The organism is Paraburkholderia sediminicola (assembly GCF_046030555.1).
GTDB lineage: Bacteria > Pseudomonadota > Gammaproteobacteria > Burkholderiales > Burkholderiaceae > Paraburkholderia > Paraburkholderia sediminicola_E.
This window is the reverse complement of the sequence record NZ_JAQQCH010000016.1, coordinates 1-57671: the sequence shown is the minus strand read 5'-3', so window position 1 is coordinate 57671 and position 57671 is coordinate 1. Positions and strand designations below refer to the sequence as shown.

The 57671-nt window shown below is 62.4% G+C and carries 45 protein-coding genes (1 of these 45 running past the window's edge); 10 read left to right on the top strand and 35 right to left on the bottom strand.

The window, feature by feature from the left end; translation table 11 throughout:
• On the top strand, positions 1-583 hold the 3' portion of the coding sequence (locus tag PQQ52_RS22315) for a M48 family metallopeptidase (protein WP_408215953.1). Its footprint begins 299 nt before the window's first position; only the last 583 of its 882 coding nucleotides appear in the window; its start codon lies beyond the left edge, outside the window; the stop codon is at positions 581-583.
• Positions 584-682: 99 nt separating this feature from the next.
• On the opposite strand, the gene PQQ52_RS22310 is transcribed toward PQQ52_RS22315, so the two are convergent.
• The 6 genes from PQQ52_RS22310 to PQQ52_RS22285 all read right to left on the bottom strand — a co-directional run bounded on the left by PQQ52_RS22310 (position 683) and on the right by PQQ52_RS22285 (position 7070).
• Positions 683-1081, bottom strand: coding sequence for a hypothetical protein (locus tag PQQ52_RS22310; protein WP_408215950.1), 399 nt, complete (start codon positions 1079-1081; stop codon positions 683-685).
• 26 nt (positions 1082-1107) lie between these two features.
• Positions 1108-1494 carry a lactoylglutathione lyase gene (gloA, locus tag PQQ52_RS22305; RefSeq protein ID WP_408215948.1) on the bottom strand — a complete coding sequence of 129 codons (387 nt, stop codon included), beginning with the start codon at positions 1492-1494 and terminating at the stop codon, positions 1108-1110.
• Between the two features lie 102 nt (positions 1495-1596).
• Positions 1597-3249, bottom strand: a complete 1653-nt coding sequence (locus PQQ52_RS22300; protein WP_408215945.1) for a long-chain-fatty-acid--CoA ligase — start codon at positions 3247-3249, stop codon at positions 1597-1599.
• 82 nt (positions 3250-3331) lie between these two features.
• A complete protein-coding gene (locus PQQ52_RS22295) occupies positions 3332-5152 on the bottom strand; it encodes an alkyl sulfatase dimerization domain-containing protein (protein ID WP_408215942.1) in 1821 nt (606 codons plus the stop codon).
• A 111-nt stretch (positions 5153-5263) separates the two neighbouring features.
• Positions 5264-5953 (bottom strand): TetR/AcrR family transcriptional regulator, encoded by a 690-nt coding sequence (locus PQQ52_RS22290; RefSeq protein ID WP_408215939.1) that lies wholly within the window; start codon positions 5951-5953, stop codon positions 5264-5266.
• A gap of 160 nt (positions 5954-6113) precedes the next feature.
• Positions 6114-7070, bottom strand: coding sequence for a LysR family transcriptional regulator (locus PQQ52_RS22285; RefSeq protein ID WP_408215937.1), 957 nt, complete (start codon positions 7068-7070; stop codon positions 6114-6116).
• Between the two features lie 102 nt (positions 7071-7172).
• On the opposite strand from PQQ52_RS22285, the gene PQQ52_RS22280 reads away from it, so the two are divergent.
• Together PQQ52_RS22280 and PQQ52_RS22275 are read left to right on the top strand one after the other, a co-directional pair.
• Entirely contained in the window at positions 7173-8516 is a 1344-nt protein-coding gene (locus PQQ52_RS22280; protein ID WP_408215934.1) for an MFS transporter, read from the top strand.
• A 159-nt stretch (positions 8517-8675) separates the two neighbouring features.
• Positions 8676-11690, top strand: a complete 3015-nt coding sequence (locus PQQ52_RS22275; protein ID WP_408215931.1) for an autotransporter family protein — start codon at positions 8676-8678, stop codon at positions 11688-11690.
• Positions 11691-11694: 4 nt separating this feature from the next.
• Here PQQ52_RS22275 and PQQ52_RS22270 read toward each other — a convergent pair whose 3' ends face one another.
• Positions 11695-12804: a porin gene (locus PQQ52_RS22270; RefSeq protein ID WP_408215929.1), complete on the bottom strand. Its 1110-nt coding sequence runs from the start codon at positions 12802-12804 to the stop codon at positions 11695-11697.
• 469 nt (positions 12805-13273) lie between these two features.
• Here PQQ52_RS22270 and PQQ52_RS22265 point away from each other — a divergent pair, with 469 nt between their 5' ends.
• Positions 13274-14209, top strand: coding sequence for a DMT family transporter (locus tag PQQ52_RS22265; protein WP_408215926.1), 936 nt, complete (start codon positions 13274-13276; stop codon positions 14207-14209).
• A gap of 69 nt (positions 14210-14278) precedes the next feature.
• Here the strand turns inward: PQQ52_RS22265 and rsmA are convergent, their stop codons facing one another.
• The 4 genes from rsmA to PQQ52_RS22245 form a co-directional block, all read right to left on the bottom strand.
• Positions 14279-15151 carry a 16S rRNA (adenine(1518)-N(6)/adenine(1519)-N(6))-dimethyltransferase RsmA gene (rsmA, locus tag PQQ52_RS22260; protein ID WP_408215924.1) on the bottom strand — a complete coding sequence of 291 codons (873 nt, stop codon included), beginning with the start codon at positions 15149-15151 and terminating at the stop codon, positions 14279-14281.
• A 180-nt stretch (positions 15152-15331) separates the two neighbouring features.
• Positions 15332-16342 (bottom strand): 4-hydroxythreonine-4-phosphate dehydrogenase PdxA, encoded by a 1011-nt coding sequence (gene pdxA / locus PQQ52_RS22255; RefSeq protein ID WP_408215921.1) that lies wholly within the window; start codon positions 16340-16342, stop codon positions 15332-15334.
• Between the two features lie 5 nt (positions 16343-16347).
• Entirely contained in the window at positions 16348-17709 is a 1362-nt protein-coding gene (locus tag PQQ52_RS22250) for a peptidylprolyl isomerase (protein ID WP_408215919.1), read from the bottom strand.
• Positions 17710-17776: 67 nt separating this feature from the next.
• On the bottom strand, positions 17777-20143 hold the full coding sequence (locus tag PQQ52_RS22245; RefSeq protein WP_408215916.1) for an LPS-assembly protein LptD: 2367 nt from the start codon (positions 20141-20143) through the stop codon (positions 17777-17779).
• Positions 20144-20365: 222 nt separating this feature from the next.
• On the opposite strand from PQQ52_RS22245, the gene PQQ52_RS22240 reads away from it, so the two are divergent.
• Both PQQ52_RS22240 and murU read left to right on the top strand, forming a co-directional pair.
• Positions 20366-21457 (top strand): aminoglycoside phosphotransferase family protein, encoded by a 1092-nt coding sequence (locus PQQ52_RS22240; protein ID WP_408215913.1) that lies wholly within the window; start codon positions 20366-20368, stop codon positions 21455-21457.
• Between the two features lie 3 nt (positions 21458-21460).
• Positions 21461-22174, top strand: coding sequence for an N-acetylmuramate alpha-1-phosphate uridylyltransferase MurU (gene murU, locus PQQ52_RS22235; protein WP_408215911.1), 714 nt, complete (start codon positions 21461-21463; stop codon positions 22172-22174).
• Between the two features lie 156 nt (positions 22175-22330).
• Here the strand turns inward: murU and PQQ52_RS22230 are convergent, their stop codons facing one another.
• Complete coding sequence (locus tag PQQ52_RS22230) at positions 22331-24220, bottom strand: ABCB family ABC transporter ATP-binding protein/permease (RefSeq protein ID WP_408215909.1); 1890 nt, start codon at positions 24218-24220, stop codon at positions 22331-22333.
• Positions 24221-24515: 295 nt separating this feature from the next.
• On the opposite strand from PQQ52_RS22230, the gene PQQ52_RS22225 reads away from it, so the two are divergent.
• Positions 24516-24911, top strand: coding sequence for an acyl-CoA thioesterase (locus tag PQQ52_RS22225; RefSeq protein WP_408215906.1), 396 nt, complete (start codon positions 24516-24518; stop codon positions 24909-24911).
• A gap of 165 nt (positions 24912-25076) precedes the next feature.
• Here PQQ52_RS22225 and PQQ52_RS22220 read toward each other — a convergent pair whose 3' ends face one another.
• Positions 25077-25412, bottom strand: coding sequence for a DUF4148 domain-containing protein (locus PQQ52_RS22220; protein ID WP_408215903.1), 336 nt, complete (start codon positions 25410-25412; stop codon positions 25077-25079).
• Between the two features lie 225 nt (positions 25413-25637).
• On the bottom strand, positions 25638-26543 hold the full coding sequence (locus PQQ52_RS22215; protein WP_408215901.1) for a LysR substrate-binding domain-containing protein: 906 nt from the start codon (positions 26541-26543) through the stop codon (positions 25638-25640).
• A gap of 160 nt (positions 26544-26703) precedes the next feature.
• Between PQQ52_RS22215 and PQQ52_RS22210 the strand changes: the two genes are divergently transcribed.
• Entirely contained in the window at positions 26704-27318 is a 615-nt protein-coding gene (locus PQQ52_RS22210) for a glutathione S-transferase (protein WP_408215898.1), read from the top strand.
• Positions 27319-27346: 28 nt separating this feature from the next.
• Here PQQ52_RS22210 and PQQ52_RS22205 read toward each other — a convergent pair whose 3' ends face one another.
• Positions 27347-28600, bottom strand: a complete 1254-nt coding sequence (locus PQQ52_RS22205; RefSeq protein ID WP_408215896.1) for an MFS transporter — start codon at positions 28598-28600, stop codon at positions 27347-27349.
• 191 nt (positions 28601-28791) lie between these two features.
• Here PQQ52_RS22205 and PQQ52_RS22200 point away from each other — a divergent pair, with 191 nt between their 5' ends.
• On the top strand, positions 28792-29709 hold the full coding sequence (locus PQQ52_RS22200; RefSeq protein WP_408216210.1) for a LysR family transcriptional regulator: 918 nt from the start codon (positions 28792-28794) through the stop codon (positions 29707-29709).
• 12 nt (positions 29710-29721) lie between these two features.
• Here the strand turns inward: PQQ52_RS22200 and PQQ52_RS22195 are convergent, their stop codons facing one another.
• Both PQQ52_RS22195 and PQQ52_RS22190 read right to left on the bottom strand, forming a co-directional pair.
• Positions 29722-32832, bottom strand: coding sequence for a sensor domain-containing protein (locus PQQ52_RS22195; RefSeq protein ID WP_408215893.1), 3111 nt, complete (start codon positions 32830-32832; stop codon positions 29722-29724).
• A 181-nt stretch (positions 32833-33013) separates the two neighbouring features.
• Entirely contained in the window at positions 33014-33490 is a 477-nt protein-coding gene (locus PQQ52_RS22190; RefSeq protein WP_408215890.1) for a nitrate reductase associated protein, read from the bottom strand.
• Positions 33491-33648: 158 nt separating this feature from the next.
• Between PQQ52_RS22190 and fdhD the strand changes: the two genes are divergently transcribed.
• Entirely contained in the window at positions 33649-34488 is an 840-nt protein-coding gene (gene fdhD, locus PQQ52_RS22185; protein WP_408215887.1) for a formate dehydrogenase accessory sulfurtransferase FdhD, read from the top strand.
• A 28-nt stretch (positions 34489-34516) separates the two neighbouring features.
• Here fdhD and PQQ52_RS22180 read toward each other — a convergent pair whose 3' ends face one another.
• The 18 genes from PQQ52_RS22180 to PQQ52_RS22095 all read right to left on the bottom strand — a co-directional run bounded on the left by PQQ52_RS22180 (position 34517) and on the right by PQQ52_RS22095 (position 57150).
• Positions 34517-35287 carry an enoyl-CoA hydratase gene (locus tag PQQ52_RS22180; protein ID WP_408215885.1) on the bottom strand — a complete coding sequence of 257 codons (771 nt, stop codon included), beginning with the start codon at positions 35285-35287 and terminating at the stop codon, positions 34517-34519.
• 112 nt (positions 35288-35399) lie between these two features.
• Positions 35400-36599: an acetyl-CoA C-acyltransferase gene (locus tag PQQ52_RS22175; protein ID WP_408215883.1), complete on the bottom strand. Its 1200-nt coding sequence runs from the start codon at positions 36597-36599 to the stop codon at positions 35400-35402.
• Between the two features lie 135 nt (positions 36600-36734).
• A complete protein-coding gene (locus PQQ52_RS22170; protein ID WP_408215880.1) occupies positions 36735-39170 on the bottom strand; it encodes a 3-hydroxyacyl-CoA dehydrogenase/enoyl-CoA hydratase family protein in 2436 nt (811 codons plus the stop codon).
• Between the two features lie 123 nt (positions 39171-39293).
• Complete coding sequence (locus PQQ52_RS22165; RefSeq protein ID WP_408215878.1) at positions 39294-41081, bottom strand: acyl-CoA dehydrogenase C-terminal domain-containing protein; 1788 nt, start codon at positions 41079-41081, stop codon at positions 39294-39296.
• 99 nt (positions 41082-41180) lie between these two features.
• Complete coding sequence (locus PQQ52_RS22160) at positions 41181-41780, bottom strand: TetR/AcrR family transcriptional regulator (protein WP_046566835.1); 600 nt, start codon at positions 41778-41780, stop codon at positions 41181-41183.
• Between the two features lie 227 nt (positions 41781-42007).
• A complete protein-coding gene (gene clsB / locus PQQ52_RS22155; protein ID WP_408215875.1) occupies positions 42008-43267 on the bottom strand; it encodes a cardiolipin synthase ClsB in 1260 nt (419 codons plus the stop codon).
• The gene (gene nudB, locus PQQ52_RS22150) at positions 43264-43764 is read right to left on the bottom strand and encodes a dihydroneopterin triphosphate diphosphatase (RefSeq protein WP_408215874.1); all 501 of its coding nucleotides are present in this window, start codon (positions 43762-43764) and stop codon (positions 43264-43266) included. The genes clsB and nudB overlap by 4 nt, the downstream gene beginning before the upstream one ends.
• A gap of 181 nt (positions 43765-43945) precedes the next feature.
• Positions 43946-45745 carry an aspartate--tRNA ligase gene (aspS, locus tag PQQ52_RS22145; RefSeq protein ID WP_408215871.1) on the bottom strand — a complete coding sequence of 600 codons (1800 nt, stop codon included), beginning with the start codon at positions 45743-45745 and terminating at the stop codon, positions 43946-43948.
• Positions 45746-45809: 64 nt separating this feature from the next.
• Positions 45810-46463 carry a DUF502 domain-containing protein gene (locus tag PQQ52_RS22140; RefSeq protein WP_408215868.1) on the bottom strand — a complete coding sequence of 218 codons (654 nt, stop codon included), beginning with the start codon at positions 46461-46463 and terminating at the stop codon, positions 45810-45812.
• Between the two features lie 75 nt (positions 46464-46538).
• The gene (locus PQQ52_RS22135; protein WP_408215866.1) at positions 46539-46934 is read right to left on the bottom strand and encodes an FmdB family zinc ribbon protein; all 396 of its coding nucleotides are present in this window, start codon (positions 46932-46934) and stop codon (positions 46539-46541) included.
• A 178-nt stretch (positions 46935-47112) separates the two neighbouring features.
• Positions 47113-47736, bottom strand: a complete 624-nt coding sequence (locus PQQ52_RS22130) for a methyltransferase domain-containing protein (protein ID WP_408215863.1) — start codon at positions 47734-47736, stop codon at positions 47113-47115.
• Between the two features lie 35 nt (positions 47737-47771).
• Positions 47772-49349, bottom strand: a complete 1578-nt coding sequence (gene ubiB, locus PQQ52_RS22125; protein ID WP_408215860.1) for a ubiquinone biosynthesis regulatory protein kinase UbiB — start codon at positions 49347-49349, stop codon at positions 47772-47774.
• A gap of 15 nt (positions 49350-49364) precedes the next feature.
• On the bottom strand, positions 49365-50009 hold the full coding sequence (locus tag PQQ52_RS22120) for a ubiquinone biosynthesis accessory factor UbiJ (protein ID WP_408215859.1): 645 nt from the start codon (positions 50007-50009) through the stop codon (positions 49365-49367).
• Positions 50010-50162: 153 nt separating this feature from the next.
• Positions 50163-51155: a Tim44 domain-containing protein gene (locus tag PQQ52_RS22115; protein WP_408215857.1), complete on the bottom strand. Its 993-nt coding sequence runs from the start codon at positions 51153-51155 to the stop codon at positions 50163-50165.
• Between the two features lie 38 nt (positions 51156-51193).
• Positions 51194-51925 carry a bifunctional demethylmenaquinone methyltransferase/2-methoxy-6-polyprenyl-1,4-benzoquinol methylase UbiE gene (ubiE, locus tag PQQ52_RS22110; protein WP_153137354.1) on the bottom strand — a complete coding sequence of 244 codons (732 nt, stop codon included), beginning with the start codon at positions 51923-51925 and terminating at the stop codon, positions 51194-51196.
• Positions 51926-51992: 67 nt separating this feature from the next.
• Complete coding sequence (locus PQQ52_RS22105; RefSeq protein WP_408215855.1) at positions 51993-52406, bottom strand: gamma-butyrobetaine hydroxylase family protein; 414 nt, start codon at positions 52404-52406, stop codon at positions 51993-51995.
• Positions 52407-52592: 186 nt separating this feature from the next.
• Complete coding sequence (locus PQQ52_RS22100) at positions 52593-53021, bottom strand: HIT family protein (protein WP_408215852.1); 429 nt, start codon at positions 53019-53021, stop codon at positions 52593-52595.
• A gap of 34 nt (positions 53022-53055) precedes the next feature.
• Positions 53056-57150, bottom strand: a complete 4095-nt coding sequence (locus PQQ52_RS22095) for a DUF3683 domain-containing protein (RefSeq protein WP_408215849.1) — start codon at positions 57148-57150, stop codon at positions 53056-53058.
• Between the last annotated feature and the right edge of the window lie 521 nt (positions 57151-57671).

Here is a 57671-nt window from a genome sequence, read left to right as displayed (position 1 = left end):
CGAAACCGCGATCACCGAAAAGCAGCGCTGGATTTTTACGAAGCTGATCGAATGGCAAACGCGTGTCGAACAGCGCGCGTTGCCCAAGGTCGACTGGAAAGATGGTGCGGAGGTGCCGTATCTCGGGCAGCCCGTGCGCGTAAAGCTCGGTTCGCCACAAGGCACGCTCGCGTTCAGTGCGGATGACGCCGCACTGCAAGTGCCGCTGCCGTTGCAAGCAGACCCGCAGCAGATCAAGGATCGCGTGCAAGGCTGGCTGCAAGGCGAAGCAAAACGCCTGTTCGGCGAACGCCTCGAGATCTATGCGGAGAAGCTGGGCGTCAACTATCGCGCGTATGCGCTCTCTTCGGCGGCCACGCGTTGGGGCAGCTGTTCGAGCGACGGCAAAATTCGTCTGAACTGGCGGCTGATCCACTTTCCGCTGTCGATCATCGACTACGTTGTCGCGCACGAACTTGCGCATCTGCGCGAGATGAATCACAGTCCGCGTTTCTGGCAAACGGTCGAATCGATTTTTCCGGAATTCCGCGAAGCGCGGCAGACGTTGAAGTCGCATCCGCCGGAATTGCTGCCGACGCTTTAAAGCCTTCGGCCCTTCAAGACTTCGGCCTTCGGTCTTCGGCTATAAAGCCTCGAAGCCGGCCGCCTCAACTCGAAGCGCCGGCCCTCTGAAACCCACCACTCAGTCCGTGCAGAAGGTTTCCTGCAGGTGACGCCACGTGACCTTGCCGTGCGCGTCCAGATCCATCACCGCTGTCGAGCGCCGCACGTTCGCATTGCCCGCCTTATCGCGCTGATACTCACGATATTTGACCACTGCGCCCGACGGATACTCGGATACGATCTCCATATCGCGGATTGTGATTTGCGAGCCAGGACGCGCGCCGTTCAGCTTCGCAAAAGTCTCACGCAGGCTCGTGTGGTCCAGTGCGAGACCGGACGGCATGACCAGCGTGAATTGCGGAGCGAAGCGCGCCATGATGCGCTCCAGCGCGCCGTGATCCGCGGAACCGTCGAACAAAGCCTGGATCTCGACGTGGATATCGTCAAGTTCTTTGAAGTAGGGATTGCTGTTATTCATTGCTTGTCCTCGCCCCGCCGCTTACGTTACTTTTTCTTCTGGATGAATTCGATCTTGTAGCCGTCCGGATCTTCGACGAAAGCGATCACGGTGGTGCCGTGTTTCATCGGACCGGCTTCGCGCACAACCTTACCGCCTTGTGCCTTGATCTTGTCGCATGCCGCGTACGCGTCTTCGACTTCAACGGCGAGGTGCCCAAAGCCGGTGCCGAGGTCATACGCCGGCGTGTCCCAGTTGTGCGTAAGTTCAAGGACGGTGCCGTCGCGTTCGTCTTCATAGCCGACGAAAGCAAGCGTGAACTTGCCGTCCGGATAGTCATCGCGGCGCAGCAATTTCATACCGAGCATGTCGGTGTAGAAGGCAATCGAGCGGTCCAGGTCGCCGACCCGGAGCATGGTGTGAAGCAGGCGCATCGTGTACTCCCTAGTGCGTGATGTCGAGAACGACAATGTACCCGGAATCACGCCGCGCTGCAGCGCATGCCACACGCGGCGAGACGCGCGGCACGCCCGTTTTCAGCCCGCGCTCTTCGCCTCGTCGCGCAATGCGCGCCGCAAAATCTTGCCGACGTTGGTCTTCGGCAGTTCGCTGCGGAACTCGATGATTTTGGGGCGCTTGTAACCCGTCAGTTGCTCCTTGCAGAACGCGAGAATGTCCGCATCGGTGAGCGCCGGATCTTTCTTCACCACGTAAAGCTTCACAATCTCGCCCGCCTCTGCGTCCGGTACGCCGACCGCCACCACTTCGAACACGCCCGGGTGTTTCGCCACCACGTCCTCGATTTCGTTCGGATAGACGTTGAAACCCGACACCAGAATCATGTCTTTCTTGCGATCGACGATCTTCACAAAACCCTCTTCCGTCATCACGCCGATGTCACCGGATTTGAAGAAACCGTCCGGCGTCATCACCTTCGCGGTTTCATCCGGGCGATTCCAGTAGCCGGCCATCACCTGCGGCCCGCGAATGCAGATCTCGCCGCGCTCGCCGAGCGGCACTTCGTTGCCGTCGTCGTCGCGAATCGAAATATCCGTGGACGGCAACGGCAAGCCGACCGTCCCGGTGAACGCAGTGGACGTCGGCAGGTTGGTGGTAGCGCACGGCGAGGTTTCCGAGAGCCCATAACCTTCGACGATCGGCACACCGGTCAGCGCCTGCCAACGTTGTGCGACGGCGTGCTGCACGGCCATGCCGCCTCCGTTCGACTGCACCAGCTTCGAGAAGTCCAACGTTTTGAAGTCGGGTTCGTTCAGCAGCGCGTTGTACATCGTATTCACGCCGGGGAACGAGTTGATCGCGTAGCCTTGCAAGACTTTGATCATTCCGGGCAGATCGCGTGGATTCGGAATCAGGATGCCCAGGCCACCGCAACGCATTGTCAGCAAGCCGCAGATCGTCAGCCCGAAGATGTGATACAGCGGCAGTGCGACCACCGTGATGTACTGCTTGATGTCGGTGCGCCCGCGATAAACCGGCTCGCGCCACAACTCCGATTGCAAAACGTTGGCGATCAGATTGCCGTGCAGCAAGGTGGCGCCCTTGGAGACGCCCGTGGTGCCACCGGTGTATTGCAACACCGCCACATCGCCTTGCGTCAGCGTGACGGGTGTAAAGCCCGCGTTCGAACCACGCGCGATCGCATCGTTCAGCGCAATACACGACGTTGGCGGAACATTGTCCGCAACCTCAGGGCTCCCCGCACCGAGCATCTCGCTGATCGAGGTCAGCACGACATGCCTGATCGACGTATGTGCCTGGACGGTCTCGAGCGTCTTCGCGAATGGTTCGAGCAGCACGATCGCTTCCGCGCCGCTGTCTTTCAACTGATGCTCGAGTTCTCGCGGCGTGTACATCGGATTGACATTCACCACCACGTAACCGGCACGCAGGATCGCCGCCATGACGACCGGATACTGCAACACGTTCGGCAGCATCACGGCGATGCGCGCGCCGCGCGCGAGACCCAGCCATTGAAACCACGCTGCAAGATCGCGCGACTTCGCATCGAGTTCGCCATAGGTCAGTTCACGGCCCATGCAGACGAACGCGCGCTCTGCCGCATGCGTTTGGAAGCTTCGCTCCAGCAAGTCGGCAACGGAGCTGAACTGCGTAGCGTCGATCTGCGCGGGCACGCCCGGCGGATAGGATTTCAACCAGATTTTTTCCATGTCTCTTCCCTTGATTTCGCATCGCGATGTGCCGATGCACAATGTGCCGTTGCGCCGACGCGCCAATGCGAGCCGCGTGCGTCTATCGCGTAGTAAGTGCGGGCATGCGCCGCGCGGGCCGGTCAAAGCAATCGAAGAAGCTGCGCAACTGATCGACCGTGCCACACTCCAGCACTACTGTGCCGCTCTCGAGACACTTCGGCAACTGCGTCGCCATGTTGCTCAGCATGCCGTACAAGGTGCTGGTTTCAAGCGCGAGTTGGACGTCGATCGTGGGAGGCATGCGCTCGTGAATCTGCAACACGCCACGCCGTAGTTCGAGCGCGTGCGTTTCATTGCGATCCGTCATGCGGAATGCAAGTGTCATCCGCACATCGGCGCAACGTTCCGGATCGACATTTACGCTGAAACGCTGGAACACATTGCGCAACGGTTGGGCGCGCAACACATCCACCGAGGCGAGACTCGAACTGCCACCAAACGGCAGTTCGTCGTAGGCGTGTTCCAGTTCGCGCGCCGCGCTCAGATACCAGTTGCGCCAGTTGGTGTTCACCGTGCGGTAGCCCAACTCGCGCAACGCAGCCGCCTTGATGGTGCGGGCGTCGGCGTCGCTTGTATCGAGGCGCACCAGCAGCGTGGCCAGTTCCGCGGCCCAGCGCCAGTCGCCATCACCCAGGGCGATACGCGCAGCGGCGCGCACCGCCTCCACGCCGCCCATCATCTTGATCATGCGTTGCGAACGTTCAACACGCGGCAGCGGATCGAGCGACGCCGGATCACCGTCGAACCAACCCAGCTGGCCGCTATACACCTGCCGTACCGAATGTTTGACCGTGCCGTAGTACTCGCCGAGCCACGCATGCTCCGCGAGATGCGGCGGCAGCGCGGGAATGGCCTCGGCAAGTTCGTCCGGGCTCAGTCCGAAGTTCATATGGCGGATGGTCTGATCGTGGATGAACTGGATGGCGTCGCGATACACGCAGAGCACCTCGGCGACATACTGTGCGCCCGATACCGGACGGCCATGCGCCGGCACCATATGGGCCGCGTTGAAGCCGCGCATCATGTCGATGGTCTGATACCAGCGCACCGGGTCCCGGTAACGCGTGCCGCGCAACGTATGTACGTTCGCGAGACACTCACCCTGGATCACTTCAGCCGACAGCAGCACGCCGAGTTCGGGCAGCCACATGACGATTTCGTCGTCGGCTTCCGAAGGCGCGTAGCGGAACTCGAAGCGCACACCCGCCAGCACGACATCAAGCTTGTCATCGAACACGCGGGTCGGTGCGAAAAAACTCGCCGGCTCGGCGATCAGCACCGGCCCGATACCCGCGTTGACCTTACCGGTCGCGCCGGGCGGCAGCAGCGTGCCGAAGCTGTAGGCCGAACGCGTGGCGAGAATCGGTGCCACGAGGTTCGCGTTGTTGATCACGGTGTCCATCAAGGAGCGGTGCGCAATGATCTCGACGCTTCCCGCCTCAAGCGCGGCTTCATCGACGAAAGCGCGTACGCCGCCGGTGTGATCCGTGTGATTGTGCGTGTAGACCACGGCCCTGACCGGAAGCGCTGCGTGCCGCGGATCGATCGCACAGAAGTCCTCATAGATGCGTTTCGCCGCTGACACGGCTTCCGTCGCATCGATCACCACGACGCCGTCGTCGCCCACCACGAAGATGATGTTCGCAATCGCGTAGCCGACCGCGCAATACACGCGTTCGGCTACGCGATAGATGCGCTGCGCCATGCGCCGCGAGTGCTCAGTGAGGCGCGGCGGCACAGTCGGCGCGGCGACGGCGAAGGCGAGATTCACACCGGCGTCGAACGCGACATCGAGCGGTTCGCCGATATGCGGCGCGTCGAAGGCAGGATTACGGACCAGTTCGGGGCAACATGAGTTCATACGGTGTCTCCTTGACTATTCGGCTGCACGTCGTGGGAATCGCGCGGCACGTGAGAATCAGTCTTTGATGAATGAAACCGGAATTAAGATTCCGATTTTTAGGCAAAAAAATCAGCTGTCCGGCAATCCGAGACAGCGCCGTAGCCGGATTTGCAGCCACGACCGAAGTTGCCGGCTGGAGAGCGACAACGGGCCGGGGTCGTTCAGCACGCTGTTGACCAGCATGCCGAGAATCATTTGCAGCGTGGCGCGTACTTCGAATTCGAGCGACTGGGTGGCGTTGCCGGCGGCCTTGATGCCGCGCGACTGCGCCAACGCGTTGACGAGACGCGGCACGATCATGGCCAGAACCTCGTGATTGGTCGACTTCACGGCGTCCCAGCTGGCTTTGCGCTGCGACGCCCGCAGCAACGACGCGTGATACAGCCCGCGATTGCGCCGAAACGTCATGATGTAAAACGAAATGACCGCATCGGCAAGCGTGCCCGCATCATTCGAGCGCCAGGCCGGATCACGCTCGACGGTCTGGCGCACATGCTCAAGCCCCTCTTCCATCGCCGCGTCCTGGACGACTTCGAAGAAGCTGTCCTTGCTGTCGAAGCGCCGGTAGAACGCGCCAATCGACGTACCCGCTCGCTCGACGATGTCGTTGATCGACAGATCGTCAAGATTACCGCTCGCTTCGATCAACTCGCGCCCGGCTTGCAGCATGCGAACGAGCCCCTGCTGGCTGCGCGTCTGGCGCGGCGCCGCGATGGTGCTGGGCTGCGCTTCGCGGCTGCGCGGTGAAGTCGTCGTCATGCGGTGTTCAGCCTCGGTTTGCTGCTTTGAAAAAATGAAGATTCACGACAAACCGGAATCTGGATTCCGGATCGTCCGCGATCGGGATCGCCTTGTCAACCGCATCCAGGGTAATCACGGAGCAGTTGCAAGGCCACTCGGTCGCCGTTCAGCGGCCCATTCATGTCGCCAGAACGTCGGGGTGCAGCAGGCCCTGCGCATCGCGGTTGGCGTCCTCCATCACCTGTTCGGCGAGACCCAGCGCGGAATACGCGGCGGGCGAAGGCGTGCGCTCGGCCAGATACACCAGCGCGAATTCCAACGCGAGACGTGGCGGATTGACGAGCGGAATGCGCGCCAGACGCCGCATCCCCAGATCGCGCCGCACCGCGGACGCCGTCGCGAACAGCACGGCATCGGTCTGCGCAACGACGTCCTTCAGCACCGCCACGTCGTTGCATTCGATCTGCAATGGAATCTGCTCGTGCGCGCGGTACTTGAGCAGGCGATGCAGGGCGTCCTTCATGAACGCGGGCAACGTCACCGAGACCAGCGGGAACTCGCGCAACGCCGCGAGCGGCACCGTGTCGCGCGCAAACAGGGGATGGTCCGGGCGCGCGAACCAGCCGCCCTCGTGACGCGGCAGGCGCTGCAACGTGACATCAGGCGTCACGGGCGGCACACGGCGGTCGGTGACGAGAAAGTCGATCTGCTCGGCGCGCAGCTTGGCGAGCAGCGCATCGCCTTCGCCGAGTTCGATCGACACCTTGATCTTCGGAAAGCGCCGCGCGAACTCCACCAGCAGGTCCGGCAGTAGCACGACGGCCGCATAGGGCCCGAGACCGATACGTACCTCGCCGAGCTCGTGCGCCTTCAGCAGTTCGACGTCGCGGAACAGGCAGCGCGTTTCGAACAGCACGCGCCGGGCGCGCTCGACCAGCAGCCGCCCGGCCGCTGTCATCGCGACGCCGCGTGCGGCGCGGTCGAACAGCTTCATGCCGACTTCCTCTTCGAGCGCCTGAATGCTGCGACTCAATGCCGGTTGACTCAAATGAACCCGCTCCGCCGCGCGCGCAAAACTGCCTTCCTCGGCGAGCGCGATCAGATGAGTAAGGCGGCGGGAATTGACCTCATGCATAGTTTGCAAGCTCCCGATAACGAGAATGCACTTGAACAATTGAGTTATACCACCTCAAATGGGCGAAAACCCAGCGCCCCGCGCCAGAAATGGAGACACGTTTTGCCCACTTTCCTCAGCAGCACGAAGCGCTGCACGGCGCTTGCCGACACGGCGCCGGCTCATCCCACCCACGCACGCGAGACCGCGCAAGGTCGCCGCTGGGTAATCGTCGCCTCGCTATTCCTGTTCATGCTGATCAATTTTGCCGACAAGGCCGTGCTCGGTCTGGTCGCGATCCCGCTGATGCATGACATGCAGTTGACGCACGGCCAGTTCGGCCTCGTCGGCAGCGCGTTTTTTGTGTTGTTCTCGATCTCGGGCATCGCCGTCGGCCTGATCGCCGACCGCGTCAACATGAAATGGCTGCTCGCCGCGCTCGCGCTGATCTGGGCAGTGGCGCAATTGCCGCTCGCGTGGCCGACCAGCTTTGCCGTGCTGCTGCTGTGCCGCGTCCTGCTGGGTGCCGGTGAAGGACCGGCCTCGCCGCTCGCGCTGCACGTGGTCTATACCTGGTTCGACGACCACGAGCGCAATCTCCCCACCGCGATCGTGCAACAAGGGGCGACTGCGGGCGTCATCATCGCGGGGCCGTTGCTCACCTATATCTCGCAGCGGTGGCACTGGCATGCGACGTTTCTCATGCTCGGCGCGGTCGGTATCGGCTGGACCGTCTTGTGGCTGTGCCTCGGTAAGACGGGCAATCGTCAGCACAACCCATCACCCGCGTTTGCCGTCGAGCCGGCTGGCCCTCGCGCTGTGTCATTGCGCTTCCGGCGCATGCTGAGCGACCGCACGGTCATCGGCGTGATGCTGCAATGCTTTGTCGGCTACGCGGTGATCGCGATCGGCTTCACCTGGGTGCCCGCGTATTTCCGGCTCGGCCTCGGCTTTGGCGCCACCCAGGCCGGTTGGCTGTTCGCGCTGCAAGTCGCGGCGCAGATCCCGCTCGGCATCGCGCTCGCGATGGCTTCGCATCGAATGCTCAAGCGCGGCGTGCCGTCGAAGGTGGCGCGCGGCAAATTGATCAGCGCGGCATGCGTGGTGAGTGGATTGGCGTACTGCTCACTGTTATTCGGCGCGCCGCCGTTCGTCAAGGTCGCGCTGATGGGGCTCGCCAGCGCGTTGGCGATCCAGACTTTCACCTTCGGTCCGATGCTGGTCGCCGAAGTCGCACCGGCGGCGCGACGCGGGGCCCTGCTCGCGGTCACCAACTCGATCGTCACCACTGCCGGACTGATTGGACCGGTCGCGATGGGCAAGCTGCTCGGCGCGGCAGGCGACGCGCGTGGCTATGAGATCGGCTTCATGGTGACCGGCGTGTTGCTGCTGATCGTCGGCGCGGCGGGTTTCGCACTGATCGATCCGCAACGATCGAAACGGCGCATGGAAGGCGCGGCTGGGTGAGACTCGCGGCAGCGCCGCGTCATTCGAGCCGTTGACTAATTTCATCCGACGATACATTCTCTTGAACACCGTCCAGCAGCGGCACTCAAAGAGACGGCGCATCACACAGAGCAAACCCAGCAGGAACTGACCAAACCTGTTCTACTGGAGGATCACTGTATGCGTCGTACATGCTCGAGGCATGTGCCTGTTCGTTTGCGTCTGCTCGAGGCCCTTTCGTCCGCACTCGGAATCGCGGTTCTTCTGCCATGCGAGTCTGCGTTCGCAGCCTGTGACAATGCCGCGCCGATCAGCGGCCAGACCGTCACCTGCAATAGCAGCGCCCCCAATCCGTCCACTACGCCCATTGCCGCAATTGCCGGCAGCACCAACGTCACGGTGAACGTGCAGGCGGGGGCCGAACTCGACGTCACCGGCAACAACGTTATTCTCGTGCGCGACGGCAGCACCGTCACCAACCTCGGCACCTTGCACGGCGCCGGCGACACCTTCGATGCCATCTCGGCACAAGGCACGAGCGGCGGCGCCGGCCATGACGTGTTGATCAACCGCGGCACGATCGTCACGAGCGGCGTCGAATCGGAGGGCATGTTCAACAGCTCTGCTGCGGTCACGATGCTCAACGACACCACCGGGGTGATCAGCACCACCGGCACCAATTCGGTCGCGATGCACGATTTCGCGAGCCCGGGCGGCGGCACGCTGACCAACAACGGCATGCTGACGACGAGCGGCGACGGTTCGCACGGAATGGCCGCGTTGACGAACAACGACACGCTCGTGAACAACGGCTCGATCACGACGACGGGCGCCGGTGCGTATGGGATGCTGGCCAACGGTAACGCCGTCGGCGGGACCGGCAACAACGTGCTGACGAATCACGGCACGATCAACGTCTCGGGTACGAATGCACACGGCCTCGTTTCGTTCGATACGGCGCCCGGCGTCGTGACGAATACCGGCACGGTGGCCGCACGCGGCGCGGGCGGGCTCGGCGGCTTCTTTTCCGGCAACGTCACACTGAACAATGCGACCGGCGCCAGTATCACCAGTCAGCAGGCCAACGGCATCGTCGCAAACGGCGGCGGCACCTTCAACAATGCCGGAACGATTGCCGGCGCGGTCAACGCGATCTCCATTGCCAACGGACCGGCGACCATCACGAACAGCGGCTCGATCACCGCGGCAACAAGCCAGGCAATCAGTTCCACCGGCGCATTCAGCATCGTCATCAACAACACCGGCACCATCGCGGGCGGCAACGGCCGCGCGATCTGGACCGATGCCGGCAACGACACCTTCAATTGGAGCGGCGGCACCGTCACCGGCTTCGTGCGTCTCGACGCAGGCAACGACACCGCCAACCTCACCGGCCTCACCGACGCCAATCTCGCAGGCGTGCCGAGCTTCGACGGCGGCACCGGCAACGACGTGCTCAATTTCAACCGCACGGCGGCGAGCGGCCTCGGTCGCTTCATCAACTGGGAGACCGTCAACGTCACCAACGGCAGCCAGTTGACGCTCGATGCCAACGGTCTCGTGCTCGGCGACAGCGGCACGCTGACCGGCGCGCTCAACGTCGATTCGAGCAGCACGGTGTTTGCGGGCGGTTTTGGCGGTACGGCGACGATCTCGCCGGCGGTCGCGGGTCAACTCGTGAGCGTCAGCAATGCAGGCACCATCGATCTGACCAACGGCGCAACGGCTACACGCAATACGCTGATGATCAACGGCAACTACACTGGGCTCAATGGCCGCTTGCTGCTACAGACGGTGCTCGGAGGAGACGGCTCGCCGAGCGACAAGCTGGCGATCGCGCAAGGCGTCGGCTCGGGGAATACGTCGATCGGCGTCACTAACGTCGGCGGCTCCGGCGGCGCCACGCTCACGGACGGCATCCTCGTCGTGCAGGCGAGCAACGGTGCGACCACGACGGCGACTGCCTTCACGCTGCCGAAACCGCTGACCGCGGGCGCCTACACGTACTACCTGTTCAAGGGTGGCGTGAGCGCAGGGACGGCGGACAACTGGTATTTGCGCTCGAGTCTGGCTGCGACGCCGGCGCCGGCACCGACTTCAACTCCGACGCCGACGCCGACTCCAACTCCAACTCCAACTCCGGCTCCGACACCGACACCAAGCGCCGCAGCCGCGCCGATCGCAGCGCCCGGCACGCCACCTCTGCCTGCGGCGCCACCTGCTGGCGCCGCCGCGACCCCGCTCTACCGGATGGAAGTACCTGTCTATGCCGAAGTCCCGGTTCTCACGCGCGAACTCGGTATCGCGCAGATCGGTACCTTCCACGACCGCCAGGGCGAGCAGGCACTGTTGAGCGAAAGCGGCCCACTAGCCGCCGCATGGACGCGTGTCTGGGGCGAGCACAGTTCGCAGAGCAACGGCGGGGCGGCCAACCCCGAATTCAGCGGCACGATGGCCGGCGTGCAGGTGGGTCACGATATCTACGCGGATCGCAGTGCAAGCGGCCAGCGCAATCACTATGGCTTCTTCATCGGCTTTGCGCGCGCCCAAGGCGACGTGAACGGTTTCGCGCTCGGCTTCCCCGATCTGTCGGCCGGGCGGCTGTCGATCAATGCCTACAGCGCGGGCCTTTATTGGACGCACATCGGTCCGGGCGGCTGGTACACCGATGCGGTCGCAATGGGCAGTTCGCTCACGCTCGATCCGTCGTCAAATCAGGGCATCGGTGCAAGCACGCATGGACATGCGGTCACGACCTCGCTGGAAGCCGGTTTGCCTATTCCACTGCGCGCCAATCTCAGTCTCGAACCCCAAGCACAACTGATCTGGCAGCACGCGTCGATCAACGATCTCAACGACGGTATTTCGAACGTATCGTTTCCAGCGGCAAACGGCCTGGTGGGCCGCGTCGGCTTGCGCCTGCAAGGCAGCTTCGAGGGCGCGGGCGCGCAGTGGCAACCGTATCTGCGCGCGAATCTGTGGCGCTATTTCAATGGTACCGATAGCGCAACCTTCGCCGGCACGACCGTGATTCCTACCGATGTCGCCGCCACAGCCGCCCAGTTCGGCGTCGGCATGGTTGCGCATTTGAGCGCTCGCGGCAGCGTGTTCGCCACCGCGAGTTACACCATGAATGTGAACGGCGAGCACCGCAGCACGGCGGAGGGCAATCTGGGCGCGCGCTGGAGTTGGTGAGGGCTCAGAACTGATGCCGTATGCCGGCCATCAGGCCGATCTGGCTACCCTTCTGCGCAAGCCCGACACCGTTGACGCCCTGCAACTGCGCACCGATCAGGTCGCCCCGGTATAGCGAGTAATCGCCTTCCAGATAGACATCGGTGCGCAGGGACAGGTTGTAGTCGGCGACCAGTTGGTACTGCCATGCGGACCCGTCCTGCGCGGCGGTCTTGCCGTCCTGCAGCGTGCGCCAGACGTTCGCGGCGAAGTGCCACTTGTTGCCGACCTGCTGCGTGATGCCGCCCATGATCATGCGACGCCGCGAAAAGTCCGTGTACTTGAGCGCAGCCAACGCGGGCGCGGTGAACGGACCGTTGGCAAAATTCGAAAAGCCGGCGTCATTCTGATCGACGATATAGCCAACGGAGAATCGGGTCATGTTCCACGTGTACGACCCGCCGAAGGTCCACGCCTTCGCGGCTGCGCCGTTGACCGAATCTTTCGACTCCTGATACGCGCCGCCGAAGGTAAACGGGCCACCCGGTGCGTAAGCAAGCGCCAAGCCGACCTGGCTGCCATACGAATTGCCTGCGTTACCGCCGAATGCGTAGCCGGCGGCAAGATTGAAGCCGGCATATTTCGCCTGATACTGCACCTGGTTGCTGGTCCAGATACCACCGGTCATGGTCACTTCCGGCTGGAAGCTGAAATCGTACGGAATCCAGAGATTGCTGCCGTAGCCGCCGATGGTAATGCCCTCGATCATCACGTTGTACTGACGGCCGAAGATCACCTGACCATAGGAGTCCGAGCGCACGCCCACTTGCGCCTCATTGAAGAACGGCAAGGTGGGATCGCTTTGGCCGCCGTTCATGTAGAAACGGTTTTCGAGCTTGAAGAACGTGGACCAGCCGCCGCCCAGATCCTCGACGCCCCTTATGCCCCAACGGCTTTCGGTCATGCCGCCGTTGCCGAGCCCGACGGACGAATCGCCGGCTGTGTTTGCGTGGGTCAGATATCGCACGCTTTCGTCAATCACCCCGTAGAGCGTCACGCTCGATTGGGCATGCGCCATCTGGCACACCAACGCGGCGGGAACAACTGCCATTGCCCACCTGGATACGTTCTTCATACTGTCTCCTCGTACAGGTTCCCGCTTTTCGCGGGTATTTCGACACCGCCACGCCTGATGCAAAGTACCGGCCCGCTGCTCTTTGAGGCCGCGCAAATCGACAGTTAAGGTGAGGGGCCCACGTAAGACCCTTGCACGACGGCCAATACAGGTTGTTTGAATGACCTGACGAAATGCGCGTGGGTGAACCTTAGCGCGAAACCGGGGCAGTAAGAAAGTAGACTGACGTAAGTGTTGTTATGTCATCGAAGTGCTTGCAGCTTGCAGGAAGCACGCGTAGACGGTGAGGTCATCGCCTCGCGGCGCGGACGGTTTTGATATCGTATGAACTATCGTCGCTCTTGCGCTCCTGTTGAGCCGGTTAAAAAGTCAGACTAGCCATTCGGCCGACTACCGCGATCCGCACCGCGACCGCATACTGACCGCCGACCCTTCACACCGCCCGTTCTTTTCGCCACGCCACCAACCCATGAGCACCACCGCCCTGCCCGCGCGCCGCACCCCAGATAGCTTCGCCATCCTGTTGATGATCGGCTTGTGCGCGATCTGGGGACTCCAGCAGGTCGCGATCAAGAGCACCAACGCGGCGCTGCCGCCGGTATTCCAGGCGGGCCTGCGCTCGGCAATCGCGGCCTTGCTGGTATGGGGCTGGGCACGTTCGCGCGGCACACCGCTCTTTCGCGATGACGGCACACTGGGCGCGGGTTTGCTCGCGGGCGTACTGTTCGCGGCGGAATTCGTGTGCATTTTTCTCGGCCTGACGCTGACCAGCGCATCGCGTATGGCGGTCTTTCTGTACACCGCGCCGTGCTTCACGGCGCTCGGGCTGCACTGGTTTGTCGATGGCGAGCGGATGCGGCGCATTCAGTGGCTCGGCATCCTGGTGGCGTTTGCGGGTATGGCGCTGGCGTTCGCGGACGGCTTCCTGCACGGCCATGCGGCGCAGGGGGCGACGCTGACGGGTGTCGCCGGCGACGCGCTCGGCGTGCTGGCCGGCATCGCCTGGGCCGCGACCACCGTGGTGGTGCGCGCCACGCGCCTCGCCCAATCGAGCGCCAGCAAGACGCTGTTCTATCAACTGATCGTGTCGGCGGTGGTCCTGCTCGCACTTGCGCTGGGGCTCGGCCAGGCACACGTGGCAACGGTCACCCCGCTGGCGGTGGTGAGCCTCGCGTATCAGGCGGTGGTCGTGGCGTTCGTCAGCTATCTGGTGTGGTTCTGGCTGTTGACGCGTTACATCGCGTCGCGCCTGTCGGTGTTCTCGTTCCTGACACCGCTGTTCGGCGTGACCTTCGGCGTGCTGCTGCTCGGCGAGTCGTTCAGCCTGCGCTTTCTGATGGCGGCGGTGCTGGTGCTGACTGGCATCGCGCTGGTCAATGCGCCGGTGAAGCGGCCGGCGGTTTAGGAGAGTGGGATTTCATGCGCGCCGCAGGGCGCAGCACGCATGATTTGATTCAAGACCGCGCAACGCGACTCAGGCGTCGTCGGTCCCCGTTTCGGCAGCCGCTGCGCCCCGCGTCGGCGAAGCCGCCACGATCTGCGCCACACGCACATATTCGGCCACCGGCACATCTTCGGCGCGGCGTTGCAGATCGAAGCCTAGCGCCTCGAAATCCACCGAGTCACGAAATGCGGCCAGGGTGTTGCGCAGCATCTTGCGCCGCTGCGAGAAGGCCGCTGTCACCACTTCGCCAAGTACGCGCTCGTCCACGGCCGGCAATTCGTGCAGTTCGTACGGGATCATCCGCACGATTGCCGAATCGACCTTCGGCGGCGGGTTGAATGCTTCGGGCGGCACGTCGAGCTGCTTGTCGATCACGTAGCGGTATTGCAGCATCACCGAGAGGCGGCCGAACGCCTTGGTGCCCGGCTCCGCCACCATGCGCTCGACGACTTCGTTTTGCAGCATGAAGTGCTGATCGATCACGCGATGCGCGAACGCGGTCAGGTGAAACAGCAACGGGCTCGAAATGTTGTACGGCAGATTGCCGACAATGCGCAGCGACGCCTTTTCACCGGGTGCGGCCAGCGTTCCGAAGTCGAACGCGAGCGCATCGCCCGCGTGCAGCTCGAGCAATTCGCCGAATTTCGTCTTGAGGCGGCCGATCAGATCGCGATCGAGCTCGACGGCGTGCAATGGCGCTTCGGGCGTCGCCAGACGCTCGATCAGCGGTTGGGTGAGCGCGCCGAGCCCCGGCCCTATCTCGACCATGCGCTCGCCGCGCTGCGGCCGGATCACGTCGACGATCGAATCGATCACGCCCATGTCGACCAGAAAATTCTGTCCGAAACGCTTGCGCGCGGTATGGCCTTGGTGCCGGCCCTGCTGCTGTCTGCTGGTGGACATCGAAGAAACGCTAAGAAAGAGAACTGCTTAAAAAAGAGTAAGCGGAACAACTCGCCATCGCGGCAAACGCTGATGAAGCCGTGCGGTCTCGCCGCTGAAGCGGCCTGCCCAGCAATGCTACGCCATCGACGCCGCGGGGATCAGACCGCTCGGCAGGAAGACGCGATAGACACGGCAGTATCAGCCTGCGCGGCGGTGCTGCGCCATCGACACCGCCGTATCGATCGCGGCGATCAGACTGCCTGCGTCTGCACGGCCGGTGCCGGCCAGATCGAGCGCCGTGCCGTGATCGACCGAGGTGCGGATGATCGGTAAGCCGAGCGTGATGTTGATGCCTTCGCCGAACGTTGCGTACTTCAACACCGGCAGGCCCTGATCGTGGAACATGGCCAGTACACAGTCGGCCTGTTCCAGATAACGCGGCTGGAACAGCGTATCCGCCGGATAGGGGCCGGGCGCGTCGATACCTTGTTCGTTCGCGAGCTTCAGTGCGGGAGAAATCACCTCGATTTCCTCACGGCCCAGATAACCGTTTTCGCCCGCATGCGGGTTCAAGCCCGTCACAAGAATACGCGGCGCGGGCAAACCAAAATGGTGACGCAGATCGTGATCGACGATGCGCAGCGTCTCAACGATGCCTTCGATCGTTAGCGCGGCGGAGACGTCTTTGAGCGGCAGATGCGTGGTAGCAAGCGCGACGCGCAACGGGCGCCCGCCGGTGCCGGCCAGCATCATTACCACGCGCGATGTGTGCGTGCGCTCGGCCAGATATTCCGTGTGGCCGGTGAACGGCACGCCGGCATCGTTGATGGTGCTTTTTTGCAGCGGCGCGGTGACGATCGCGTCGAACGTGCCGGCCACGGCGCCGTCGATCGCGCTGTCGAGCAGATCGAGCACGTAGCGGCCGTTAGCGGCGTCCAGCTTGCCGGCCAGCGAGGGAGCGCCAAGCGGCTGATGCTGCACCCGCACGCGCTTGCCCTCCGCCACCAGCGCAGCCCAATCGACGCCAACCGCGCGCGCGCGTTCAGCCAGCAGATCCGCATCGCCCAGCACGGTGAACTGTGCTCCCGGCCAATGCGCCGCCGCGCCCGCCAGCGCCTGTGCGGTCAGCTCGGGGCCCACGCCGGCAGGCTCGCCGGTCGTGATCGCGATCTGCAACGGAAGGCTGGTGGACTGCTCGGCGGTTGTCATGGTGGTTATTGCAGGCTTGCCTGGACAGGCTTCACTTCCACGTAGGCCGTATCGCGCAGTTCGCGCAGCCAGTCAGCGTAAGCCTGTTCCGCCTTGCGCTGACCGATCGCCTGACGCGCCAGATCCATCTGCTGCGAAACCGAACCTTCCGATTCGCGACGGCCCAGCACCTGAATCAGGTGATAGCCGTATTCGCTGCGCACCGGGTCGCTGATCTGACCGTCCTGCAGGCTGTTCATGGCGCGCTCGAATTCCGGCACCGTCTCGCCCGGGCTGATCCAGCCGAGGTCGCCACCTTGCGACGACGAACCGTCTTGCGAGTAAGTGTGCGCGAACTTCGCGAAGTCGCCACCCGCGGCGATCTGGTTCTTGATTTCGAGCAGCTTCTGACGTGCCTGCGGTTCGGACACGCCGTCGCCGACGCGCAGCAGGATGTGGCGGACGTGCGTCTGCACGAGCTTCGGTGCATCGGAGCTGGTGCCCTGCCCCGCGCGACGATCGACGAGGCGCACGACTTCGAAGCCGTCGTTGGTGCGGATCACATCCGGATTGACCTCACCCGGGCGCAGAGCCGAGCCGGCCTTGACGAACTCAGGCGGCAGCTTGGACGGCGGCAGGAAACCCGTGTCGCCACCTTTCGACGCATCCGGTGCTTGCGAATTCGACTTCGCCAGCTTTTCGAAGTTGGCGCCGCCCTTGGCTTCGGTCAGCAGGGCCTGGGCTTTTTTCTGGGCGGTTTCAATGTCGGTTTCCGAGGCATTCAGCGGCGCTTTCACGAAGATGTGCTGAAAGTGCAGATCGCTCGTCAGGCCGGAGTTCGGGCCGCGTTGGCTAGCAATGTAGTTCGCGACCTCGGCGTCCGACACCGTGACCTTGCTGTCCACTTCCTTCTCACGCAGACGCGAGAGCGTGAGCTCGGTGCGCGCGTCGTTCGTGAAGGTGGTCCAGGGCACGCCTTGCGCCGCGATACGCGCGCGATATACGTCGAGCGTCATGTTGTTCGCCTGCGCGAGCCGCTCGAGCGTTTTTTGCACCGCGGCGTCGTCGATGTTGATGCCGTCTTCTTTCGCCTTCTGCAACTGGATGCGTTCCAGCACCATCTGGTTGAGCACCTGCTGGCGCAACTGGTCCATCGGAGGAACCGGCGCGTTCTGCTGGTTCAGCCGGTGGGTGATCAGGCCGATGCGCTCGTCAAGCTCGCGCCGCGTGATGACACCGTTGTTGACCACTGCGGCAATAGTGTCGACCGTCTGACCGCTATTGCTGGGGAGCCCCTGCGCCTGAACCGGCGCAACCGACAGGAAAGACGCCACAGCGGCAAGACCGGCCGCAAGCGTTGCCAAGCGAAGCTTTTTCATGATTGCCACAGATACTCCAATGATGTCGGGCGCGCCTGGCCCGTCTTTTCGCATTCTATAAATGATCGGGCGAGCGTCATTCGTAATTGGTGAAACGCGCTTCCGGCGGCGGCGGCGGCGGCAACGGCGTGTACCCCGCCACGCTGGCGCGGAACGCGGAAATCAGCCCGTTGTCGACGCTCGACAAGCCCTTGAACGTCAACTGCGCGAGAAACCGCGTGCTCGACTGATTCTGCCCCGACGTGTTCAGACCGTTCGCATAGCGCTGAATCCCGGCGCCAAGCGTCCAGCAGTCGGCGTCGTATTGCAGGCCGACCAGACCGTCGACGATCCGATGGCCGCCCAGGTCGTAATTGAAACGGCCTACCCCGTACACACGGTGCGTTAGCGGCCACTGCCCCGAGATCAGCACCTGATTGATCGGCTGGTTGTCCAGCGTGGTGTTCGCGCGGGTGTAGCGATACGCGACGTTGATCACCTTGCTGGTACCCGGACTGAACCCGAAGCCGACGCTCGTCTTCACCAACTGGTTGTTGTCGGCATTATATTGGAACGCCGTTTCCGACGCGAAACCGGCGCCGAGCTTGAGCGACGCACCCACGATCAGGTCCGAATGCGTGGCCTGCGTGCTGGTCTGCGTAGGCAGCAGCGTGACGCGCTGATCCTGGAAGTAATACTGCTGCGCGATCACGAACCGCGCGCGTTCGTCGCCCGTGGCCGGGTTGATGAAGCGCGTGGTGATGGCCGCCGTCAGACGGTTCGCGTCGGCGATCCGGTCGTTGCCGACGAACGTGTTCGGCGTGAAGATTTCCGCCAGCCCGAAGTCGGAGTCGGCCGTATCGAACAGCGGCGCGGATTCCTGGTTGCGGTACGGCGTGTAGACGTAGTAAAGCCGCGGCTCCAGCGTCTGGATGTAATCCTCGCCGAAGATCCGCACCGAACGGTCGAAAATCAGCCCGGTGTCGAAACTCAGCGTCGGGATCGACTCGGTGAAATTCTTCGGCGTGCCGACCGGTACGTCGGTACCGATATTGTTCAGGTTGTACGACGCAAAGTGCCACTGCACCTTCGGCGTCACAAAGTAACCTGGCCCGACCACCGAATACGACAGGTACGGGTTGAACATCACCCGCTGACCCTGGGTCGCGTCCGCGGTGGTGATGCGGAAATTCGTGTAGTCGGCTTCCGCGCCGTAGTCGAAGCCGCCGACGTTGTACTTCGCGTACTTCACGTTCAACTGCGGCTCGCGGCCGTACGGCGCCACCGAAGGCGTCAGCGTCTGCCAGTGCTGTTCGCGGGCGAGCACCGACCACGGGCCGTTGTTATAGGTCAACCCTGCTTCCTGTTGATACAGGAGCTGGGTGCCGTTCATGAACTGACTGACCGACGACGACAGGTCTTCCGGATACGTATTGTCCGAGACCTTGTTGTAGTAGATGTAACCGCCGAACCCGTTGCCGAAGTTCTGGTTGTGCTGGATATACAGCGCGTAGCGGTTGGTATGGGTCAGGTGGTCGTCCGGCAGATACTCGCCGGTGATCGAACCGGAATACGTGGGGGACAGGTAGCGGAACGTGGTCTGCAACTGCACACCGCGTTTCGAGATCAGGCGCGGCGTGACCGTCAGATCCCGATTCGGCGCGATGTTGAAGTAATACGGTACCGACAGTTCGAAGCCGTTCGACGAACTGAGCGAGAACGTGGGCGGCAGCACCCCGCTGCGCCGTTCGCCCGACAGCGGGAACGACAGCCACGGCGAAGCGAATACCGGCAGGCCCTGGAAGAACAGCACGCTGTTGTACGCGACACCTTCGTCCGCGCCGGTGTCGAAATCGAACTCGCTGCCCTTGATGTACCAGGCCGGATTGTCCGTGCAGGAGCAAGCCGTGTACGTGCCCTTCGTGAACACCGAGCGCTCGTTGTCGAGCAGGTCGACGCGCTCCGCGCTGCCCGAACCACCTGTCACATTGAAGTGGTACTTCGGCGCGGACATGAAGCCTTCGCTCGAGTCCACCCGCATATGCGCTTCCGGGCCGGCGAACGTGGCGCCGTTGTTGTTCAGGTGAACCTGGCCGTATGCATCGGCCATGTCCGTGTCCTGATCGTAGTGCAGCGCGTCAGCCTTGATCACGAAGGTATTACGCCGCACCTCGGCCGAGCCTTTCGCGGCCATGTCCTGGTCGGTGGTGCCGCTCGTCGTGTCGCCGAGCACGAAGGTGGCCGGCTTCTGGCCTGATTGCAATGGATGTTCTTCGAGCTGCGGGGCAAGCTGCATCCCCCAGGGCGCGTCGATAGGTTGCGGCTGTGCGGCTTCCCCCACTAGCTGGGCGTGGGCGAGCGCGGGCATCAGGCCCGGAACGGCGATCAACGCCGCTACGAGCCGCCTTTTGCGCGGCACTACGGCACAAGAGGGAGTCGTTTGGGAAAGCTGTCTAGGCGGCATGTATCGTTTGGCGAATCGGCCCGTCCGTCAGCTCCTGCAGTCACGATCCACCGCCTGCACATCCCGACCGTGACAGTCGGCTGCACATCAATGTTTACAAACTGTCGAACGATGAGGCGGGCGGTAAAGCGAAATGCGCGAAAACTGGCGTGAGTCGCGTCAAAAAAGTCGTGGGGTATTATATGGCAAGACGTTGCCCCTCTGAATTTGCCGCCGGTTTTCATGACGCTCCCCCCTTCCAAAGACACTACCCAAGATTTCACCGACAGCCGCCTCGAACTGCTCAAGGCGTGGCTGAACGCCCATGCAGCGCGCTATGCGCTTGATCTCGACACGCTTCTCCCGGCTTCGTCCGACGCCAGTTTTCGCCGCTATTTCCGGCTCGCCGGTAAGGCCGCGGAAGGCGAAAGCATCGGCACCCTGATCGCCGTCGATGCCCCGCCACCCGAAAAGTGCCGCGAATTTGTGCAGATCGCGCGATTGCTCGAGGCTGCCGACGTGCATGTGCCGCGCGTGCTGGAGGTCGATTTCGACGCCGGGTTCATGCTCGTCACCGATCTGGGCACCGATTCGTACCTCGGCGCGCTGGCGGAGGCGCAAAGCGGGGATGACCCCCGCCGTGCCCGCTCCTTGATGCACGACGCGCTCGATGCACTGATCCGGTGGCAGCTCACGTCGCGCGAAGACGTGCTGCCGCCGTTCGACGAAGCCTTCCTGCGCCGCGAGATGGAGTTGCTGCCGGAGTGGTTCATCGGCCGCCATCTGGGCCGCGAGGTCGACGAAAAGACCCGCGGGCTACTCGATCGCACCTTCGCGCTGCTGATCGCGAGCGCCCGGGCGCAGCCGCAGGTATTCATGCTGCGCGACTTCATGCCGCGCAATCTGATGATCGCCGCCGCGCCCAAGCCCGTGAATCCCGGCGTGCTGGACTTCCAGGACGCGGTATACGGCCCGATCACGTACGACGTCGCCTCGCTGTTGCGCGATGCATTCCTCAGCTGGGACGAAGAATTCGAGCTGGATTGCTTCGTGTACTACTGGGAACGCGCAAGAAAAGCGGGGCTGCCGGTCGATCCGGATTTTGGCGAGTTCTACCGCCAGCTCGAATGGATGGGGCTGCAACGGCACATCAAGGTGCTGGGCCTGTTCTGCCGGATCAACTACCGCGACGGCAAACCGCATTACATGAAGGATCTGCCGCGTTTCATCGGCTATGCCCGCAAGGTCGCGGAACGCTATGCGCCGCTGCGTCCGTTCGCCAAGCTGCTCGACGAACTCGAAGGCCGCGCGAATGAAGTCGGCTACACCTTCTGACCGATGACGATGTCTCTGAAGAAAGCGATGATTTTCGCCGCCGGGCGCGGCGAGCGCATGCGTCCGTTGACGGACACATGCCCGAAGCCCTTGCTCGAAGTGGACGGCAAGCCGTTGATCGTGTGGCAGATCGAACGCCTCGCGAAGGCAGGGTTTCAAACCATCGTGATCAATCACGCATGGCTCGGTGAACAGATCGAGGCCGCACTCGGCAACGGTTCGCGCTGGGGTGTGCAACTGCGCTACTCAGCCGAGCATGAAGCATTGGAAACCGCGGGCGGAATCGTGCAGGCATTGCCGCTGCTCGAAGATGACGGTACGAGTGAAGTGTTCGTCGCGGTCAGCGGTGACGTGTGTGCGGATTTCGATTACGCGACGCTGAATGCTCGCGCTGAAAAACTCGCGGCAATGCCCGAGCCTGGTATGCACCTCGTGATGGTGCCGAACCCGGCATTCCATCCGAACGGCGACTTCGGTTTGGTCGACGGAACACTCTCGCTCGATGCCCAGCCACGCTTCACGTTCGGCAATATCGGTCTATACGACACCCGCATGTTCCGCGATCTGCCGCGCGGCACGCGGCGCGCGCTGACACCCTACTACCGCGAGACGATTGCACGCGGTCTCGCGAGCGGCGAATTGTATGAAGGTTTGTGGGAGAACGTCGGCACACCGGCGCAACTGCAGGCTTTGGATCAGCGTCTGAGCGAACGCTGATCGCAGCAAGAGGTTGTTCGGCACCATGCGATAACGCGCCGCTCAACGTACAACGACCAAAGCCAGGAGGTCGGCGCTGAATGCCAGGCGCTCAGCGCCGAGCACGCTGCACGTGCCGTCCAGCAAGCACACGCGGCGCACCCCGGCGCCGCTTGCTCACCGCCCTCCGTCCCCCGCCCCCACCGTTTCAGCCGACTCCGGCGCCTCTGCGGCACGCTGCTGTTGCAACGCCCACATCTGCGCGAAGAGACCGTTCGCACGCAGCAATTCGGCGTACGTGCCGCGCTCGACGATGCGCCCTTTATCCATCACGATGATCTGCTGCGCGTGCACCACCGTCGAAAGCCGGTGGGCAATGATCAGCGTCGTGCGCTCGCGGGCGATCTGATCGAGCTCATGCTGGATCGCGCGTTCCGAACGCGAATCGAGCGCCGACGTAGCCTCATCGAACAGCAGGATCGGCGGGTTCTTGAGGATGGTCCGCGCAATCGCGACGCGCTGCTTTTCTCCACCGGACAACTTCAGGCCGCGCTCGCCGACCGGCGTTTCGTAACCCTTCGGCAACCCTTCGATGAAGTCGTGAATATGCGCCGCGCGCGCCGCCGCAATCACTTCTTCACGCGTGGCCGACGGTCGGCCGTAAGCGATGTTGTAGTAGATCGAATCGTTGAACAGCACCGTATCCTGCGGCACGATGCCGATCGAAGCACGCAGCGAATCCTGCGTGACATCGCGGATATCCTGACCGTCGATGGTGATCGCGCCGCCCGTTGCGCGGTCCAGATCATAGAAGCGGAACATGAGCCGCGCGAGCGTCGATTTACCCGAGCCGCTATGACCGACCACCGCCGTGGTGGTGCCCGCCGGAATCGTGAAACTCACGTCGTGCAGAATCTGCCGCGCCGGCTCATATGAAAAGTTCACATGCTCGAAGCGCACCTGCGCACCGCTCACCCGCAACCCGGGCGCGTCCGGCACATCGGGCACCTCCTGGGCCGCGCCAAGCAGCGTGAACATGCGGTCCATATCGGTGAGGCTTTGCTTCAGTTCCCGATACACGACGCCGAGAAAATTCAGCGGTATATAAAGCTGCAACATGAAGGTGTTGATCAATACCAGATCGCCGAGCGTGAGGCGCCCGGCCATTACGCCTTCGGTCGCGCGCCACAGAATGAACACGAGCCCCGTGCCGATGATCGCCTGCTGCCCGAAGTTCAGCGCCGAGAGCGAACGCTGCGATTTGATCGCCGCCGTGCGATAGCGTTTGAGATTTTCGTCGTAACGTTGCGCTTCCCACTCTTCGTTGCCGAAGTACTTCACTGTCTCGTAGTTGAGCAACGAATCGATCGCGCGCGAATTCGCCTTTGAATCGAGGTCGTTCATCGTGCGGCGAAAATGCGTGCGCCATTCGGTGACTTTCACCGTGAATACGATGTACGCGGCGAGCGCAATGAACGTGACAATCGCGTAATAGGCTTCGTATTTGATGACGAAAAAGCCGAGTACGAGACCGACTTCGACCAGTGTCGGCAGGATGCTGTACAGCGAATACGAAATCAGCTGCGTGATGCCGCGCGTGCCGCGTTCGATATCGCGCGACATGCCGCCCGTCTGCCGGTCGAGATGAAACCGCAACGACAGCGCATGCAAATGGCGGAACACTTTCAGCGCGAGCTGCCGCACCGCGCTTTCGGTCACCTTCGCGAACAGAATTTCGCGCAGCTCGGTGAAAAGCGAAGTGGACAACCGCACCACTGCATACGCGACCACCATCAAACCGACCCCGCCAAGCAGCACGATGCCAGGCGAATCGTGCGCACGGCCGAGCGCGGTGAGATGCTTCACCGAGGCGAGGCCGTCGATGATCCGCTTCATCACGATCGGCACGCCGAGATTGGCGACCTTCGCGCCGATCAGGCAGCTCAACGCGAAGCCGACGCGCCATTTATAGGTGGCGAGATAGGGGAGCAGCGACAGGATCGTTTGCCAGTCGTTGCGCGGCTGGGTTGAGATCGGAGAAGGTTCGGACGAGGGCGTACGGCGCATGGGATCGGCTGGGAAGAGTGTGGAAGCGACGGAGTTCGCAGCGGCGCGCCGACCGGCAGCGTGCAAACCTGGCACCCTGCTTTATGTCGCGCGACCCGGCTGGGCGCTTTCCCGTACAATTCCTGATCTTTCTATTGTCGCAGAAGCTGGCTGGCGCCGCTTTTCATGGGTTGTCCGGCCGTCGGTTGCACGTGGGTCGTGCGGCTGTGTGGTGCCGCTGTGTCGTGCAGTCGTCGTGAAATCCCCGCCAGCCAGTCGAGCCGACCGAGCCATTACGAATCTCAAGAGTGCCCCGATGACCGATATTCTTCAACTTCCGCAAAAACCTTGCGCACTGCGCGTCGTGCCGCAACCGTCGGACGCGAATGTCCACGGCGACGTGTTCGGCGGCTGGATCATGGCGCAGGTGGATATTGCCGGTTCGATTCCAGCAAGCCGCCGTGCCAACGGGCGGGTGGCGACCATCGCGGTCAACTCGTTCGTCTTCAAGCAGCCGGTGTTCGTCGGCGATCTGCTGAGCTTTTACGCGGATATCATCAAGACCGGCAATACGTCGGTGACGGTGTCGGTCGAGGTCTACGCGCAGCGCATGAGCCTGACCGAAGACCTCGTGAAGGTCACCGAAGCGACCCTGACCTACGTCGCTACCGATAGCGACCGGCGCCCGCGCGCATTGCCGGTACTGGATTGAGCGGCAGACATTAAACGAAAACGAGGCGCCTGAGCGCCTCGTTTAGTTTCATACGTTGTGTTTGCCGGCTCGTGTTTGCCAGCTTGCGGTTACCGGTTACCGGTTACCGGATCGCCGCAGCGCAAGCACGGCGCAACCGGCAACCCCTGTCCGGCCTGCAGCCGCTTACTGGCTCGCTGCCGCGCCCGCTGCCGCCTTCTTCTGCGCGTTCTGGAGATCGGTCGGATAGTTCGGATCGTTGCGCGACGGGTTATACCCGTTGCTCTCCAATTGCTTCAGCTCAGCATTCTTCTTCGCCCGCGCCTGCTTGCGCGCGGCCTTGCGCTGGGCCTTGGTGGTGGTTGCCTTGGAAGCGGCCACCGGCTTGGCGGCATCGGAGTCGCTACCCGCCGAACCACCACCGGCGCCGCCGCTTTGCGCGAACGCCGGTGCAACAGAAGCCACGCTCAGTACAACCGATGCCAGCAACACAGCCCATTTCTTTGCAGGTGAGGAAGTCATTTTTCTCTCCAGTCGGATTGGCAGATATTCGATGACGGAACGCCCATGACAGAGTGCGAGCAGCGAAAAGCGGGCGCAACGCCACGTGAATCGATGCTTCGTGGTTCCCAGCGAAGTCTGAGATGGGAAATCTGAATATATACGACTGTCACTCGCCCGGAAACCGCTTTGCACCGTGAAACGCCGCCGAAGTGCCGCCTGAAAGGCGCGAGGCGATACTGGCGCTCAGGCGTCGCCATGCAAATAAGCGTCGACCTGCGCTTCGATCCACTGCGCAAAATGCGCCTGTTTCGCGTTCAGAATTTCGCGTTGCTGCCACACCAGCCAGTACGGATACGGGTACGGCACGCGAATATCCGTGATCTGCACCAGATCGCCGTTTGCCAACGCATGCGCGACCAGACTGCGCCGTTCGAGCGCGATACCCTGCCCCAGCAAAACCGCGCCCAGCACGATGTTCGAATCGTTCGCCGACAGCACGACCGCCTCGACGGCCGGCTCCGCCACCTGCGCCGCCTGACACCACTCGGTCCACGGCGTGTTGGGGCTGGAGATCAACGGACACGCGATCACGTCCTCCGCGGTGACGGGAAGGCGGCCGCCCGGCGCGAGCGTGAAGTGCGGCGCCGCGACGACCAGCACTTCGTCGTCGAACAGTTTCTGCTGTGCAACATCGGGCCAATGCCCTTGCCCCATGCGAATGCCGATATCACTCACGCCCTGGCGCAAATCCTCGACCTGCAAACTCGTCAGCAGACGGATTCGATAGTACGGATGTGTCTCGCGGAAACTTGCGAGACGCGGCACGAGCCAATGCTGCGCAAACGACGGCACGGTTGCGATGATCAGCTCGCTTTCGTGTGGGCGCGCCTGCGCGCGGCGCGTCGCCCGCGTGATGTCGCGCAACGCCGACCGTATTTCCAGCGCGTAGAGCCGGCCTTCCTCGGTGGGCCGCAAGCCGCGCGCTTCGCGCACGAACAGTGCGACGCCCATCGAATCTTCCAGCACCTTGATCTGCTGACTCACCGCCGAGTGCGTGACATGCAATTCGCGCGCGGCCTGGGTCACGCCGCCCAAGCGGGCGACGGCTTCGAAGCAGCGAAGCGCGGTCAAGGGCGGAATCTGTTTCATGTAAGAAATTCTGACGTAAACCGTCGATTAATGTCGCTTTTTTTGACCTGCCAAGCGCCTTAATCTATTGGTCTGACGCACCACAAGAACCGCCTGGTAAGCGAACAACCGCCTCCCCGCCCGCTCGGGCTAGCCATATAGATCTTCTAACGGATACGAGATGAAACTGATTGGAATGTTGGATTCGCCCTACGTGCGTCGCGTTGCTATCTGCATGAAGTTGCTGAAGCTCGACTTTGAGCACCAGTCGATCTCCGTGTTCAGCACGTATGAGGCGTTCGCGAAGATCAACCCGGTCGTGAAAGCACCCACCCTGATCCTCGACAACGGTCAGCGCGTGATGGACTCGACGGTGATCCTGCAGTACCTCGCCACGCTCGCCGCGCCGGACCAACGGATCTTCCCGTCGCAACCGGAGCATTGCCTGCGCGCCGCGAGCCTGACGGGCCTTGCGCTGGCCGCGTCTGAAAAGAGCGTGCAGCTCGTTTACGAACGCAATCTGCGTCCAGCGGACAAACAGCATGAGCCGTGGGTCGAGCGCGTGACCGAGCAATTGCGCGCTGCTTACCGCGAACTCGAAGAGGAGCTCGCATCGGCCCCGCTGCCGGTCGAACCAAACCATTTCGGCGCAGCAGACGTGGCGGTGGCCGTTGCGTGGAATTTCACGCAGATGTTCTTGCCGGAGATCATCACCAAGGCGGACCATCCACGCTTGCAGGCATTTTCCGAGGCAGCCGAGCAGTTACCGGTGTTCGTCGCAACGCCAGCGGTATAAATGGCGCGCGGCCGGCAACTGGCTTCACTCACGGCCCATTGCAGACACCGAGACGCCCTGCTGTGGTTTTGCCGCCGGCTCGCACGCGGCCGAGGCGTACAGCGTTAATGCCGATACACAGCAGTGTGCCAATCAACAGCGCAGCCGCCACCCACGGCAGCGCGACCGCGCTGTACCGGTCGATCGCCATGCCGCCGAGCGCCCCGCCGACCGCGATCGCGAGATTCCAGACCGTGACGATCATCGATTGCGCGACGTCGGCGCCCTCGCCCGCAGCGCGCGCCGACGCGGTTTGAAAGAGCGTGGCGGCGCCGCCGAACGCGAGCCCCCACAGACCCACGCCAACATAGACAACAGCCGGCAGATCGCTCGCCAGACCGAGTATCACGGCTGCTACGCCGAACAGCACGACACTGATCAGCATCAGCCGGCGCAGATACCGGTCCACCAGCACGCCGACGATCGCGATACTCGCAAGGGCCATCACGCCGAACACGAGCAACACGGCGTCCACGCGCTGCTGCAAATGCGCGAGCGCGAGGAACGGCGAGATGTAGGTGTAAAGGATGGTGTGCGCGAGCACGTAAGCGAACATCACGCCGAGTACCGCCTTGACGCCCGGCGAGGCGAGCACGCCACTCAACGTCGTGCGCCGCCCTGCGGGCTGACCGGCGAAATCGGGCACCTGCCAGCGCACCCAGCCGAGCAGCACGACTGTCAGCACACTCATCGCGCCGAACGTGTAACGCCATCCAATCGAAGCGCCCACCAGTGTCCCGAACGGAATACCCAGTGACAACGCCACCGGCACGCCCGTCATCACCAAGGCGATTGCACGGCCTTGCAAATGCGCGGGCGCCATACGCGCCGCGTAGCCGGCGAGCAGCGCCCACACCAGACCGGCCGACACGCCGGCAAAGAACCGAGCGACCAGCGTGAGCGTGTAGTTCGTCGACAGCGTCGTTACCGTATTGACGACGACGAAACCCACGATCGCCATCAGCAGCAGCGAGCGACGGCGCCAGCCCCGCGTCGCGATCGCGAGTGGAGTCGCCGCCAGCAACGACCCCGCCGCGTACACGGTGACGAGCTGGCCGATGAGTGCCGCCGACACCCCGAAGTCACTGCTCATTTCACGCAGCAGGCCGGCGGGCAATGCCTCGGTCAGGATGGTAATAAAACCGGCCGTAGCGAGCGCGAGCAAACCAGACAGCGGCAAGCGATCGGACAATTGTGTCGATTGCGCCGCAGCGCCTACCTGATCCAGGTCGATTTCGCTCATGGCCGGCTCGCCTCCTGAACGCCGGATGAAGGCCGCGCGGCGTACTGAGAAGCGTTGGACGGCTCGGACAATTCGAACATGGCTGTTCCAATGAAAGGGGGTGCGGCCATCATACGAACCCGGTAATCAAAGAAAAACTGGGATAGAGTTCCTCAGTCTGCGGACATTCATGTCCGGAATCGGAGGCGATGGTGGAAAGTTTGAGCGGGTTTCTGGTATTCGTGCAGGTAGCCGAAACACGCAGCTTCGTCACGGCCGGGCGGCTGCTCGGCGTGTCGGCGTCGGCGGTCGGCAAGCGCATCGCGCGCCTCGAAGAACGGCTCGGCGTGCGGCTCTTTCATCGCAGCACACGCAGCATCACACTCACCACCGACGGCATGCAATTTCTCGAACGCAGCCGGCGCATCCTCGCTGAAATCGAAGCAGCGCAACTGGAGATGTCGCAAAGCGCCGGCTTGCCACGCGGCCGCCTGCGCGTGAGTCTGCCGCTGGCCGGTTCACTGGTGCTACCGGTACTCGCCGATTTCATGCTGGCGTATCCGGAGATCGAACTGGATCTGGACTTCAGCGACCGCGTGGTCGACGTGATCGACGAAGGTTTCGACGTCGTCGTGCGCACCGGCGCGCTGGCGGATTCACGCCTTGCCGCGCGGCAAATCGGTTCGTTCGGCGTGGTGCTGGTTGGCGCGCCGGCTTACTTCGCCCGGCGCGGCACGCCGCAAAAGCCCGCCGATCTCGCGGACCATGTCTGTCTGCACTATCGCTATCCGACGAATGGCAAGCTAGAGATCTGGCCATTGCGGCGCGAAGCGGGTGAGCGCGAGGCGAGCTTGCCGATTTCGATGGTTTGCAACAACGTTGAAACGCGCGTGTGCTTCGCCATGCGCGGCTTGGGAATCGCCTGTATGCCGGATTTTTCGGTGCGGCAGGCGTTGAAAGACGGCTCGCTTTGCACGGTGCTCGACGATTACGTGGAGCGGGCAATCAATCTCAGCATTGTCTGGCCCGCCGGACGCAACGTGCCGCCTCGGTTGCGAGTGTTCATCGATTTCATGGCCGCGCGGATTCTGGCGGACAGCGAGCCGCGGCGCTACGCGAATCTCGCGTAGCGTTGTATTGAGTTACACCGCCGCGGGCTCGCGTGCGGCGCCATCCAGGAACAACGCCGAAATCGCGTCCGTCGACAACGGCTTCGCAAAGTAGAAACCCTGCATCTCGTCGCACGCACGCTCTTTCAGAAAATCGAGTTGCGCCGACGTCTCCACGCCTTCGGCAATCACCTGCAATTTCAGCGAATGCGCGAGCGCGATAATCGCTGAGGTGATCGTTTCGTCGTCGCCCGACACGCCGATATCCGACACGAACGAGCGATCGATCTTCAAACGGTCCACCGGGAAGCGCTTCAGATAGCTGAGGCTCGAATAGCCGGTGCCGAAGTCGTCGATGGCAAGGCCGATGCCGAGTGCGTGCAGTTCGTTGAGCATCAACACCGCCTCCTCGGCATTGCGCATGATGGTGCTTTCGGTGAGTTCGAGTTCGAGATATTGCGGCTCAAGACCCGTCTCGGCGAGCACCTGCATGACAAGCTTCGCGATATCGCGCTGCTGAAAAACGCGTGCCGACAGATTCACCGACACCCGTGCCGGCGGCAAGCCTTCGTCCTGCCACGCCTTGTTCTGACGGCATGCCTCGTGCAACACCCATTCCGACAGCGGTCCGATCAAGCCGCTCTCTTCGGCGACGGGAATGAACAGCGACGGCATCACCAGCCCGACTTCCGGATCGTGCCAGCGCACCAGCGCCTCGGTACCGACAATCTGTCCGCTCTCAATATCCACCTGCGGCTGGTAGTGCAGCAGAAATTCGTTGTCACGCAAGGCGCGGCGCAAACGCCGTTCGAGATTCAGGCGTGCACCCGCGCTCGCATTCATCTCCGGCTGATAGAACTGGAACGTGTTGCGGCCCATGTCCTTCGCGCGATACATCGCGAGGTCGGCCTTTTTCATCAGCGTTTCCGCGTCTTCGCCGTCCTGCGGGAAGAGACTCGCGCCCATGCTGCAGCCGACATACAACTCGGTCCCGTCAAGCCACACCGGTTCGGAAATCGACGCGCGCACCCGTTCCATCCACGCGATCAGCGACTGCTCGTCGACGGTATCGGTCATCACGATCACGAACTCGTCGCCGCCGTGCCGCGCGACTGTGTCGCTGGTTCGCGAGCAGCGCGCGAGCCGATCGGCTACCACGCTCAGCAAGCGGTCACCGACGCTATGGCCGAGGCTGTCGTTGACGTTCTTGAAACCGTCCAGATCGATGAATACGACCGCAACGCCCTTGTGATGCCGCTGCGCAACAATCAACGCGTGCTGCAACCGATCGCGTAGCAGGTTGCGATTGGGCAGCCGCGTGAGACTGTCATAGTTGGCCTGATATTCGAGCTGTTCCTGATAGCGGATCAGATCGGTCACGTCGTTGATCACGCCGATGTGATGCGTGATCACGCCCTCCGCGTTCGGCACGGGTGCAATGAACAGCTGATTCCAGAATAGCGCGCCGTCCTTGCGATAGTTGCGCACCACGGCGCTGACTTCGCGGTTCGCCTCGAGCGCTTGACGAATCAACGCGACGCCTTCCTGGGCGCGATCGTCGCGCTGCAGCACACGGCAATCATGGCCAATCACTTCGGCGGGATCGTAACCGGTGATACGCATGAATGCGGGGTTCACGTATTCGATCAGATTGCCCGTTGGCGACGGCGCGGTAATCAGGATCGCGTTGACGCTGGCATCGAGCGCGCGGCTTTGCAAACGCAACGCCAGATCGGCGCGCTTGCGCTCGGTGATGTCCGTGTAGGAACCCAGCACGCCGATCACGCGGCCGTCGTTGTCGGTGAACGGCAGCTTGCTTGTGACCGTGGTGCGGTGCACGCCGTCGATCACCACATCGACCTCGAAGTTCATCTTCGGCACGCCGGTACTCACCACCTCTTTATCGTGCTCGTTCAGCAGGTCGGCGAAGGCGCGCCACGGCATATCGCTGTCACTCTTGCCCACCACCTGCTCGGGGTAAGAGAGCCCCGCATCGCGCGCGAACGCCATGTTGCAGCCAAGATAGCGCGACGCCTGGTCCTTCCAGAAAATCCGCTGCGGAATGTTGTCGATCACCGTCTCGAGCATCTGGTTTGAGCGCTGCACTTCGGCTTCGGCGTTGATCTGTTCGGTGACGTCGTCGGCCAGCACGAAGAAGGAGGCGTGGCCCATGAAGTTGATCGCGTGATACGAAATGTCGACGCTGATCATTGTCCCGTCCTTGCGCCGGTGATGCCAGACGCCCGCCATTGTGCGGCCCTGTTGCAGGACGTCGCTGCGCTGCAGGTGCGATTCGAGGCGCGAGATTTCGGCATTCGGCCGGATCGCGCGAATCGTCATGCCGAGAAATTCGCTTTCTGTGTAGCCGTATTGCTGGATCGCGGCCGCGTTCACAGCGAGAAAGCGCAGCGTCTCGCGATCAAAAATGTACATCGGTACCGGATGATCATCGAACAGGCCGCGAAACCGCTCATCGTTGCGGCTGAGTGCGCGGACGGTACGCAGTTTCTCGCGCGCGCTGCTTTCACGGGCGCCAAACGTGAAGATCAGGAGCGCACTGCCGGCCAGCATCGTCACGATCAGCAGGAACATGGCGCGTTGGGTCTCGCTTGTGGACGCCGCGAGCGACGCCTTCAACGCCTGGTCCTCCTGCTTGCGCAACGCCGCCAGACCGGCTTCCACGTGGCCGAGCCCCAGCCCCAGATGCGTATAGGTCGACGCCGCCCATGCGCGCGATTCGTTCGGCGTGGCGCTGCTGCTCTTCAACAGCGCATCGTCAATGTCGCGTTGCAGCGCGTGACTGTCCGCACTCAGCTTCGCAAGCGTGTCGAGCATGGCCGGTTCGCCGGCGAGCTCTTTGCGCAATTCGCGCTCCAGACCGGCCAGCGAGACCGCCGTGGCAGTCACCTCATTGACAGGCGCAGCCTCACCCGAGGCTTCGAAACGGCCGAGTGCGGCCAGCCCGCCGTCGAGCGCCGTATGGTAGGCGTCGAGATGCTGACGCACGTTCGTCGAACGCAGCATTCGCGCGTCGGCGTCGCGCTGCCCGCAAATCTGCGTATAGGCGACGAACGCGTTCGCGCCGACTGCCGCGGCGACGACTGCCAGATTGATCAGCAGCCGCTTCGATAAAAAAGGAGTCATGGGTTCCGAACGTCAATCGTTCTGAGGGCGGGAGCACGGGGGTCGCTTTCGATGCGTCGGGCCGCATCGAGTCGAGTCTTTTTACGCGCCAACCCATGGATAACGGCAGGGTTCGGAACAGATTGAGGGGGGGCAGCGAAATAATTCGCGGGTTAGGCTGAGGGCGCCTGGCCGGCCGCGCCTAGCCGGCCGCGCCAAATTCCTTCATCGCGGTGATGAAGTCGTGGTTGGCTTCCGCCTTGCGCGACAATTTGGCAAGTACGTACCGCTTGAACGGCGCGAGTTCGGCCCACTGAGCGACGCCAGGCGCGGGCAGGCCGGCGAGTCCCGCCTGGTGCGCGACAGCATCCGGGACGGCATCGGCGCGACGCCAGGCGGGCGCTTCCTCGGGCGTGAACCACTCCGGCTCGACGTTGGCGTGCGTGCGCAGCATTTCGAACAATGCATGATCGAAATTCGGCTCGATTTCCGCGTCTTCTTCGACTGGAAAACGCGCCAGCAGCTTGCGATCCTCGAGCGGCAGCAATTGCCACTGTTCGAGCGTGATGCGCAGCCCGAAGCGATCGAGATTGAAGCGCACCGACATCGGGATGTAGGTGAAATTCTCCGAAGACGCGACTTCGAAGTTGAACAGAAGCGGTGCTTCGTTGAGTCCCATGACAGTATTCCTCTTGAGTGACGGGCAACGCGCAAGCCCGGCTTGAGGTATTTTAGAACCTTATTCGCGCGATAGCGGCATGGTCTGGCGCTGCTTCGCGCCGCCGGGCAAGGCTGCAAGCCACACAAACGCGCGCAGCATGAAAGGAGTGAAGTCGCTTGAACGAACTGGACACAGACGGGCAGACGGGCGCCGTGGAGCGCCAGGTCCACCGGCATCGCGGCGCAGCGGTCGAAACCGTCACCGATCACGTCGGTCAGGAATGGCCGGTTGCGCTCGTTTTCAATGGCATCTCGCACGCGGTGATGATGTGCACGCCGCGCGATCTGGAAGCGTTCGCGGTCGGTTTTGCGATTTCGGAGGGGATCGTGGAACGCGGCAGCGACATTCAGGACATCGAGGTCGAGCTACACGACGATGACGAATTGCCGCATGCCGAAGTGCAATTGAAGGTGGTGCAGCAGGCGTTCGTCGCGCTGAAGGAAAAGCGCCGCGCGCTCGCCGGACGCACCGGCTGCGGCGTATGCGGCATCGAAAGCATTGATCTGCTGGATCTGAAGCCGGAACGCGTGCCGGACACCGGCTTTCTGCAACGTCTCGCGCCGGATGCGATTGCGCGTGCCGCTCGCGAGTTGCCGGAACACCAGGCATTGACGCGCCTGACCGGTGGCCTGCACGCTGCCGCATGGTGCGATGCGGCAGGCGCGATCCGCTACGCGTTCGAAGACGTCGGCCGTCACAATGCGCTCGACAAGCTGATCGGCCAGCTGGTGCTCGATCGCGTGGATACCCGGGAAGGTTTTGTGTTTCTGTCGAGCCGAGCCAGCTACGAGCTGGTGCGCAAGGCAGCGCGTGTCGACGTGCCGATGGTCGCCACGATTTCGGCGCCGTCGTCGCTCGCGATTACGATTGCCCGCAAGGCAGGCGTGCGGCTTGTCAGCTTCTGCCGGGAAACCAGCTACGTCGACTACGACACCTTGCAGCCGACGCAACCTTGAGCGCGCGAGGCGCCTGAACGCAGGCAGCTCAGTCGAACTGCCGGAAGTCCGGCTTGCGCTTCTCGAAGAACGCCTTGAACGCCTCGCGCGCTTCCGGCGCGAGCAGCATCTTGCCGAAGTGCACGGCTTCTTCGGTCATCTGCGTTTGCAGTTCCTGGCGGCTCGCGCGCTTCATCAGACTCTTCGTCACCCGCAACGACGACGCCGGCAGCGCCGCCAGCTTCGCCGCTTGTGCAGCTGCGAATGCATCGACTTCAGCCACAGGCAGCACGCGATTCACGAAGCCCATGCGTTGCGCCTCGGCGGCGTTGAATGCTTCGCCGAGCAACAGCTTTTCTGCTGCGGCCTGATAACCGGCCACGCGCTGCAACAGCAAACTCGACGCTGCTTCCGGGCACAGCCCGAGTTGCGTGAACGGCAGCGAAAAGCTGGCCGTATCCGCTGCATAGACCAGATCGCAATGCAGCAACAGCGTCGTGCCGATGCCGACCGCCGGGCCTGCCACCGATGCCACGACCGGCTTCTCCGCCGAACTGATTGCGCGCAGAAACTGGAACACCGGAGAGTTCTCGCCACCTGGCGGCGTCTTCATGAAATCTTCGAGATCGTTGCCAGCGCTGAAAATGCCGACGCTACCGCGAATCAGAATCGCCCGAATCGACGCATCGCCGTGCGCTTCGACCAAGGCATCGGCCATCGTCTGATACATCGCGGCCGTGATCGCGTTTTTTTTGTCGGGCCGGTTGAAGGCAATCGTCAGTACGCCATCGGCGCGCTCGACCAGAATATCCATTGTCATCTCCTCGTACTCCTGGTTGCTGCTGAATGGAAAAAACGGTTCGCAAGCCAGGCGGCCTGCGAACCGTTTCCGCGGTCCTGGGGGATCACCGCAAGGACCATGGCAAACTCGATTACAGACGTTCGATGATGCCCGCTGCGCCCATACCGGTGCCGACGCACATCGTCACCATGCCGTACTTGAAGTTGCGGCGGCGCAGGCCGTGCACAACGGTCGAGGCACGAATCGCGCCCGTCGCACCCAGCGGGTGGCCGAGTGCGATCGCGCCGCCGAGCGGGTTGATCTTCGACGGATCGAGACCGAGGTCCTGAATCACTGCCAGCGATTGCGCGGCGAACGCTTCATTCAGTTCGATCCAGTCCATGTCCTCGATCTTCAGGCCGGCGGCCTTCAGTGCGGCCGGAATCGCTTCCTTCGGACCAATGCCCATGATTTCCGGCGGCACGCCACGCACGGCGAAGCTGACGAAACGGGCGAGCGGCGTCAGGTTGAATTCCTTCAGCATCTTTTCCGACACGACGATCAACGCGCCCGCGCCGTCCGACGTCTGCGAGCTGTTGCCCGCCGTCACCGAACCCTTGTTCGCGAACACGGTGCGCAGTTTCGCCAGACCTTCCATCGACGTGTCCGCACGCGGACCTTCGTCGAGGGCGACTTCGCGCGTCTTGATCCGTACTTCGCCAGTGGCGAGATCCGGGAAGCGCTCGGTGATCGTGTAGGCGGCGATTTCGTCGTTGAACTCACCGGCTTGCTGCGCGGCGATCGCGCGACGATGCGATTCCACCGAGAACTGGTCTTGCGCTTCGCGGCTGATCTTCCAGCGCTCGGCAACCTTCTCGGCGGTCAGGCCCATGCCGTAGGCGATGCCGATGTCTTCGTTGCGATCGAAGATATGCGGCGACATTGACGGCTTGTTGCCCATCATCGGCACCATGCTCATCGACTCGCAGCCACCCGCGATCATCGCGTCCGACTCACCGACGCGAATCCGGTCCGCCGCCATCGCCAGCGCGGTCAGGCCCGATGCGCAGAAGCGGTTCACCGTGACGCCGCCGACCGTGTTCGGCAGGCCGGCCAGCAATGCGCCCATGCGCGCGACGTTCAGCCCTTGTTCCGCTTCCGGAATCGCACAGCCAATGATCGCGTCTTCGATTACCTTCGTATCGAGACCGGGCACTTGCGCCACGGCCGACCTGATCGCGTGCACCAGCAGTTCGTCCGGGCGCGTGTTCTTGAACATCCCGCGCGGCGCCTTGCCGATCGGCGTGCGGCTCGCGGCGACGATGTATGCGTCTTGCAATTGCTTTGTCATTTAAAGCTCCTATGTCGACCGGAGTTAGCGCTTCAGCGCTTACTCCGGTCCCATGCAGTCTTATCGCGGTCGACCGGAGTTAGCGCTTCAGCGCTTACTCCCGTCCCATGCATATAGATGCGGTCCGCTCGTCGCTTAGTTGCGTACCGGCTTGCCGGTTTGCAGCATGCCCATGATCCGTTCCTGCGTCTTTTGCGTGCCGAGCAGATCGACGAACGCTTGACGCTCGAGTTTGAGCAGCCATTCTTCGTCGACGAGACTACCCGCTTCCACGTCACCGCCGCACACCGCTTCCGCGATACGGCTGGCAATCAGATAATCGTGCTCGCTGATGAAACGGCCGTCGCGCATGTTGACGAGCGATGCCTTGATGGTCGCAATCGCCGAGCGGCCCGCAACCGGTACTTGCGTAACACGCAACGGCGGACGGTAGCCCGCGGCGGACAACGCACGCGCTTCTTTCTTCGCGATATCGAGCAGTTCGAACACGTTGAAGACGATCGTGTCGGACGGCTTCAGGTAGCCCATTGCGCGGGCGTCGAGTGCGGAGGCCGAGACCTTGGCCATTGCCGCATTTTCGAACGACTTCTGCACGAACTTCAGCAGATCGTTGGTCGCGCCCGCTGCGGTTGCGGCTTCCGCTGCGCGCAGTGCCGCTTCCTTCAGACCGCCGCCTGCCGGTACGAGACCAACACCGACTTCAACCAGACCGACGTAGCTTTCGATGTGCGCAACACGCTTCGCGCTATGCAGCGCCAGTTCGCAGCCACCGCCGAGCGCGATGCCCGACATGGCCGAGATGACCGGCACGCTCGCGTACTTCACGCGCAACATCCCTTGCTGGAATTTCTTCACGAACGGCTCGATGCCCTTCGCACCGCCCATCATAAACGCGGGCATGGCTTCTTCGAGGTTGGCACCTGCGGAGAACGGGCCACCCGGCGTGCCGAGTTTCAGCGACGTCGGCTGCCAGACGACCAGACCCTTGTAGTCCTTCTCGGCCAGTTCGATGGCTTGCGTCAGACCGTCGATCACCGACGGTCCGATCGTGTTCATCTTGCTCTTGAACGACACGATCAGGACATCGTTCTCGCCTGCACGGTCGTCGACCCAGGCGCGCACAGCGTCGGTTTCGAACAGGGTCTTGCCGTACGTCTTCGGATCAGCCGAGGTTTCGCCGACTAACGGTGCACGGAACACCTGCTTGTCGTAGACGGACAGCGACGAACGCGGCACGAACGTCTTCGAAGCCGGCGACCACGAACCTTCGTTCGTATGCACGCCGCCCTTCTCGGCAACCGGACCTTCCAGCACCCACGACGGCAGCGGCACATTCGACAACGCCTTGCCTGCCGCGATGTCTTCCTGCACCCATTCGGCGACCTGCTTCCAGCCGGCCGTTTGCCAGCCTTCGAACGGACCTTCGTTCCAGCCGAAGCCCCAACGGATGGCGAGGTCGACGTCGCGTGCGTTGTCAGCGATCGATTCCAGATGCACGCCGATGTAGTGATACACGTCGCGGAAAATCGACCACAGGAATTGCGCTTGCGGGTGCTCCGATTCACGCAGCAACTTCAGACGCTCTGCCGGCGGACGCTTCAGAATGCGGCCCACCAGATCGTCGGCTTTCGCTCCGCCGTCGACATACTCGCCCGTCTTCGGGTCGAGCACCTTGATCGCCTTGCCTTCTTTCTTGTAGAAGCCGCCACCGGTCTTCTGACCCAGCGCGCCCTTCTTCACCAGTTCAGCCAGCACAGGCGGCGTTTCGTAGACCGGGAAGAACGGATCGTCCTTCAGCGTGTCCTGCATCGTCTTGATGACGTGCGCCATGGTGTCGAGACCGACCACGTCAGCCGTGCGGAACGTTGCCGACTTCGCGCGGCCCAGACGTGAGCCCGTCAGGTCGTCCACTTCGTCGAAACGCAGACCGAACTTTGCAGCCTCGGTAATCACGGCGAGGATCGAGAAAATCCCGACGCGGTTGGCGATGAAGTTCGGCGTGTCTTTCGCCCGCACGACGCCCTTGCCGACCACGCTCGTCAGGAACGATTCGAGTTGATCGAGGATTTCCGGACGCGTCGTCGCGGTCGGGATCAGTTCGACCAGATGCATGTAGCGCGGCGGATTGAAAAAGTGCACGCCGCAGAAGCGTGCTTTCAATTCATCCGAGAAACCGTTCGACAGTTCAGTGATCGACAGACCCGACGTGTTGGTCGCGAAGATCGCATTCGGTGCGAGGTGCGGCGAGACCTTCTTGTACAGGTCGTGCTTCCAGTCCATGCGTTCGGCGATCGCTTCGATCACGAGGTCGCACTCGGCGAGCTTCTCGATGTCGTCGTCGTAATTCGCGGGCTGGATGTACTGCGCGTCGTCCTTCACGCCGAACGGCGCGGGCGACAGCTTCTTCAGATTCTCGATCGCCTTCAGGGCAATCGCGTTCTTCGGGCCTTCCTTGGCGGGCAGGTCGAACAGCAGCACGGGCACCTTGGCGTTGATCAGGTGCGCAGCGATCTGTGCGCCCATCACGCCGGCGCCGAGTACGGCTACCTTGCGAATGATCAGATTGCTCACGTCGTTCCTCCGGGGAGTTATGCGGTGTCGCGAAGGTGTCTCTTATGTTTCGCGATGTGTGTGACTTGTGGCGTTGGAAGGCGCCACGCCTCTTGCGGGCGTGGCGCTTGCCGTGATGTGGCTTTAGAACAGCGACTCTTCGACGTCCATCATCGACTTCGAGCCGGCACGTGCCTGACGAATCGTCATTGCCGTTTCCGGCAGCAGCTTCGCGAAGTAAAAGCGTGCGGTAGCGAGCTTCGCCTTGTAGAACGGGTCGCCCGATGCTTCGTTGTCCAGCGCGATACGTGCCATGCGCGCCCAGAAGTACGAGAACACCAGGTGGCCGACGGTGCGCAGATACGGCACAGCGGCGGCGCCGACTTCGTCCGGGTTCTGCATGGCCTTCATGCCGATTTCCATCGTCAGCTTCTGCACCTTTTCACCGATGTCGGCGAGCGGGTTGATGAATTCCTGCATTTCCGGCTTCACGCCTTCCGCTTCGACAAAGTCCGACACCAGCTTGCCGAACTTCTTCATCTTCGCACCCATGTCGCCGAGAATCTTGCGGCCCAGCAGGTCGAGCGCCTGAATCGCGTTGGTGCCTTCGTAGATCATGTTGATACGCGCGTCGCGCACGTACTGCTCCATGCCCCACTCGGTGATGAAACCATGGCCGCCGTAGATCTGCATGGCGTGGTTGGTGCTCTCGAATGCGTTGTCCGAGAGGAATGCTTTCAGAATCGGTGTGAGCAACGCGACCAGATCCGCGGCTTCTTTACGCACCGATTCGTCAGCGTGCGACAGTTCCTTGTCGATATGCAGCGCGGACCAGTACGAGAACGCGCGCGCGCCTTCAGCGTAGGCCTTTTGCGTGAGCAGCATACGGCGCACGTCCGGGTGCACGATGATCGGGTCGGCGGCTTTTTCCGGCGCCTTCGGCCCGGTCAGCGAGCGCATTTGCAGACGCTCTTTCGCGTACGTGAGCGAGTTCTGGTAACCGATTTCGGTCAAGCCCAGGCTCTGCATGCCGACGCCCAGACGCGCGGCGTTCATCATCACGAACATCGCGTTCAAGCCCTTGTTCGGCTCACCGACCAGCCAGCCCTTCGCGTTGTCCAGATTGATCACCGCGGTCGCGTTGCCGTGAATGCCCATCTTGTGTTCGATGGAACCGCACTTCACGCCGTTGCGCTCGCCCGGCTCGCCCGCTTCGTTCGGGATGAACTTCGGCACGATGAAGAGCGAAATACCCTTGGTGCCATTCGGTGCGCCCGGCAGACGCGCGAGCACCAGGTGAACGATGTTCTCCGCGAGATCGTGTTCGCCGCTGGAGATGAAAATCTTTGTGCCGCTGATCGCGTACGAGCCGTCGCTGTTCGGTTCGGCCTTGGTGCGCAGAATGCCGAGGTCGGTGCCGCAATGCGGCTCGGTCAGACACATCGTGCCGGTCCAGACGCCAGCGACCAGCTTCGGCAGATAACGTTGCTGCAGTTCCGGCGTGCCGTGCGCATGCAAACATTCGTATGCGCCATGCGACAGACCCGGGTACATCGTCCACGCCTGATTTGCCGAGTTCAGCATTTCATACAGCGCGTTGTTGACGAACGCGGGCAGACCCTGGCCGCCGTATTCCGGATCGCAGCCGAGTGCCGGCCAACCGGCTTCCACGTATTGCTTATAGGCTTCCTTGAAGCCCTTCGGCGTGGTCACGACGCCGTCGCCGACATACGTGCAGCCTTCCTGGTCGCCGCTGTGATTGAGCGGGAACAGCACTTCGGAGCAGAACTTGCCAGCCTCTTCGAGCACGGCGTTGATCGTGTCCGCATCGAGATCCGCGTGCTTCGGCATCTGCTTGATCTCGGCTTCGACGTTAAGCAGCTCGTGCAACACGAATTGCATGTCGCGCAGCGGCGCGGCGTACTGTCCCATGACTCTCTCTCCCAAGTTTGACAAGGAGCCAGGCTGTTAGCTGAGTCCGTGGATCGGATCTTTCAGCGCCGCTGAATCTGTTTAAGTTCGACGGCCTTGCTAACGGCTTTCGCTCTGATACGAAACAATCAATTTTTCCAGCGCGGCCCACGTGAGACGCACCGCATCCGGCAAGTGCAGGAAGCGCGCGTCGTGATGCAGACCGAGCGTGAAGCTGTACAGTTCGAACAGCATCAGCTGCGGATCGGTATCGGCGCGCAGATGCCCTTCTTCCATCGCCTGCGAAATTGCACGAGTAAGCGCCGCACGCCAGATCGTCACGCTCGACACCAGTTGCTCGCGCACCGGGTTGTCTCCGCGATCGTCGTACTCGACCGCGCCGCTGATGTAGATGCACCCAGTCGTGACTTCCTGAATGCGTTTCTCAATCCAGCGGGAGATCATCGCGCGCAAGCGCGGCAATCCACGAGGTTCGCGCAAACTCGGGAAAAACACCTCGTCTTCAAAACGACGGTGATATTCGCGCACGACTTCGACCTGCAAATCCTCGCGCGACCCGAAATGCGCGAACACACCGCTTTTGCTCATCTGCATGCGCTCGGCCAGTAATCCAATCGTCAGACCTTCCAGTCCGTCGCGGCTTGCCAGATCAAGTGCTGCTTCGAGAATCGCGACTCGTGTTTGTTCGCCTTTTCGCATAGCTTTTTACCGTTCTAATGTGACCGAAAGAAAATCGAACGGCCGTACTATTATTGAGTGCTGCCGTCCGCGAAACAAGGACTTTATTAGAAACCGGTTTCTAACCCGGTTTCAATTCTGCGGCATCCGTCAATCGGAGGAAGGAGATTTTTTAGAGGCGTTTGCCTTCTTTTGTTTCCTTCCATTGGCGCCGCGCCCTTGCGCCTTATGTGAGAAAGAAAGAAGCGCTAGTCATAGCCGCCCACCGTCAACAGCTTCATCACAGCCCTGTAGCTGGTGTAAGCGAGCCAGTTGAGGAGGCGCTCGCCGGCCGGACGGGCCTCGTAGCGCGCCTCGTCGATCCGGCGCGAGTCCCTGAATGCGACAAGGATCGCTTCGCGCAGCGCGTCGATCGAGGGGTCGTTGACCAGCACCACGTTGGCCTCGTTATTGAGCATCAGGCTCAATGCGTCGAGATTCGACGAGCCGACCGTTCCCCAGTTCGAATCCACCACCGCGACCTTGCCGTGCAGCAGGGTTTTCTCGTACTCGGCGATCTGCACGCCAGCTTTGAGGAGCGCACGATACAGGAACGGCACCGCGTAATCGAGCGCCCTGAACTCCTTGCGCCCGATGATGAGCTTCACGTCGACACCACGCCGCGCCGCGAATACCAGCGCGCGCCGCAGCTTACGGCCCGGCATGAAGTACGGGTTGGCCAGCAGCACTTCGCTGCGCGCCTGGCCGATCGCGGTCAGATAGGCCTTTTCGATGGCGCGGCGGTTGATCAGGTTGTCGCGTGCGACGAAAGCCACGCACGGCTGACCGCCGGCCCATAGCGCCTCGTTGCGGTTGCGGCGCCGTCTGCGCAACGTGCCGAGCGACGCCATGGTTTTCGGCGCGAGATCGGGCTCAAGCGACTCCAGAGGCCGATGCCCGAGACGAATGCGCCGCCATTGCACCTCGAACGCCTCGCGGATATCGGCGACCACCGGCCCATGCAGTTCCACCGCGAAATCCCAGCGCCGGTAAGGCAGCTTCTCGCCATTGTTCTCGTAGTCGTCGACAATGTTGATGCCGCCGCAGTAGCCGAACTGGTCGTCCACCACCGCGATCTTGCGGTGCGTACGCGAGAAGCCGAAGCGGCCGAACAGATGTGGGTTGTAGATGCGATGGTCGATACCGGCTAACGGCCACTCGTTGAACATCTCGAGACGCGCGGTGCCGATCCCGTCGGTAATCACGCGCACCTTGACGCCGCGCGAGGCTGCGCGCTGCAAAGCCGCGCTGACGGCCTGCCCTGCGCTGTCGTTACAGAAGATGTAGGTTTCGAGAACGACGTCGCTCTGGGCCGCGTCGATGCGTTCGATCAGCGCGGCAAAGAACTCGTCGCCGGAACGCAGCAACTTGACGTCGTTGCCGCTGGTGAAGCGGTAGCGCTGCCAGTAACGGCGGCCGAGCAGCGATTGCCGGAGCCGCGCGAAACTGCGCGCGCCGCCGACGCTCACCGGGCACGCTCCTCGGGCTGGCCATTCAGGCGCCCAGCGAGCCGCTTCGGCAATTGCAGGATCGCATCCGCATTCGACGACGAAAAACAGCGCGAGGCGGCCTCTTCATACGGCAGCCACAGGAACGCGGTGTGCTCGCGCGGCGCGAGTGTCACCTCGAGTTGCTCGGGCACTTCCAGGCTGAACCAGTGCTCGGTGTTGTGGATCACGCCCTCGGCATAGCGATGCCGGAACTGGGGGTAAATCTCATATTCGATTGAGTACTGCCAGTCGAACAACGCGCGTTGCGGCACGAGCGTCGTGCCGACCACGATGCCGGTTTCCTCGGCAACTTCGCGCGCCGCTGTCTCAATGAAGGGTTCGTCGACCTGGTCTTTCGAACCGGTCACCGATTGCCAGAAATCTGCGTGATCGGCGCGCCGGATCAACAGCACGTCGAGCGCGGGCGTATGGATGACGACGAGTACGGATTGCGGGATCTTCGGCGGTTTCGGCATGGCGTAAAAACTGGGCGCAACGCTTACGCGGTACATGTCGGCGAGTGGTCCAATGATCGGTGGGGATCGGTTGCTTCGACTGTAACGCAAAAAACGAAAAAGGCGCATCACGCGCCTTTTTCGTTTGCTTCTCCGTTCCACTGTGGCTGCCAGTCTTCAGGCAGCCAGCGTTTGGCTCAGCTTAGACCTTCGGTTCCGGCTGACGCAGACGGATGTGCAACTCGCGCAACTGGCGCTCGTCCACTTCGCTCGGCGCCTGCGTGAGCAGACACTGCGCGCGTTGCGTCTTCGGGAACGCGATCACGTCGCGGATCGAATCGGCGCCGGCCATCATCGTGATGATGCGGTCCAGACCGAACGCGATACCGCCGTGCGGCGGCGCGCCGTATTGCAGCGCGTCGAGCAGGAAGCCGAACTTGGCTTGTGCCTCTTCCGCGTTGATCTTCAGCGCGCGGAACACCTTGCTCTGGACTTCTTCACGGTGGATACGCACCGAACCGCCGCCGATTTCCCAGCCGTTCAGCACCATGTCGTAGGCCTTGGCGAGGCAGCGCGCCGGATCCGTTTCCAGATACTCGAGGTGCTCGTCCTTCGGGCTCGTGAACGGGTGATGCGCGGCGACGTAGCGGTTATCTTCCTCGTCATACTCGAACATCGGGAAATCGACCACCCACAGCGGCTTCCAGCCGGATTCAACCAGGCCGTTGGCTTTGCCAAATTCGGAATGACCGATCTTCAGACGCAGTGCGCCCAGGCTGTCGTTCACCACCTTCGCGCGATCCGCCGCGAAGAAAATGATATCGCCGTCTTGCGCGCCGGTGCGCTCGATGATCGCCTTGACCGCTTCGTCGTGCAGGTTCTTGACGATCGGGCTTTGCAGACCGTCACGGCCCTTCGCCACTTCGTTGACCTTGATCCAGGCCAGACCCTTCGCGCCGTAAATGCGCACGAATTCCGTGTAGCTGTCGATGTCGCCACGCGAGAGCTCGCCGCCCTTCGGCACGCGGATCGCCGCGACGCGGCCGTCTTTCGTGTTGGCCGGCGTGCTGAACACCTTGAAATCGACGTCCTTGACGGCGTCCGTCAGGTCCGTGAATTCGAGCTTGACGCGCAAGTCCGGCTTATCCGAACCGAAACGCCGCATCGCTTCCGAGTACTCCATGACCGGGAATTTCTCGGCCAGTTCGACGCCGATCGTTTCCTTGAACACGTGCCGGATCATCGCTTCGAATAGATCGCGGATTTCCTGTTCCGACAGGAACGAGGTTTCGCAATCGATCTGCGTGAATTCCGGCTGACGGTCGGCGCGCAGGTCCTCGTCGCGGAAGCACTTGACGATCTGGTAGTAGCGATCGAAGTTAGCGACCATCAGCAGCTGCTTGAACAGCTGCGGCGATTGCGGCAACGCGAAAAACTGACCCGGGTTGGTACGCGACGGCACGAGGTAGTCGCGCGCGCCTTCCGGCGTGCTCTTGGTGAGCATTGGCGTTTCGATGTCGATAAAGCCCAGCGAGTCCAGGTACTTACGCACCTCGATCGCGACGCGGTAACGCAGACGCAGGTTGTGCTGCATCTGCGGACGGCGCAGGTCGAGCACGCGGTGCGTGAGACGCGTGGTTTCCGACAGGTTATCGTCGTCGAGCTGGAACGGCGGCGTGATCGACGGGTTCAGCACGATCAGCTCGTGACACAGCACTTCGATCTTGCCGCTTTTCAGCGAGGCGTTCGTCGTGCCTTCCGGGCGAGCGCGAACCACACCCTTGATCTGCAGGCAGAACTCGTTCCGGACGCCTTCAGCCGTCTTGAACATCTCCGCGCGATCCGGATCGCAGACGACCTGAACGAGGCCTTCGCGGTCGCGCAGGTCGATGAAGATGACGCCGCCATGGTCACGGCGGCGGCTTACCCAACCGCACAGCGAGACGGGTTGGCCCAGCAGTTCTTCGGTCACCAGACCGCAGTATTCAGATCTCATCGACATGATGTTTGTCTTTCGTTTTGCATTGGTTGAGCGGCGCGCTGCAGTGAAACACTGCGCACCGGCATTACAGCGGAGGCTCGACTGTCGTGCGACGCACCGGCGCCGGCGGCGCGGACGGCGCCACGACGCCCATCGAGACGATGTACTTGAGCGCGGCGTCGACCGTCATGTCGAGTTCGATCACTTCGCTCTTGGGCACCATCAGGAAGAAGCCGGACGTTGGGTTCGGCGTAGTCGGCACATACACGCTGACGTGATCTTCTTTCAGGTGGTTGACCACGTCGCCGCCCGGAATGCCGGTCAGAAACGCAATCGTATAGGAACCGCGGCGCGGGTACTCGATCAGCAGCGCCTTGCGAAACGCATTGCCGCTGCTCGACAACAAGGTGTCCGACACCTGCTTCACGCTGGTGTAGAGCGGGCCGACCACCGGAATGTGAGCAACCACGACTTCCCACCACTTCACGAGCTTCTGGCCGATGAAGTTCTGCGTCAACAGCCCGACGACAAAGATGAACGCCAATGTCAGCACTGCGCCGAGGCCCGGCAAACGGAAGCCGAGCGCGCGTTCCGGCTGCCATGAGGTAGGCAGCAGCAACAGCGTCTGGTCCATCGTGCCGATGATCAGGCCGAGCACCCACAGGGTGATAGCCAGAGGCACCAGCACCAGCAGGCCAGTCAGGAACACCGATTTGAGCGTCGTTTTTTTCGTCGTCATGTGTACCGCCAGAAAGCTGCGCGAGCCGATATCCGCCGCGCGGCGTGTGCGCCGCCCCTGAGGGCGGCAGTCCCACTAGGCGCTGCCGGGACCGCTCGAACTCGCCGGTGCGGCCGGTGCGGCAGCAGGCGTTGCGGCTGCGCCCGATGAAGCGGCGGCGGCCGTGCCGTTGGCCGGGGCCGTGTCGGATTTCACTGCGCCGTCATTCCCGGCTGCGGCGGTTTCGCCCGAATTCGCATTCGAGCCGCCATTCGCGTCGGGCTTGGCCGGCGCGCCCGCGCCACCGTTGCCGCTGCGAAAATCGGTCACATACCAGCCGGATCCTTTCAACTGGAAACCGGCTGCAGTCACCTGCTTGCGAAATGTGTCTTTCCCGCACTCGGGACATTGCGTCAACTGGGGGTCGCTCATCTTCTGAAGCACGTCCTTCCCAAAACCGCATGACTCGCAACGATAAGCGTAGATCGGCATGATCTTTTCCCTACTGAAATCTTATAAACGCTTGCAAAGCCTTGAATTATAGCCGCAAACGACACCCCTTCCCGGGATTTCGGGGACAAGCGCCGGACGCAGCCGCCGTCCACCTAAATGGGGGCGGCCGCGTTCGAATCAAGTACGGCCCGCGCTGCCGCCGGGTGCGGCAGCGTCTTCAATCACGACGGCGCCAGGTCAGCCAGCGCTCGCGTCCAACAAAAACAGCAATCGAATCGTTCACGGCTTCGTCTTCGATCAGATCGAAGTACGGCGTGAGCAACGCGTCGAGTTCAGCACGATCGATACCGAACGGCGGCCCTTTCGGCGTCGCGCCGATGAAATAGAAACCCGCCAGCAACGCGCCGGCTGGCAACAACCCGGCCATCCGTTGCGCGTAGTCTGCACGGCGCGCCAACGGCAGCGCGCAAAGGAATGCACGCTCGTAGATCCATGCCGGCGTGAACGGCGGTTCGTAAGTGAAGAAGTCAGCCTGCTCGACCAACGACGCATGCGGCGCGCCCAATTGCTCGCGCGCTGCCGCAACCGCGGCCGGCGAGAAATCGATGGCCCGGACCGGATTGCCTTGTTGCGCCAGCCACAGCGCTTCATAGGCACTGCCACAACCCGGAATCAGTACCGCAGCGTCGCGATGGCGCTCGGCGAACGACTGGAATGCCGACGGCACGCCCGCCTGATCCCAGGGCGTGAAATGGCGCTCGAAGCGCTCGTCCCAAAACGCCGGCGAATCGGGGTCGCGGGTCGCGAAATCGGGCGCTGAAGGCGGGTTCGGGTCGCTCATGGAATGCCTCGTGGGGATCAGGATCGGGGTCGGGGTCAACCGCCGTAGGCGAATGCCAGAAAAGCCCGCGCCAGCACCGCGCCGACACCGACCGCCACGCCGAACAGAAGCAAGCCCTGCAACAGCCGGTTGGTGCGTTTCTGCTCGAGCAGGATCTGGCGAATCATGTCGTCGTTCACCCCGCGCGTATTGTCGTGGCGTCCGGCCAGCACATGGTGAATCAGGCGCGGCAACTGCGGCAGCGTCTTGCTCCACTGCGGCGCCTCGATCTTCAGCCGTTCGTACCAGCCACGCAGACCGATCTGTTCGTTCATCCAGCGTTCGAGGTAGGGCTTGGCCGTCTTCCACAAGTCCAGTTCAGGATCCAGCGAGCGGCCGAGTCCTTCCACGTTCAGCATGGTTTTTTGCAGCAGCACCAGTTGCGGCTGGATTTCCACGTTGAAGCGGCGCGAGGTCGAGAAGAGGCGCATCAACACCTGGCCGAGCGAAATATCCTTCAACGCCCGGTCGAAGTAAGGCTCGCAAACCGCGCGGATCGCGCTTTCCAGTTCTTCGACCCGCGTAGTAGGCGGTACCCAGCCGGACTCCAGATGCAACGTGGCGACGCGGTGGTAGTCACGCTTGAAGAAAGCGAGGAAGTTCTGCGCGAGGTAGTTCTTATCGAAGTCCGACAGCGCGCCGATGATGCCGAAGTCAAGCGCGATATAGCGGCCGAAGTGCGCTGGGTCGAGGCTCACCTGAATGTTGCCCGGGTGCATGTCGGCGTGGAAAAAACCATCGCGGAACACCTGGGTGAAGAAAATCTCGACGCCTTCACGCGCCAGCTTCGGAATATCGACGCCGGCCGCGCGCAGCGTCTCCACCTGGCTGATCGGCACGCCGACCATGCGCTCCATCACCAGCACGGTGGGCGTGCAGAACTCCCAGTACATCTCCGGCACCAGCAGCAGATCGAGCCCGGCGAAGTTGCGACGCAACTGGCTGCCGTTGGCCGCCTCGCGCATCAGATCGAGTTCGTCGTGCAGGTATTTGTCGAATTCGGCGACCACTTCGCGCGGCTTGAGGCGCTTGCCGTCGGCCCACAAACGCTCGGCCCAGACAGCGATGTCGCGCAGCAAGGCCAGGTCGGAATCGATCACCGGCAACATGTTCGGCCGCAACACCTTCACGGCGACCGCCTTGCCCGCGTGCTGCCCTGCTTTCACCTTCGCAAAGTGCACCTGCGCGATCGACGCACTCGCCACCGGCACCCGCTCGAAATCGTCGAACAGCACGTCGACCGGCGCGCCGAGCGACTTCTCGACCAGCCCGATCGCCACCGCCGAATCGAACGGCGGGACCTGATCCTGCAACTTGGCCAGTTCGTTCGCGATATCCACCGGCAGCAGATCGCGCCGCGTGGATAGCACCTGCCCGAACTTGACGAAGATCGGCCCGAGGCTCTCGAGCGCGAGCCGCAGGCGCACACCCGGCGGCGCGTCGAACTTGCGACCAATCGTGGTGATACGCAGCAGCAGACGCACGCGCCGGTCGTTGACGCGGCTGAGCATCATCTCATCGAGACCGAAGCGGATGACCGTGAAGAAAATCTTGAGGAAACGCAGAAAACGCATAGTTGTGCCCGATGACTAGCGCGTGCCGCGCGACGTGGCGGCGCCGCCCGGTGCATCAGCGCCGCGGGCTTCGACCTTCTGTTCAAGACGCTCGATGCGCTTTTCCACTCGCGCCAGAGCATCGCGGGCGCGCGCCAGTTCGACGTTGAAGTCCTCCAGGGCGGCGCTCCGCACCAATTGCGGATTTTCATCGAGCAGGTATTCGGCGGCGGTGTCGAGCAGATTGCGCCCGGTGCGCCGCGCATGTTCGCCGACCGTGCGCACGACCGACGCCACCCGCCACGCCGGACCGTCGCCGATCAGCTTCGCCAGGTCCTCTTCCGGCTCCCAGCGCAGATGCTCGGCAAGCTTGGCGATGACCGTCGCAAATTCGGCGTCGCCTTCGATCTTCACGTGTTTCATCACGGCGGCCTGGCCGCCTTGCACAAAGGCCGGCAGTGCGTCCGACGGCACCGAGATGGCCACATCGAACTGTTGCGCATCGGTTTCGTCGACCGCAACCAAGTAACCGTCCGATTGCACTAGCAGCATCAGCACGACAGGCGGACAGGACAGTCGGGCGGTCTTGCCCGCATACGGGGCGAGGCGCTCGCGAGCCCACGATTCGCGGGCGAGCAGATGATTGACAGCAGCAGCGAAGGGCTTGGCGGCGAGGGTCATTGAAAGTGGCAAGAAAAAACCCGCGCAGGCGAGGTGCCCGCGCGGGTTCCTATTGTAACGTCCGTTCGCTTCGCGGCTTGCTATGCCGAACGGCCAACGTTTTGTGCGAAATCAGGGCGAGCCGTGCTGCCTCGGCGCTGCCCCGCCACGGCCTCAGTGCTGCGCCACCTGCTGAATGCCGGCCAGCAGCCACCCTTCGCCCGGCCGGTTCGACTTCGACAGGTTCCAGACCTCGACGAACGGCTCAGCCGCTGCACCCGCCGATTCGCGGATCAAGCCCGAGAACCGCACGCTGGCAAAGTATTCGGTCGCACGTTCTTCAACGCCCAGCAACTCCGCGTTCAACTGCACCACGTCCGTCTGATTCGACTCGGCACCGCGCGACGAGAGATCGACCTTCACTTCGGCGAACATCTCCGGCGTAGTGAATTCACGAATGTCTTCCGTGTTGCCGACGTCCCATGCGGCTTGCAGACGGACGAAATACACCTTGGCGTTACGCAGGAACGCTTCCGAATCGAAGCCGGCGGGCACCGCCGGCACGGCGTTGATGGACGGCGTGGTCAGCGGATTGCCTTGCGGTTCGAGATAAGAGCCGGTGGGCGGAGCGGTGTAGCGCGGCTCCTGCGTGTAGCCGGTGCCTCCCGAGTTAAGCGACGGTGCGCCGCCTGCGTACGCCGGACGCGCCGTGTCACGCTTGCGGCCCATGAAGCGCCGGATCAGCCAGATACCGATCATTGCAATGACCGCGATCACGATGATATTGGCCATGGCGCCGGCAAATGCGCCGCCCAGACCGAAATGCGACAGCAATGCGGCGATACCGAGACCGGCGGCCAGACCGGCGATCGGCCCAAGCCAGCGCGAGCGGTTTGGCGCGGCGGCGGGACTCGGCGTAGGCGCCGGAGCCGGTTGCGCGCGCTGCTGCATCGCCTGATTGCTTTGGGAAGGTTGCGACGGGGTCGATTGTTGCTGAACCGTGTTCGACTGACGGCCAAGACTACGGCCGCCGCCCATGCGGCGGGCTTCCGCATCGAGCGAGGCGAGAGAGCCGGCCATGATCAGACCGACCATCGCGATCAGTCCGATTCTTCTCACCAACGACCGCCCAACCTTACGGGGAGATAACACACCTGAATCGGACATTTTCGTACTTTCCTTTAAAAAACGATGGGTTAGGAACCCTAGTATTTGGTCCCCACATGTAAAGCTACCACGCCAGCTGACAAATTGTAATATTTGACGCCGTCCAGGCCCGCTTGTTCCATCATTGTTTTTAAAGTTTCCTGGTCCGGATGCATCCGGATCGATTCCGCCAGGTAGCGGTAGCTCTCGGCGTCCTTCGCAAAACGGTCGCCGAGCCACGGCAGCACCTTGAACGAATAGACGTCGTAGACCTTTTTAAGCGGATCCCACACCTTCGAGAACTCCAGCACCAGCAGACGGCCAGCCGGTTTCAACACGCGGCGCATCTCGGCTAACGCCACATCCTTGTGCGTCATGTTGCGCAAACCGAATGCCACGGTGACCACGTCGAAGTAATTGTCCGGAAAGGGGATCTTTTCGGCGTCGCAGAGCAGCGCCGGCGTAATCACGCCCTTATCCAGCAGGCGGTCGCGGCCCACACGCAGCATCGATTCATTGATGTCGGTGTGCCAGACTTCGCCGGTTTCGCCCGCCTGTTTGGCGAACGCCTTCGACAGATCCCCGGTGCCACCCGCAATATCGAGCACCTTGAAGCCCGGCCGGACGTTGGCCTGGGCGATCGTGAACATCTTCCACGCCCGGTGCAGCCCGCCCGACATCAGGTCGTTCATCAGGTCGTAGTTGGAGGCGACCGAGTGGAATACGCCGGCCACCTTTTGCGCTTTTTCCTGTTCGTCGACCGATTGAAAGCCGAAGTGGGTTTTGCTCATCGCGCTCGTCCTTTCGCGTATTCTGAAATGTTGCGCCGCATCAGTGCGGCGATCAGGGCGAATCGTATCAGTGACAGTGCCCGTGCGCAGCGCCGGCTGGCTTCATTGCCGCATCACGGTCGACGCCCGCCGCTGCCAGTTTGGCGAGATAGTCGCGCCAGAGTTCATCCTGACGGACGGCCATGTCGTGCAGCAGGTCCCAGGAATAGATGCCGGTGGCGTGCCCGTCGGAGAAAGTTGGCTGCACCGCGTAGTTGCCGACGCCTTCGATCATCGTGATCGTGACGTCGCGTTTCCCGGTTTGCAGCGTCTCCTGGCCGGGTCCGTGGCCCATCACTTCGGCTGAGGGCGAATACACGCGCAGCAGTTCGAACGGCAAGCGATACGTTTCGCCGTTTGCGTATTGCAATTCGAGCACGCGCGATTTGGAATGCACGACCATACCGGTCGGCACCGGGGTATCGGGAGTCAATCCAGCCATGATGACCTCATAAGAAAACGCCGGGCCGCTCCAGGGTTTGCGCCCCGCAGGAAGCTCCTGGGGTTGGCGCTTTCAGGGGTCGGCGAGAAGCGGCAGGTTTTGGGGGCATGCGTCGTACGCCGCGTCGCCCCACGTGTTCATCAGCCCCTTGGGGAGCCTGGCGCAAAGCGGCAGGCTCGGGGGCGCTCAGCCAAGAGCCTGTTCGATTTCCTGCCGCACCGCCTCGCGCAGCAAGGTAGCTTGCGCGCGGCGCGACGACAGCAATGCTTCGGACACCGTGCGTTGGCGCGGCGCCCAGATCGGCAACGGGAAGTGAGCGTCGTTCGAAAAACGCGGAATCACATGCCAATGCACGTGCGGCACCTGGTTGCCGAGGCTCGCCAGGTTGACCTTCACCGGCTGAAGAATACGCCGGATCGCGCGCTCGACCGCGTACACGGCCTGCATCACGCGATCGCGGTCGGTTCCGGCGAGATCGGAAAACTCAGCGACATGCTTGTTCCAGATCACCCGGCAAAAGCCCGGGTAATCGTGTTCGTCGGCAAGGACGACACGCAGGGTGTCGTCCTGCCACAGCACGTCGCCGCCATCTTCAAGGCAAAAAACGCAGTCCATCGTCGTCCTCAGGCAAAAATCGTCAGTCGTGCCATTAAACCAGCACGCGCTCGATTCCGCCATTGTTCGCCCGCTGGACGTAGTCCGCCATCCAGTCTTCACCCAGCACATGACGTGCCATTTCGACGACGATGTAGTCCGCCTCGGTGCCCGAGTCTTCGTTGTAACGCGACAGGCCTTGCAAGCAGGATGGGCAGCTCGTCAGGATCTTCACCTCGGTGACGCCGTTCGGCTGCGGCCCGCTGCCCGCCTTGAGCACGGAGCCGTCCGGTGCACCTGCCGCGCCGGCCGATGCATTGGCCGGATTGATCGCGTTCGCACCCGCCTCAGCAACCAAAGGAATCCCACGCAGCTTCGCCGCACCCTTGCGCATCTCCTCTTCCTTGCGGAAACGGACCTGCGTCGAGATGTCGGGACGCGTCACCGCGAGTGTGCCGGATTCGCCACAGCAGCGATCGTTCTTCTCGATCTTGTAGCCGTCGTTCTCCGAACCCATCAGCTGATTGACAAGCTTGACCGGGTCCATCGTCTTGATCGGGGAGTGGCACGGGTCGTGGTACATGTAGCGTACGCCGTTCACGCCTTCGAGCTTGATGCCTTTCTCGAGCAGAAATTCGTGGATGTCGATGATCCGGCAGCCCGGAAAGATCTTCTCGAATTCGTAGCCGGCGAGCTGGTCGTAACACGTGCCGCACGACACCACCACCGTCTTGATGTCGAGATAATTCAGCGTATTCGCGACGCGGTGGAACAGCACGCGGTTATCCGTGACGATCTGCTCGGCCTTGTCGAACTGGCCCGAACCGCGTTGCGGGTAGCCGCAACACAGGTAACCCGGCGGCAGCACGGTTTGCACGCCCGCTTCCCACAGCATGGCTTGCGTCGCCAGACCCACTTGCGAGAACAGCCGCTCCGAGCCGCAGCCCGGGAAGTAGAACACCGCTTCCGTATCGGCGGTGGTCGTCTTCGGATTGCGGATGATCGGGACGATCTTGTTGTCCTCGATGTCCAGCAACGCGCGCGCCGTTTTCTTCGGCAGATTGCCCGGCATCTTTTTGTTCATGAAGTGGATCACCTGCTGCGTGACCTTCGGCTTGCCGACGGTTGCCGGCGGGTGCGCCGTCTGCTTCTTCGCGAACTTCTTCAGCACGTCGTTGCCGAGACGCTGCGCCTTGTAGCCGATGCCCATCATCGCGGTGCGCGCGAGGTTGATGGTCTGCGGATTGGTAGCGTTGAGGAAGAACATGCCGGCTGCGTTGCCCGGATTGAACTTCTTCTTACCCATCTTGCGCAGCAGGTTGCGCATGTTCATCGTCACGTCGCCGAAGTCGATCTTCACCGGGCACGGCGTCACGCATTTGTGACAGACCGTGCAGTGATCCGCGACGTCATTGAACTCGTCCCAGTGCTTGATCGACACGCCACGGCGGGTCTGCTCTTCGTACAGGAACGCCTCGACCAGCAAGGAGGTGGCGAGAATCTTGTTGCGCGGGCTGTACAGCAGGTTCGCGCGCGGCACGTGGGTCGCGCACACCGGCTTGCACTTACCGCAACGCAGACAGTCTTTGATCGACTCGGAAATCGCGCCGATGTCGGACTGCTGCATGATCAGCGATTCGTAACCCATCAGGCCGAAGCTCGGCGTGTACGCGTTACGCAGATCGGCGCCGGCAAGCAGCTTGCCCGCATTGAAGCGGCCATGCGGATCGACGCGCTGCTTGTACGCGCGGAATTCGCCGATTTCATCCTCGGTCAGGAACTCGAGCTTGGTGATGCCGATGCCGTGCTCACCGGAAATCACGCCGTCGAGCGAACGCGCCAGCTTCATGATGCGCGCGACCGCCGTGTGGGCGTCCTGCAGCATCTCGTAGTTGTCGGAGTTGACCGGCAGGTTCGTGTGGACGTTGCCGTCGCCCGCGTGCATGTGCAGCGCGACGAATACACGGCCACGCAGCACCTTCTTGTGGATCGCCTGGGCTTCTTCGAGGATGGGCTCGAACTCGCCGCCGTTGAAGATCTGACGCAGTTCAGCGCGGATCTCCGCCTTCCACGACACGCGCACCGTACGGTCCTGCGTGATATGGAACACGGTGGCCTCCGGTTGCGCGTCCGCGCGATCGGCGAACTTCTCCGCCAGCCCTTCGTAGCCGAGGCCGACCAGATAATGCTGCGCCTCGCGCACGGACAGATCGAGCTTGTCGCGCAGGAATTCCCAGCGCGTGCGCACCTTCTTCAGCAGATCGAGCGCCTGTTGCACGCGGTCTTCGAGCAACTCCGCGCTCGGGATTTCGTTGGCGTCGTCGCTCTTGCCGAGCGGCAGCTTGCCGCCCTTGAAAAATGCCTCGAGCGCGTCGACCAGTTGCAGCTTGTTCTTGATCGACAGTTCGATATTGATGCGTTCGATGCCATCGGTGTACTCGCCCATGCGGTCGAGCGGGATCACCACGTCTTCGTTGATCTTGAACGCGTTGGTGTGCTTGGCAATCGCGGCGGTACGGCTGCGGTCGAGCCAGAAACGCTTGCGCGCTTCGGCGTTGACCGCGACGAAGCCTTCGCCGCTCTTGCCGTTGGCCATGCGCACAACTTCCGAGGTAGCTTGCGCCACCGCATCCGCATCGTCGCCGACGATATCGCCGATCAGCACCATCTTCGGAAACGCGTTGCGCTTGCTCTTGGTCGCATAACCGACCGCCCGCAGATAGCGCTCGTCCAGATGCTCGAGGCCGGCGAGAATCGCGCCGCCCCGCTTCGACGTTTCGAACAGATAGTCTTTGATCTCGACGATGCTCGGAATCGCTTCGCGGGCCTGACCGAAGAATTCAAGGCACACCGTGCGCGTATGCGCCGGCATCTTGTGCAGCACCCAGCGCGCCGACGTGATCAGGCCGTCGCAGCCTTCCTTCTGCACGCCCGGCAAGCCGGCCAGGAATTTGTCCGTGACGTCCTTGCCCAAGCCTTCCTTACGGAATACGCGACCTTTGATGTCGAGCGCTTCCGTGCGCAGCAGCTTTTCGCCCGGCGCGTAGCTACCGTCGAACCACTTCAGTTCGAAACGCGCGAGTTCGATGTCGTGAATCTTGCCGAGGTTGTGGTCCAGACGCGTGACTTCGAGCCAGTTTCCTTCCGGGTCGACCATGCGCCACCAGGCGAGGTTGTCGAGCGCCGTGCCCCACAGCACGGCCTTCTTGCCGCCCGCGTTCATCGCGACATTGCCGCCGACACAGGACGCATCCAGCGAGGTCGGGTCGACCGCGAACACGAAGCCGGCCTGCTCGGCCGCTTCGGTCACACGCCGAGTGACCACGCCCGCGCCGGAGAAAATCGTCGCCACCTTGCGGTCAACGCCCGGCAGTTCGGTCATCTCGACCGCGCCAAGTTGTTCGAGCTTTTCGGTGTTGATGACGGCCGAAAACGGCGTAAGCGGCACCGCGCCGCCTGTGTAGCCCGTGCCGCCTCCGCGCGGGATCACGGTCAGACCGAGCTCGAAACACGCCTTGATCATGCCGGCGATCTCGGCTTCGGTGTCGGGCGTCAGCACGACGAACGGGTACTCGACACGCCAGTCGGTCGCGTCGGTCACATGCGAGACGCGGGACAAACCGTCGAACTTGATGTTGTCTTTTTCTGTGACCTTGCCCAAGACCTTGTTCGCACGACGGCGCAGATCGAAGGTTTTCTGGAACTCACTCTCGAAATCGTCGACGGCCCGGCGCGCAGCCGCGACCAGCGTTTCCACGCGAGCAGCCCGATCGATGCCTGCTTCGTCGCCGTGTTCGACCAGATCGGCGCGGCGACGCTTGTCGATCTCGGTCAGACGGTGATGCAGCGCCTCGATCAGCAGCGCGCGGCGCTTCGGATTGTCGAGCAGGTCATCTTGCAGGTAAGGATTGCGGCGCACGACCCAGATGTCGCCGAGCACTTCATACAACATCCGCGCCGAGCGGCCGGTGCGGCGTTCCGCCCGCAGTTCGGCCAAAGCCGCCCAGGCTTCGTCGCCAAGCAGACGGATGACGATTTCGCGGTCGGAAAACGACGTGTAGTTATAGGGAATTTCGCGCAGACGCGCTTCGGGATCGGCGGCCACCGCAATGGCGGCCCCGTGCGGATCGAAAACTTGAGGTGCGTTCATGTTCGGACGACTCTGTGGGTCAACCGGGCGCGCTCATGGGTGAGGCGCCGGCGGACAGTGCGCGTGGAGCGCAATGCTGGAAATCTTCTAGGGGAGCGAAGCGCAACCGACGGCCTACCCACATCGGTCGCTTCACGGCGCTCAGAGACAGCTACACGATCGTGCGTGGCGGACGTGACGCTCCGCCGCGGGGCAAGACTCACGCGGGACGGGCATCAAATGGGCGATCCGAGGCTGCCAGTGCATCTTCCGATCCTTATTCCAAAATGGAATTCTACCCCATGATCCAGCCGCGCGTTGACGCCTGAAATCGGAGCTGTGACGGGACTTTGGGCGTTTTTGGGTTGAACGGGACCCGCAAGCGCATGCGAAGAATTCTCCGACCGAACGGTCGGACGCCACTTTGCCGAGGACGCTCGGGCTTTCGCCGAGGGTTCGCTGAAGGCCAGAGTACACACCGTTGGCGCTATCATTGACCCTTTCCCGTCTCACAAAGCGCACCGCGCCACCCGCATGGCTTC

What these genes read in the sequence shown, in the direction of transcription:
- PQQ52_RS22310 (WP_408215950.1), bottom strand. Translation starts at nt 1,081, where the DNA reads ATGAATAACAGCAATCCCTACTTCAAAGAACTTGACGATATCCACGTC.
- gloA (WP_408215948.1), bottom strand. Translation starts at nt 1,494, where the DNA reads ATGCGCCTGCTTCACACCATGCTCCGGGTCGGCGACCTGGACCGCTCG.
- PQQ52_RS22300 (WP_408215945.1), bottom strand. Translation starts at nt 3,249, where the DNA reads ATGGAAAAAATCTGGTTGAAATCCTATCCGCCGGGCGTGCCCGCGCAG.
- PQQ52_RS22295 (WP_408215942.1), bottom strand. Translation starts at nt 5,152, where the DNA reads ATGAACTCATGTTGCCCCGAACTGGTCCGTAATCCTGCCTTCGACGCG.
- PQQ52_RS22290 (WP_408215939.1), bottom strand. Translation starts at nt 5,953, where the DNA reads ATGACGACGACTTCACCGCGCAGCCGCGAAGCGCAGCCCAGCACCATC.
- PQQ52_RS22285 (WP_408215937.1), bottom strand. Translation starts at nt 7,070, where the DNA reads ATGCATGAGGTCAATTCCCGCCGCCTTACTCATCTGATCGCGCTCGCC.
- PQQ52_RS22275 (WP_408215931.1), top strand. Translation starts at nt 8,676, where the DNA reads ATGCGTCGTACATGCTCGAGGCATGTGCCTGTTCGTTTGCGTCTGCTC.
- PQQ52_RS22270 (WP_408215929.1), bottom strand. Translation starts at nt 12,804, where the DNA reads ATGAAGAACGTATCCAGGTGGGCAATGGCAGTTGTTCCCGCCGCGTTG.
- PQQ52_RS22265 (WP_408215926.1), top strand. Translation starts at nt 13,274, where the DNA reads ATGAGCACCACCGCCCTGCCCGCGCGCCGCACCCCAGATAGCTTCGCC.
- rsmA (WP_408215924.1), bottom strand. Translation starts at nt 15,151, where the DNA reads ATGTCCACCAGCAGACAGCAGCAGGGCCGGCACCAAGGCCATACCGCG.
- pdxA (WP_408215921.1), bottom strand. Translation starts at nt 16,342, where the DNA reads ATGACAACCGCCGAGCAGTCCACCAGCCTTCCGTTGCAGATCGCGATC.
- PQQ52_RS22245 (WP_408215916.1), bottom strand. Translation starts at nt 20,143, where the DNA reads ATGCCGCCTAGACAGCTTTCCCAAACGACTCCCTCTTGTGCCGTAGTG.
- PQQ52_RS22240 (WP_408215913.1), top strand. Translation starts at nt 20,366, where the DNA reads ATGACGCTCCCCCCTTCCAAAGACACTACCCAAGATTTCACCGACAGC.
- murU (WP_408215911.1), top strand. Translation starts at nt 21,461, where the DNA reads ATGACGATGTCTCTGAAGAAAGCGATGATTTTCGCCGCCGGGCGCGGC.
- PQQ52_RS22230 (WP_408215909.1), bottom strand. Translation starts at nt 24,220, where the DNA reads ATGCGCCGTACGCCCTCGTCCGAACCTTCTCCGATCTCAACCCAGCCG.
- PQQ52_RS22225 (WP_408215906.1), top strand. Translation starts at nt 24,516, where the DNA reads ATGACCGATATTCTTCAACTTCCGCAAAAACCTTGCGCACTGCGCGTC.
- PQQ52_RS22220 (WP_408215903.1), bottom strand. Translation starts at nt 25,412, where the DNA reads ATGACTTCCTCACCTGCAAAGAAATGGGCTGTGTTGCTGGCATCGGTT.
- PQQ52_RS22215 (WP_408215901.1), bottom strand. Translation starts at nt 26,543, where the DNA reads ATGAAACAGATTCCGCCCTTGACCGCGCTTCGCTGCTTCGAAGCCGTC.
- PQQ52_RS22210 (WP_408215898.1), top strand. Translation starts at nt 26,704, where the DNA reads ATGAAACTGATTGGAATGTTGGATTCGCCCTACGTGCGTCGCGTTGCT.
- PQQ52_RS22205 (WP_408215896.1), bottom strand. Translation starts at nt 28,600, where the DNA reads ATGAGCGAAATCGACCTGGATCAGGTAGGCGCTGCGGCGCAATCGACA.
- PQQ52_RS22195 (WP_408215893.1), bottom strand. Translation starts at nt 32,832, where the DNA reads ATGACTCCTTTTTTATCGAAGCGGCTGCTGATCAATCTGGCAGTCGTC.
- PQQ52_RS22190 (WP_408215890.1), bottom strand. Translation starts at nt 33,490, where the DNA reads ATGGGACTCAACGAAGCACCGCTTCTGTTCAACTTCGAAGTCGCGTCT.
- PQQ52_RS22180 (WP_408215885.1), bottom strand. Translation starts at nt 35,287, where the DNA reads ATGACAATGGATATTCTGGTCGAGCGCGCCGATGGCGTACTGACGATT.
- PQQ52_RS22175 (WP_408215883.1), bottom strand. Translation starts at nt 36,599, where the DNA reads ATGACAAAGCAATTGCAAGACGCATACATCGTCGCCGCGAGCCGCACG.
- PQQ52_RS22165 (WP_408215878.1), bottom strand. Translation starts at nt 41,081, where the DNA reads ATGGGACAGTACGCCGCGCCGCTGCGCGACATGCAATTCGTGTTGCAC.
- PQQ52_RS22160 (WP_046566835.1), bottom strand. Translation starts at nt 41,780, where the DNA reads ATGCGAAAAGGCGAACAAACACGAGTCGCGATTCTCGAAGCAGCACTT.
- nudB (WP_408215874.1), bottom strand. Translation starts at nt 43,764, where the DNA reads ATGCCGAAACCGCCGAAGATCCCGCAATCCGTACTCGTCGTCATCCAT.
- aspS (WP_408215871.1), bottom strand. Translation starts at nt 45,745, where the DNA reads ATGTCGATGAGATCTGAATACTGCGGTCTGGTGACCGAAGAACTGCTG.
- PQQ52_RS22140 (WP_408215868.1), bottom strand. Translation starts at nt 46,463, where the DNA reads ATGACGACGAAAAAAACGACGCTCAAATCGGTGTTCCTGACTGGCCTG.
- PQQ52_RS22135 (WP_408215866.1), bottom strand. Translation starts at nt 46,934, where the DNA reads ATGCCGATCTACGCTTATCGTTGCGAGTCATGCGGTTTTGGGAAGGAC.
- PQQ52_RS22130 (WP_408215863.1), bottom strand. Translation starts at nt 47,736, where the DNA reads ATGAGCGACCCGAACCCGCCTTCAGCGCCCGATTTCGCGACCCGCGAC.
- ubiB (WP_408215860.1), bottom strand. Translation starts at nt 49,349, where the DNA reads ATGCGTTTTCTGCGTTTCCTCAAGATTTTCTTCACGGTCATCCGCTTC.
- PQQ52_RS22120 (WP_408215859.1), bottom strand. Translation starts at nt 50,009, where the DNA reads ATGACCCTCGCCGCCAAGCCCTTCGCTGCTGCTGTCAATCATCTGCTC.
- PQQ52_RS22115 (WP_408215857.1), bottom strand. Translation starts at nt 51,155, where the DNA reads ATGTCCGATTCAGGTGTGTTATCTCCCCGTAAGGTTGGGCGGTCGTTG.
- ubiE (WP_153137354.1), bottom strand. Translation starts at nt 51,925, where the DNA reads ATGAGCAAAACCCACTTCGGCTTTCAATCGGTCGACGAACAGGAAAAA.
- PQQ52_RS22105 (WP_408215855.1), bottom strand. Translation starts at nt 52,406, where the DNA reads ATGGCTGGATTGACTCCCGATACCCCGGTGCCGACCGGTATGGTCGTG.
- PQQ52_RS22100 (WP_408215852.1), bottom strand. Translation starts at nt 53,021, where the DNA reads ATGGACTGCGTTTTTTGCCTTGAAGATGGCGGCGACGTGCTGTGGCAG.
- PQQ52_RS22095 (WP_408215849.1), bottom strand. Translation starts at nt 57,150, where the DNA reads ATGAACGCACCTCAAGTTTTCGATCCGCACGGGGCCGCCATTGCGGTG.